The organism is Pseudomonas sp. RIT409 (genome assembly GCF_003052515.2).
Classification (GTDB): Bacteria; Pseudomonadota; Gammaproteobacteria; order Pseudomonadales; family Pseudomonadaceae; genus Aquipseudomonas.
The window spans coordinates 114,978-170,711 of sequence record NZ_QARE02000007.1 but is presented as its reverse complement, the minus strand read 5'-3'; the positions used below and the strand labels follow the sequence as shown (position 1 = coordinate 170,711).

The window sequence follows — 55,734 nt, the reverse complement described above, 5'->3', positions numbered from 1 at the left end:
ACCCGCTGCTTCTACGCCGATAACGGGTCGTCCTGCATCGAAGTTGCTCTGAAAATGAGCTTTCACTATTGGCTCAACCGGGGCAAACCGGCGAAAAAGCGTTACATCACCCTCACCAATAGCTACCACGGCGAAACGGTGGCGGCGATGTCGGTAGGTGACGTGCCACTGTTTACCGAAACGTACAAAGCGCTTTTGATGGACACCATCAAGGTTCCAAGCCCCGATTGTTACCACCGCCCGGAAGGCGTGAGCTGGGAAGACCATACCCGCACGATGTTCACGGTGATGGAGCAGGCCCTCGCTGAGCATCATGAGACAGTGGCGGCGGTCATCATCGAGCCGTTGATCCAAGGCGCGGGCGGCATGCGCATGTACGATCCGATCTACCTCAAGCTGCTGCGAGAGGCTTGCGATCGTTACGGCGTGCACCTGATCCACGATGAGATCGCCGTCGGCTTCGGTCGCACGGGGACGATGTTCGCCTGCGAACAGGCCGGGATCCGTCCGGACTTCCTCTGCCTGTCCAAAGCGCTGACGGGCGGTTACCTGCCGCTGGCGGCGTGCCTCACCACCGATGACGTGTACGAGGCGTTTTACGATGACTATCCGACACTGCGGGCCTTCCTGCATTCCCACAGCTACACCGGCAACCCGCTGGCGTGTGCGGCGGCGTTGGCGACACTCGACATCTTCGAGCAGGACAACGTCATCGAGAACAACCATGCGCTCGCGGATCGCATGAAGCGTGCGACGGCGCATCTGGCGGACCACCCGAACGTAGCCGAGGTCCGCCAGACCGGCATGGCTCTGGCGATCGAAATGGTACAGGACAAGGCCACCAAAGCGGCCTACCCGTGGCAGGAACGACGCGGCCTGAAGGTGTTCGAACACGCCCTGACCCGTGGAGCGCTGCTGCGGCCGCTGGGCAGCGTGGTGTACTTCCTGCCGCCTTATGTGATCACGCCCGAGCAGATCGATTTTCTCGCCGAGGTGGCCAGCGAAGGCATCGACATCGCGACCCGCAGCAGCATCAACGTGGCCGTGCGCGAGAACTTCCATCCAGACTTCCGTGATCCCGGCTGATTGGAACTGAACGCTCCCCTGGTGATGGTTCCCACGCTCCGCGTGGGAGCCCGACACTGGACGCTCTGCGTCCGATGATGCGGCGCAGAGCGCCACGGGATGCATTCCCACGCGGAGCGTGGGAACGATCATTCAACCGTTTTACAGAGACACCACCATGAGACTCTCCCGTTTTTTCATTGACGCGTCGCTGAGCATCGGCGAGCACGAGCTGCCTGAAGGACAAGCGCACTACATCGGGCGTGTGCTGCGCCTGGCCGAAGGCGATGCGGTGCAGTTGTTCGACGGCTCAGGCATGGAGTTTCGTGCCACGCTCGTCGAAGTCGGCAAGAAGCGCGTTCGTGTTCACGTCAATGAATGCTTCGCCGGAATGGTCGAGTCGCCGTTGCGCATCCACCTGGGGCAGGGGCTTTCCAGGGGCGACCGCATGGACTGGGCCATTCAGAAAGCCACCGAACTGGGTGTTGCACAGATCACACCGATTATCAGCGAACGCTGCGAAGTTCGACTGAAGGACGAGCGCGCGGAAAAGCGCCAGGCTCACTGGCAACAGATCGCCATCAGCGCCTGCGAACAGTGCGGACGGTCCATGGTGCCGACGATCAATCCGCCGCTCGCACTGGCCGACTGGCTCAAACACACCCAAGCCGATCTGAAGCTGGTGCTGCACCCTGTCGCCGAACCGCTGGTCAGCCATGCAAAACCCGGCAGCCTGGCCTTTTTGATCGGACCGGAAGGTGGTCTCAACGACACGGAGGTCGACCAGGCTCAGGACGCAGGCTTCCACGCTGCCCGCCTTGGCCCGCGGGTGCTGCGCACGGAAACCGCGCCAGTGGTGGCGCTGAGTGTGGCGCAGCAGTTATGGGGGGATTTCTGAGCGCGCCCGCGATGACGCGTCCCTGCCTGGCCGAAAGCGCTTGAGCGGCTAAAGGACGTAGTGGGTAATCGCCACGAAATGCAGCAGGCTGCCCGCGATGACGAACAAGTGCCAGATCCCGTGCCAATGCCGGAAGCGCTTGTCGTAGGCAAAGAAAATGATTCCCACGGTGTAGAGCACGCCGCCCAGTGCCAGCCAAGTGAAACCGGCGGTCCCCAAGGCCCTGACCAATGGTTTGACCGCCACCAGCACGATCCAGCCCATGACGGCATAGATCACGATGGACATCACGCGCGCTTCGGAGCGTGGTTTGATTTCCTGCAGCATGCCGATCACGGCGAGCCCCCAGACGATCCCGAACAAGGTCCAGCCCCAAGGCCCGCGCAAGGTCACGAGGCAGAATGGGGTGTAGCTGCCCGCGATCAGCAGGTAAATCGACAGGTGATCGACCTTTTGCATGATCACCTTCGCCCGGCCCCGTACGCTGTGGTACACGGTCGATGCGCTGTATAACAGCACCAGCGCAACGCCGTAGATGGCAACGCTGACAATCTTCCACACATCACCCGCCAGACTGGCGATAACCAACAGCCATATGGCGCCGACCGACGCCAGTACGGCACCCACAAGATGGGTCCAGGCGTTGAATTTCTCTCCGTAATACATCCGCAAATGACCTCGCTCAGTTGCACGACACCTGCCAAGGCTCCAACTTATGACTCAAAAGCGCAATGCATCGACCGAGGTCAATGCGCTTTTAATGCAGCCACTCAGCAATGGTTTGGGCACAATCGGACGCCTGAACAACAAGAATGTGCGGCGGAAGTGACACGATGCAGATCGATGAAGAACTGACCCTCAAAAAGCTGGAAATTTTCCTGGCCTTCATGCGCACCGGCAACCTGGCGCGTGCCGCGTCAGAGCTGCAGACCAGCACCGTCAGCGTTCATCGGGCGATTCACTCACTGGAAAACGCGCTACGTTGCCCCCTGTTCAAGCACGAGGGCCGCAACCTGACCCCCCTTGAAAGCGCCTACGTCCTGGAAGAGCGGGGGCAGAAGCTGGTGCAGGACGCACTGGGCATGGTCGAGCAGACGCGGGCGGCGGCAGGCTTCTCGGCCGCCCGGTTCAAGCTGGGCGCACTGTATTCACTGACGGTCAAAACCGTACCTCAATTGATCATGGGTCTGAAAATCCGCCGCAGCGAGCTGAATATCGACCTGATCCTGGGCTCGAACATCGATTTGTTCTACAAGCTGAAAAACATGGAAGTGGACGCCGTTCTGGTCTCCCTGAACGAGAGCGTCAGCGACCCGGATTGCGAGCACCTGCCCCTGTTCTCCGACGATATTTTTCTCGCCACACCCGCCGACTCCCCCTTCGCTCAGCAAAGCGAAGTGGATTTGAGCGATCTGCGGGAAATGACCTTCATCACCCTGACCCAAGGCTTCGCTACCCATCGCGACGGCACCCGGGTATTTCAGCAGGCGGGATTCGAGCCGAAGGTGGCGATGCAGGTCAACGACATCTTTACGCTGCTCAGCATGGTCAGCTCCGGGGTAGGTTACGCCTTGCTGCCCGGCCGGATCGCCGCCGTGTACGAGAACCGCGTACGTCTGATTCCGCTCCAGTCGCGCTACCGCATGCAGCAGCACATAGGGCTGGTGTTTCTCAAAGCCCGTGAACGCGACCCGAATCTACTGGCGCTGCTGGCCGAGTGCCGCATGTATTCGAACCGGCTGGCTGAGGGGTAGCTGCAGGGGTGCGCCCTGTAGGAGATTCCATGTTGATTGATCAACCCCTTTCACCACCAAGGCGGCTCCCACAGAACCGGGGCCGATCCGTGTGGGAGCCGGCTTGCTGGCGAATGCGGCGTGTCAGGCCACTCGTTAGTTACTGACACACCTCTTCGCGGGCAAGCGCGCTCCTACGGCCTTCGGCCAGAATCAAGTGCAGATCCGGGCTTAACCCAAAATCCCGCGCACAATGAAATACAGCAGCGAAGGCCCGAGCAGGCAGCCGAGCCCGGTGTGGAACGTTGCCGTAAGCGCACCGTAAGGCACCAGACGCCGGTCCGTGGCCGCCAGGCCTGCCGTCACCCCGCTGACCGTGCCCGCCAACCCGCCGAACACCATGGCCGAGCGCGGATTGTCCAATGCCATCCAGCGCGCGGCCATTGGCGTGCCAACCATGACCAGAATGGCTTTGATCAAGCCGGTGGCAATGGACAGCGCCATGACATCCGAACTGGCGCCCAAAGCCGCACCGGTTACGGGGCCAACGATGTAAGTCACAGCGCCGGCGCCGATGGTCGTGATGCTGACCGCATCGCGGTAGCCAAACGCATAAGCCACGCAAGAACCGACAATGAACGGCAACACCGTGCCGAGAAACAGCGAAAATGCGCCGATCAGCCCGGCCTTTCTGGCTTCCGTGGCCTGCACCTCGAAGGCCGTCGCCACGATGGCGAAGTCGCGCAACATCGCACCGCCCATCAACCCCACGCCGGAGAACAAGGCAAGGTCGGCAAGGCCTTTCTGGCCGCCAGTCATCACGCCTCCCACCCACGCCAGCACCAGGCCGATCACGATGGCGATCGCAGAGCCATGAATCCGCCCGAACGTCAGGTGTTTGGACAGCAGCACGGAGATCCACATCACCACGCCCACGACGGCGAACGCCGTGATCAGACCTTGGCTGATCAAGTCTTTCTGAATGAGATCCCACATATCAGCGACCTCCTGCCGGTGCTGCGGTCGGCGTGATCACTGGGGGCAGCGTTTCGGGCTCTTCCTTGGGCAGGGGCTCCCCTTTATTGATCCGGCTGATCAGCGCAATCGTGCCGCCGCAGATGATCACTGAACCAATGGCGGCGATCACGGCGATCGGCCCGCCTTTGAGGGCTGTGACGACGTTCTGCTGCGCGGCCATGGCCACGACCACCGGAATGTACATCGCGCCCCAGAAACCGACGCCCATTTCGCAGCCTTCGCTCATGCCACCGCGCTTTTGCATATAGAGACGGGCGCAGATCAACAGGATCATCGCGATCCCGACGCCGCCCACGTTGGATTTGACGCCCAGCAGCACACCGAGCAAATCACCGAGAATCACCCCGGCGAGGGTGCAAATGGCGAGTAACGCAACACCGTAGATAATCATTGTCTTGGCCTCAATCGTCGAATTTGTTGTTTTTGTGTTCCTTCGATAGCAGCAACCGGTTTAGGGGTGGCGACATTCCTCCTCTCGCGACAGCGCGCTCAGCGTATCCAGCCGGGCGCCCTGAAAGGCGACAGCCGATCCTTGTTCCAATCCATTTCCAAAGACACGCCGCGCCAGCCCCGTCAGGACGGCACCGGGCGGCAGCTCGATCTGCAGGCGCGCCCCTCGCTCATAAGCGGTTTGCACGGTGCTGCGCCAGTCGATGAGCCGACACATGTTGTACGCCAGGTCCTCGCGCAATTTGTCGGCAGTAAACACCGGGCGCGCGGTGCTGCCACTGAGGTATTTCAAGGTTGGCGCTTGGAGGGTCACCTGCGCGAGGGCCTGCGCCAATGCCTGCGCCGGTTCATTCAACAACTCACAGTGTGATGGCACGCTGACCGCCAACCGCTTGGCCATCGCCGCTCCCTCGCCCTTGGCCAGCGTGGCGACGTCAGCCATCGCCTGATCGCTGCCAGCGATGACGAACTGGTTGTCCGCGTTGATGTTGGCCAGATACACCGGGCTGTGCGGGCCGTGTACCTGGGCGACCAAACGCTCGATCACCCCCTGATCCAGGCCCATCAGTGCGGTCATTCCGTAGCCCTGTGGATAAGCCCTTTGCATCAGTTCGCCTCGTAAAGCGACCAGTCGCAGGGCGTCGGCGAAACTCAGCGCTCCTGCGATCACGGCAGCCGGATAAGCACCAATCGAGAGGCCGGCCACGTAATCCGGTGCGCTGCCCCGCGCCATCAGGACCCGAGCACAGGCCACACCCGCGATCAGCAGACACAACTGGACCTCACGCGTGGCTTGCAGGGCTTGAGGCGAGTCCAGTTCCAGCACGTCTTCGTCGAGGACTTCACTGGCCTGGCGCAGACACTCCCTGACCAACGGATCGCCCGGTAGCGCGTGCAACATGCCCGCTTGCTGCGCCCCTTGGCCGGGAAAAACCCAGAAGCTGCTCATGCGTATTCCTCGCAGAGCCAGGGATCGCTGACCAAGCGGGCGCCGTTGTCAGCCTTGAGCAATACCTGGCGTCCGCTGCCCGCCCACTCGCGCAATGCAACGGCCCCGGCTGGGGTTTGCAACTGCAAGTCGATGCGACACGCGGCGCCGTTCAGTGCTTCGAGCCATTGCGCAGCCTGCGGACGGCTCAGGAACGATTCGGTACGCAGGATCAGATCGAGGTCGCTGTTGCGATGCAGCACCTGAATGCCGGTCGCCAGTTCGAATCCGGCGCCCCCCGTGATCCCCCAGGGCAGGCCGATCGCGTCCAGCACCGGACGCACCTGGTTCAAGGCACGCCAGACAGGCCAATCGGTGCGAACCTCTTCCACCGCTTCGACCAACTGTTCGGGTCGAACCTGCCGGGTGACGTGATCCCGGTTCATCACGGTCGCATAGCGCTGATCCCGGGATTGCCCGCGCACGCCGACAGCCACCGAGCCCCGGTCGACCCGTGCCCGACGGACCACCACCGGATGCCCCAGCGCAACCGACTCGAACACCCACCCAGGCGCATCGGCAGGCAAGGTCGCCACGGGCAGGCCCCACAACAGATCATGGGGCTGCACAGGCAAGCCAAGCGTCATCACCACTGCGCCCTTAACAGCTCGCGTACCTTTGCAGAAGCGGCCCGGTTGGGCGCCCCCAGCCGCGAACTCAGGTCGGTGCCGTGGCCTTGGGTGTCCTTGATCGCAGCGAGGAGGCACTGTTGAACACTGCTGACGTCGTCGGAGGAGGGTTGCTCGATTTGACTGACCGAGAGCGTTTCCCATAGCAAGCCGAGCCCCGCGTAGCTGTCGATGTCATAGGCCATGGGCGGAATGCTCGCCGCCAGTTTCTCCAATTCCTCGACACTGCGCAGGGTCACTCGGGCCGCGGAAGCCTTGCCCATCGCATGCACCATCACGCCCGGGTCACGCAGGGCGATCAGACGGTTGGCTTGGTAACCGTGGGCGAGAAATGCGCCGGACATTGCCTTGCCCACCAATAGCCCGATCACAGGATGGCCCGCCAGTCGTGCTCGGGCATAGGCGTCCACCGCACCGGCGAGGGCCTGATGAATGCCCAGCGCCTCTTCACGGCGGCCATAGGCCTGACTCGGTACGTCGATGACGGCAATCAGGGCTCGCTTCTGTGGGCTTTGCCGATCCAGCTCGATGGCGGCATCCACTGCCTTGGCCAACCCCCAGCCTTCCAGCAGCCCCACTTCGCCATTCTGCGCGCGGGGGAAACGGTTGGACGGATCGGCAACCACCGCCAGGAAACGTGCGGGTTGGGCGTCCAACTCGCTGTCGGCAGCCAGTACCGACGCCGGCAGGCCGACGACGGGTGAGGCGCCACTCGTCAAAGCGTTGAACCAGTTCAACCCACGCATGGATGCAGTCATGGCTGTTCTCCTTGATACAAGGTGCGCACCGCAGCGGGGTCGATCTGGGAGGTGGTGTCCAGCCCGGACAGCCGTTGCAGGTACGACGCATACTGGCCGCTGCGCTCGTGTGCGGGTTTGCCCTGGCTCAGCAGGTGTTCGACTTGTTGCGCGATGGCCGTAATGTCGTCGGCGACGTAAGCGTCGACCAGACCGCTGGCAAAGCGCTGTTCGCCACCGGTCAGGCTCCAGATGAACGGACGATCACGGGAGTCATATTCTTCGATCCCCGCCTCCTGCTCGATCACTTGCGGGCCGTTCAGGCCAAGACGCGCTTCCTGGGTCACCACCAGGTAACTGCACAAACCGGCGGCAATCGACATACCGCCAAAGCAACCGACGCTGCCCGCCACGACACCGATCACCGGCTGATAGCGACGCAAGTCGACAATGGCTGCGTGAATCTCCGCAATGGCTGCCAGGCCGAGGTTGGCCTCCTGCAATCGCACGCCGCCGGTTTCCAACAGCAGCACTGCCGCGGTCGGGACACCGTTGCGGTTGTCTTCCGCAGCCAGTTCCAACGCACCGGCCATTTTCGCGCCGCCGACCTCGCCCATGCTGCCCCCCTGAAAAGCCCCTTCAATGGCACAGACCACAATGGGCCGACCATCGATCGAGCCTTTGGCGATCACCACGCCATCGTCGGCCTGGGGTACGACGCCCTGCCTGGCCAGCCACGGCGAAGTCACACGGGCGAAAGGGTCGATCAGTTCACGAAAGCTGCCTTGGTCGAGCAAGGCACGGGCACGCTGCCGAGCGCCAAGTTCGACGAAGCTGTGTTGTTTGAGCAAGCGGGCGGTGTCAGACATGGCCGATCTCCTCGAAACCTTGCTCCAACCGCAAGCGCACCACGCCGGGTGTCGCGCCAAAATCATGGATATCGATGCTCATCGCAGGAGGTGTCTGCCCCTCGAACATACGCTGGAACAGATGCTCCCAGCGCGCGGAACTGCCGTTGACCGACGTCAGCACTTGAATGGTCAACTTGCCGGGCAGACCGGGCTCGAGCAGCACTTCAAGATCGCCGGAGCCCACGCAACCGACCAGTGCACGCCCGGCAGGCGGTTGCCCGGCGGGAAATTCAAATGACAGGGTTTCCATCAAAGCGTCCTCGTTTGAATGCCGAGCGCAGGCTCAAGGCTGTCGATGAACAGGCAGGCGGCGAGCAAGTCAGCCGCGCCTCCAGGGGATGCGTTAAGGCCCATCAGTTGCTGATCGAGCTCATGCAAGGCGCGGCGACCGCCGAGCGTCGCACTGCCGCCCGCGTCCAGTACGCGACGGGCGCCGTGTTGCATGGCGTGCAGGCCCCGCTCACCTGCGCGGTAGAGCACGCAGGTGTCAGAAAGTGTGGTCATGATCGCCAGCAAGGTGTCGAGCCGGGCGTTCTGCTCGCAATGGCCCGCTGCGCGGCTGCGCTCAAGCTGTGGCAAACCGGTCTGGATGACTGCCGGGAAACCCATTTGCGCCTGTTCCCTGGCGCCCATCGCACCGAAAGTCCGAGCGACGTGCGCCCCATGGCTGTTGACGGCAGGCCGCTGCCGATCCTCGATCAACGCCAGACAGCCTGCGCGCGCGCCCAAGCCCGCGGGCGAGAGATCCAACGCATTGAGTGCCGCTGCCGTCACCAGCAGGCCCAGCGCCCAGATTGCGCCACGGTGAGTGTTCACGCCGCCCGTGGTGCGCATCATGGCTGCCTCGCCTTCGCGCCCGATCCGACCCACCGCTTCTCTCAAGGTCTGATTGACCTCACCGATCGCCAGCGCCGCCTCGGCCATCTCCTTGAAGGCTGGCCAGAGGGACAGCGCCGACGCGTGCATCAAGCCGAGGTGCAGATCCTGATGCGCGCCACTGCTGCGGCGGTCGACCAAGGCCGGTTTTGGCGAGAGATCGGCCTCATCGATCAGCGCGTCCACCGCGAGATCTGCCAGGCGCTCCGCCCATGACAGCGAAGCTGGCGACGCATTGAATGCGACGTTGAATGCGTGCATCACCAGCTCCTGAATTTCGCAGGCGGGTTGTACAGGCCACCGGACCATTCCACGAGCTCGGCAATGCTCTTGGCGGCCAGCAATTCACGGCTGGCGTCGGTGCGGCGGATGCCCAGGTCTTCAGGCAGCGCGATCAATCCTTCACGACGCATGCGCTCGGTGTCTTTGGGGTTGTGACGCAACCCGATGGCCGTCACACCTGCCACGGCAGCGATCATCGCTTGGCGCTCTTCGAGGCTGCGCGCTTTGTAGAGGTAGGCGATGCCCTCCTCGGTGAGCAAGTGCGTGACGTCGTCGCCGTACACCATGATGGGCGCCAGCGGCATGCCGCTCTTCTTGGCCACATCGATGGCGTCCAGTTGCTCGACAAACGTCGGTTTGCCCCCTTCCTGGAAGGTTTCAACCATCTGCACGACGAGTTTCTTGCCGCGCTCCAGATAGGCGTCGGTGCCAGCATTCTGTTGGCGCATGTCCAGCCAGGCCGGGGTGCCGTGGCGGCGGCCACGCGGGTCGTGTCCCATGTTCGGCGCGCCACCGAAACCGGCAAGCCGACCGCGCGTCACCGTCGAGGAGTGGCCGTCGCCATCGACCTGCAGCGTGGCGCCGATGAACAGGTCCACCGCGTATTGGCCTGCCAACTGACACATCATGCGGTTCGAGCGCATCGAGCCGTCATGCCCAGTGAAAAATACGTCCGGCCGCGCCGCGATGTAATGTTCCATTCCCAGCTCGGTGCCGAAGCAATGCACGCTTTCGACCCAGCCGCTTTCGATCGCCGGGATCAAAGTGGGATGAGGATTGAGCGTCCAGTTGCGGCAGATCTTCCCTTTCAACCCCAGCGACTCGCCGTAGGTGGGCAGAATCAGTTCGATGGCGGCCGTATTAAAGCCGATACCGTGGTTCAGCGACTGAACATTATGCTTTTCGTAGATCCCACGGATGGCCATCATGGCCATGAGGACGTGGACAGGCTTGATATGTCGCGGATCGCGAGTGAACAACGGTTCGATATAGAACGGTTTGTCGGCCACCACCACAAAATCGACCCACGACGCCGGAATGTCCACCCGAGGCAGGTCGCTGACGTCTTCCACCAGCTGGTTCACTTGCACGATGACGATGCCATCACTGAAGGCGGCCGGTTCGATCAGCGCGGGCGTGTCTTCGGTGCTGGCACCGGTGTAGATGTTACCCGCGCGGTCCGCCATGAACCCGGCAGACAACACCACGTTGGGAATCAGGTCGACCAACAAGCGGGAGTAAAGCTCGATGTAGGTATGAATCGCGCCCACTTCCAGCAAGCCGTCTTCCAGTAGTTGACTGATGCGCAGACTTTGCGTACCCGCGAAGGAGAAATCGAGTTTGCGGGCGATGCCGCGCTCGAAGAGGTCCAGATGCTCAGGGCGCCCAACGCTGGGCATGATCATGTGCAGATCATGAAGCTTGCCCGGATCGGCCTTGGCCAGCGAGCGAGAAAGAAAGTCCGCCTGCTTCTGGTTGTTACCTTCAAGCACTACGCGGTCACCGGGCGTGATCAGCGCCTCCAGCGCAGCGACGATCTTGTCAGTGGGCAGAACCACGCCATCGGCGAGGGAACGCACTTGCTCGAGTCGCCGCTGCTTTTCGCTGCGGCGACGCGACCAGCGCGGGTCAAGTTTCGTTGTTGTCGTCATGCTGACTCCACGAGTTCGCTGTCGTGGATCACCTTAGGAGGACGCGGCGGGGGCATCAATCAAGCAACGCGCGGGATCGTTACGGTTGGAGTAATGAATGACGGCAATTTGCCCAATGATGGGGAGCGGATGATGCGCCCCGGATTGGAATCCACACCGCCTTCAGGTCTGCGGTCCGGACACCTTCCCGAGCCCGGCATCCACCAGCCGCTGTTCCAGCGCCACGAGGTCAGGGATCCTGGCCACTGTTTCACCCACTTGCACAGCCGCCATTTCCAGTTCGGACAGCGGCACATCGACGTAGCTAAGCTGGCTGTCGAGCTTGCACGAGCGCGGTATCCCCTGGATCAGAACCGCGATGAATTTCAGATCGGGTCGCCCGCCCAATGCATTGAGCACGACGATCCGGGCACGTCCGCCCACGCGCGCGCGGCTCCCACACGCGGCCTCGAAGCTGAGCAACGGCAAGCTACGATGACGCCAGTTGATCGGGCCCAGATACCATTGGGGTGCAGCGGGGTCAGCGATGCTGTCTTGATAGTCGATCAGCTCGGCCACCGCGACGTTCGGCAATAACAGATAGCGGTCGCTCAACGGGATGAGCAATCCGGTCAGGCTGGTCAGGCGGGCGGTCTGGCCGGTCGCGTCAGACATGAACATGACTCCAGTGAGCAATGCTCTCCAGCAAGGCCGCTTCCTGATAAGGCTTGCTCATGTAGTCGTTCACCCCCAGCGCCATGGCGCGATCGCGATGTTTCTGCCCCGAACGGGACGTGATCATGATAATCGGCAGGTGCTTGAGCGCCTCGGATTCGCGAACCTTGCTGACCACTTCGAAGCCGTCCATGCGCGGCATCTCGATATCCAGCAGCATCACATCCGGTACGTGCTCCTGCAGCAGCGCCATGGCATCGACGCCGTCCTTGGCGGTCAGCACGTTCATGCCATTGCGCTCCAGCAGTCGCCCGGTCACCTTGCGCACCGTGACCGAATCGTCGACCACCATCACCAGCAAGGGCCGGGCCTGCTCGACTTCGACGGGTCGACTCGGCACATGCCCAGCCGCCTGCAAGGCGATCATCTGCGCGTGCAGGCGGCGGATATGGGCGAATAGGTCGAGAATCAGCACGACGCTGCCGTCGCCGAGAATCGTTGCACCGGTAATGCCCGGTACGCCCGTGAACTGTGGCCCGAGATTCTTGACAACGATTTCCCTCGAGCCCGCCAATGCATCCACCTGCACCGCCACCCATTGATCATGGACGTGTACGAGCAACACCGGCAGCGGTTGCGTCTGGCCGATCAGCTTGGGGGGCAGCCCGTTGTGCAGCAGTTCGCCGAGATAGCGCAACTCATACGTGCGGTCGCCGTATTGATAGCGCGGCGGTGAGGCCTTATAACAACTCTCCAGCTCACTCGGCATGACCCGCACGATGCCTTCGACACTGTTCAGCGGCACGGCGTACTGTTCGTCCGCGCACTGCACCATCAAAGCCTCATTCATCGACACCGAAAACGGCAGGCGAATGCGGAACCGCGCGCCCTGACCGGACTTCGAGTCGATCACCATCGAGCCGCCAAGCTCCTTGACCTCGGCATGCACCACGTCCATTCCCACGCCGCGGCCGGATATCTGGGTGATGGTTTCCGCCGTCGAGAAGCCCGCCTGCAAAATGAACTGCAGGGTGTCGTGCTCGCTGAGCTCGGCGTCAGGCGCAATGAGCCCCCGTTTGATCGCCTTGCGTCGCACCGCTTCGAAATCGACCCCCGCGCCATCGTCGCTCATTTCAATGACAATATCGCCGCCCTCATGGGCCAGGCTCAACGTGATGTGTCCGATCTCGGATTTACCTTGGGCCAGGCGTTTTTCCGTGCTTTCCAGACCGTGATCCACCGCGTTACGCAGCATATGCTCCAAGGGAGCAACCATGCGCTCGAGCACATTGCGGTCCATCTCGCCCTCGGCGTTGATCACATCGAACTTCACTTTCTTGTTCAGTTCGCCGGACACCTGGCGCACGATCCTGCGCAGGCGCGGCACCATGCGTTCGAATGGCACCATGCGCGTACGCATGAGGTTTTCCTGCAACTGAGTGTTGACCCGCGCCTGTTGTTGCAACAGGTTTTCGGCGTCGTGAGTACGCGTGTCGAGGGTTTCCTTGAGGTCCATCAAGTCGGAAGCTGATTCGAACAGGGCGCGAGACAACTGCTGCAATTGCGAATGACGATCCATCTCCAACGGATCGAATTCCTCGTAGCCCAGCCGTTCGGTTTGGTGATCGCGGCTCAAAATCCGCCCTTGGGTCTCGATGTCCAGACGTCGCAACTGATCACGCATGCGCTCAATGGTGATCTCCATCTCTGCCAACGTGGTCTGGGCATCGATGGCCTGTTGCTCGATCCGTCCGCGGACGATCGAGACTTCCCCGGCCAGGTTCAACAACGCCTCCAATTGCTCGGCGGGCACCTTGACCATTTCCGGCCCGGCGCGCTCGGGGTCGGGCTCAGGCACTGCCGCCACAGGCTCGGTGGTCGGCGGCGGTGCAAGCACCGGGGCGTCCAACGGTGGAGAGCCGGCTTCGTGAATGGCGCCTGACGCGGTGTACTGAGCGATACTGTCGATCAGCAATGTCGGATTGGGCAGCGGCTCGTAGCCCCGTACCGCATCGACCATGTCGGCGAGCATGTCATGACCGCTTTGCAGCAAACCATTGAGCAACGCGCCATTTTTCAGCGCCCCCGAAGAAAGCCCTTCGTACAACGACTCCAACTCATGGGCCAAGTCGCCAATGGGGGCGATTTCCACCATCCGCGCGCCACCCTTGAGGGTGTGCAGATCGCGCAACAGGTTCTCGACCTCCTGGGTGTTCTGGGGTTCGGCTTGCCAGCGCACGAGAGCGGCGCCGGCACTTTCAATGATGTCGTCGGCTTCTTCGAGGAAGATTTCCAGCAGCTCGGGGTCGCGCTCGTCCAGCGGCTGGATCATGGAACCGACATTGCGCGCTTCACTCCCCTGCACCGCGACCGGGCTGGATTGGCGGAAATCGCGAATTTCTTCGATCAGCGCGTCCGGCGTCGTCAGGGGCGAACGGTGGTGCAACAGATCCAGCAGGGTCGCCAATTGATCGTGGCAACGCAGCAGCAACGCCGCGAGGGGTGACGAATACGTGCAGCGTCGGTCAACCAAGGCCTCGTACAAGGATTCGAGCTCATGGCTCAGGTCGCCGACCGGCCCGACCTCCGCCATCCGCGCGCCACCCTTGAGGGTGTGCAGGTCCCGCTGCAGGGAGGACAGCGGAAGCGGGTTCTCCGGATCGTCCAGCCAGCGCTGCAACGCCTTGCCTGCGCCGTCGAGGATATCCACCGCTTCTTCCAGGAAGATGTCGACGATTTCCTGATCCAGATCGTCTCGCTGCACTGGCACCGTCTGACGTTGCAGCGCGTCGGTGGCCTGGTCTATGTCGACGACGCGGGCAGCGGGGCTCCCGTCCTGCTGGATGAGCCCCATCGCGTCTGGGGCCAGCGCTTGGTCGAGCAGCTCGCGCAGGGCCTGAATCCGTTCGGGGCAGGCACGCACTTCCTGACCGGCCGCGACCTGATCGAGCATATTGATCAACGCTTCGTGTGCGCTCTCGGCCTCCTGAAAGAAGCGCTCGTTGACGGCAAGGCTGCCCTCCTCGACCGCCCCGTACAGGTCCAGCAACGCTTCACACAATTCATCCACTGGCGACAGGTCCGCCATGTGCGCGCCCTGGCCAAGCATGGTCAATTCGTCCAGCAGCGCAGCGAGCTCCTGGCGCTCACCGGGGTGTTTGCGCCAGCGACTGAGCAGGGTTTCGGCGTCCAACAGGATGTCCATGCCTTCTGCAAGAAAGCTGGCGATCAACTGCGGATTACGACGGCGGCGGGCGCCATTGCCATCGGCACTGAGCGCTTCGGTCAGTTGCCGGTCGAGCAGCGTTCGGGCCGCTTGGATCAAGGGCGCAGCGCCCTCGATGGGCATCAGCGGATCAACGCTCAGTTGCGCGAGCCCAAGATGAAACAGCGGCTCGGCTGAACGCAATAACTCGACTTCTGGCTGGCCAACGGGAATCAGGTTGGTCTTGTATTCCCTGACCAGCAGATCCAGAGGGCCAGCCAACTCCGCCATCGGCAGCACACCTGCCATGTAGGCGCTGCCTTTCAGGGTATGCAGCGCCCGCAACAATTCATCACTGAACGAGGGCGATTCAGCCTGTTGGACGTCGAGCAGGTAGCGATTCAGCGTGTCGAGGTGCGTCAGGGCTTCCTGACGAAAGATTTCCAGCAGTTGAGGATCGAAGCCCTCCTTTCCAGGTTCGGCCATGTCTGGCGTGGCAGCCGTGAGCGCTTCGAGCACTTCACCTTGCGCCAAGGCATGCGCCCGGGCAGCCAACAGGTCGACATCATCCCGTTGGCGCTGCACGTCTTCGGCAAAATCACGAATCACATCGGGCAGCAGCGCCTGCATGTCCTTGAGCAATTGCCGGACCCGTTCTCCAGGCTCGACGCTACCCTCCAGCACGCGGTTGAGCAGGTTTTCCACCGCCCACGCCAGTTCTCCCAGGACCAGCGCACGCACCATGCGTCCGCTGCCCTTGAGGGTGTGAAAGGCCCGGCGAATTTCACTCAATGCTGAAACATCCTGCGCATCGCTCAGCCAGCGCGGCAGGTATTCGTTCAGGGCTTCAAGGACTTCGTCGGCTTCTTCGAGAAAGACGTCACGCAAGTCATCGTCGACCGGCGGCTCGCCTTTTGGCGGCGGCAGCAGGCTGGCAGGGACATGCCGCGCCGGCGGGTTGACAGCGGAGACGGGGCTGGCGAGCACATCGGCAAGGCTCGGGTCATCCACAGCGGGCGCCGGTGCCGCAAGCACCTCCTGCTCTATGACCTGATCGAGCGTGGGCAGCTCTGGCTCATCGGTGACCGGCGCGTAACCCAGCCTGGCCAGGCTTTCCTGGGCCAGATCAAGCACGTGTTCGCCCGGGGCTTCCGGGGCCTCGGCCATACGCTCCAGGTAGTACTCGATACCGATGATCACATCGGCGAGGTGATCGAGTTGCGACCAACTCGGACGCTCATCGTCGCGCAAGAGATGTTCGATGATGTACTGATTGCAGGCGGCGAGCAGTCCAGAGGCACGGGGCAGCGGAATCATCGCCAAAGCGCCGCGCACCTGAACGAGCTGTGCAGACAGCGGCGCCAGGCGTTGGCGGTCCATTTCGCCTGCGATGTAATCATCGATGACGTCCTTGGCTTGCTGCAGCACCAGCCTGGCTTCCTTGATCACCAACTGGTGAATCTGACTCAGGTCGGTGGTAGGCAGGCGGCTTTCCTCACGACGACTCTGGTCCACGGCGCCGGCCATGCCCGCCAACGTCGCTTCAACGTAGAGCAGCGCGCCAGCCACGTCCATCAGCGTAGGGTCACTGGGCTCCCGCTGGCCTTGCGCCATTCCCTGAACCACAGTGAGCTGGTCGATGATGACTTTGCGGGGCTGGCCAAAGCCCAGCACCGCCAACGTGTCGGCGATCTGCCGCAGGGGCGGCAGCAGTGCATTGAGTTCGCTGACATGCTGGCGATCGCCCCGCACGAAGACGTCCAGCCGCTCCTTGGTGCGGACCAGTTCATCACACAAGGCGATGATCACCGAACGCATCGCGTCGCGATCGGGCGCCGACAGACGCGCTCGCTCTTCATCCACCAGTGCGCTTTCAGGCAACGCCTCGTCGAGGCCGTATTGATCCTTCAAATCCATCATTTGCTGAGCCTGACTGTCAGATTTGGCGATATAGAACAGCAGGGTCTTCAGCAGCTCATCCGGCGCCGGCTGATTGATCCCTTCGATGCCCTGCTCCAGAAGTCGCTTGAGCTCCTTGTCCGCATCCTTGAACAGGCTGCGCAGGGCCGGACTGTTGGTAAAGCTGCCATCGGCCATACCGTCCACCAGCGCGCCCGCGATCCGCCACAGCGGCTCCAGAGGCGCGCCCTTGCACAGGGCTTCAAGTCGTGCAAAGACCTTGGTCATGTAATCGAGTGAGGTCTGCACATCCTGTTCACGCATCAAACCGACCAGGGCGGTCTGCAGGGTCTGGCGCCACTTGCGCAACTTCGCGGTCAGCTCGGGGCCGTCTCGTTCGGCGAGGGTTTGCGGGTCCAGCGCCGGGAGTGAGGGCAATTGCGGCGAAAACAGACTGGTTTCCGACAGCAGATTCTCGCCTCGCGCACTGCGCAGGTCGTTGAGCAGTGGCAGCACCACCAACGGCAGGTCACGACGGGCCGAATGCACGCGCTCCAGATACACCGGCAACTGGCTCATGGCCTGATGCAGCAACTGCACGGCCTCGGCCCGCTGACCGACGTGGCCGCGCTGCAACGCCAGTGCCGTCTGTTCGATCTCTTCGGCGAACAGCGCGGCGCCGTAGAACTCGATCATTTGCAGGCTGCCGTGGACCTGATGAATCAAATCCAGGCAGACGTCCAGCGGCGAGGGATCATGGGGGCGCGAGACATGTGCATCCAGCGCCTGTCTGGCGTGTTTGAGGGTTTCGGCTATTTCGCCCTTGACCCACTCCAGGGCCACGTAGTCGCGACGGTCAGCCATGCTGGCTCCCCTTGCCCATGTATTGCGGCTCGACGATCAATGCATATCCCGTGAAGCCGGCAGCTTGAAACCGGACACCGAGCGGCGCATATCACTGGCCATTTTCGCCAGGTTGCCCATGCTTTGCGCTGTGGCTGCGGTTCCAGAGGTGGTTTGCGTGGTGGTCTGCTGGATCACCTGCATGGTCGCTGAAATCTGCTGCCCCAAAGCCGCCTGCTGTTGCGCTGCGTTGGTGATGCTCTCGACCAACGCCGCCAGCACTTTCGAAACGCCTTCGATTTCTTCCAGGGCCACCCCGGCATCCTGCGCCAACCGGGCACCGCGCACCACCTCTGAAGTCGTCTGCTCCATGGAGATCACCGCTTCGTTGGTGTCATTCTGAATCGCGCGCACCAATGTCTCGATCTGCTTGGTCGCTGAAGAGGAGCGCTCAGCCAGACGCTGGACTTCGTCCGCCACCACCGCGAAGCCACGCCCGGCATCCCCAGCCATCGAAGCCTGAATCGCAGCGTTGAGCGCGAGAATGTTGGTCTGATCGGCGATATCGTCGATCAGACTGACGATGTCGCCAATCTCCTGCGAAGATTCTCCCAGACGCTTGATGCGCTTGGAGGTGTCCTGAATCTGCTCACGGATGTTGTCCATGCCATGAATGGTGTTGTGGACCACCTCGTTGCCTTTGTTGGCAATGGTGACGGAGCGCTCGGCCACCGCCACCGACTCCGAGGCGTTGGCCGACACCTGTTCGACAGAGCGCGACATGTCGTTGACGGCGTTAGACGCGGCCGCGATCTGCAACGCCTGATGCTCCGAGGCCGCCGCCAGTTGCGTGGCCGTCGTCTGCGTTTCCTTGACGGCGCCAAACACTTGCTCGGCCGTCAGGTTGATCGTCGCCACCAGTTCGCGCAATTGGTCGATGGAATAATTGATGGAGTCGGCGATGGCCCCGGTGAAATCTTCGGTGACCGACGCGGCCACGGTCAGATCGCCGTCGGCCAGGTCCTCGATCTCATCGAGCAAACGCATGATCGCGGTCTGGTTCCGGTCGTTCTTTTCGGCCGTTTCGCGCAATTGGCGGTTGGTCTCGCGCACCATGACCAAGCCGATCAGGATGATCGACATCAACGCCAGCAGGCCCAGAATGTAGCCTCCGTAGCTGTTGGTTGCCCGTCCGCCGGCCATGTGCTCGAAGCTGTTCGCCAGCACGGAAGCCTCGTCGAGCAACGTTTGCGACAGGGTGAATATGCTGCTGGCCGCCTCCCGCACTTCAAGTAACTCGGGAGAGGTTTCAAGAATTTCGTCGACCGATCCCGACACGAACTGGAACAGCTCGGCGATTTCAGCCAGCCGAGCCCGGGCATCGCGGTCCTCGACCTGGGCGATCTTCAACGTCGCGTTGCCATTGAGCATGCCATTGAGGACACGACCGAACTGGCTGGCATCCCGGCCAAAACCATCGGCCGCTTGAACAGCGGACTCGTCTCCGGACAGCACGGTATTCACAGCGCCGAGAATCCGCTCCGCCAGCAGAGATTGACGTTGCGCCAACGCCACCTGACTGGCAGGGGCCCGGTTCTGCAGCAGAATGTCCACGACCTTTTCGGACTCGTTCTGCAGCTGCGGGATGGTCTCGGCCAATGTAGCAGCGACCTGGTGCAAGGACAGCACGGTCTGTTCGCGCGAGAGAATGACATCCGTGCTTTTTCTCAGATTTTCCCAATCGTTCTGCACCGCTTTCAGCTCGTCGCCGACTTCGACAGGGGCGGCGGGCAGGCCGGTGTTTTTGTCGCCTTTTTTCAAATACTGCCAACGGGTATCGAAATCGTTGCGCGCATCGGCCAGCAACTTGAATGCGGCAGCCTTGCCCGCTGCGGCTTCGGTGGCGTTTTTGGCGATTCGCTGGGACAGGACTCGCAGCTCGCCCGCGTGGCCGATGTACTGCTTGTCGTAGTTGGATTGAGTGCTCAAGTAAGCAAAATTGACGAACAACAACATGATCAGAACGATCAGGCCGATAAACAATGCAACGATCTGCGAACGACTGCGCAGACCTTCCAAAGACTTGCCGGTTTTACTCATTGCTCAGGGCTCCGCCCGAAAATCGGTGTGCATTGCGGGTGAGTACGTCCCGACCTGCTGAGGTGCGGCGCCAAGCGGAATCACAAGGCGACATTCATGAAGTCCGCGGACTGCACGAGGCTTCTGGGACTGAACACCCGCCAGGCCTGCTCGCGCAGGAAGCGGCCCTGTATGAAGGGCGCGATGTCCGGCTCGCTTTCACCGGACGGCTCGGGCATCAAGCTGCGCTCGCTGAAATGCTGCATACCCAGGACTTCGTCCACCAGCAACCCGACGAAAACGTCCTGATCATCGATCACCAGCACTCGGCGCTGCTTGCGCAGAGGCGACAATTCATGCCCGAAGAAGGCGTAAACGTCCAGGATCGGCAACAGGCGCCCCCGCAGATTTGCGATACCCCTGACCCAGTGCCTGACGCCCGGCACAGCGGTGTAACGAGGCTCGTGGAGGATTTCATCGACCTCCCCCATCGGCGCCACGTAGTACCGTTCACCCATGCGGAAGCCAATGCCGCTCCAGCCCTGCTGCCGGGTTTCCTGCAACGGCAGGCCGGCCGCCAGCGAGCGACAGCGCTGGTCGATGTCGAGCAAGAGTTGGAAGGCGGTTTGCGACCGAGCCATGAATGCGGGCCAGGCTTCAGCCCGCCAGGACCGCGTTCAGGGTTTTCATGAGGGTTTCTTCGTCCACCGGTTTGGTCAGGTAATCCCGTGCGCCTTGGCGCTTGCCCCAGACCTTGTCCGTTTCCTGATCCTTGGTGGTGATCATGATCACCGGAATTGTGCTGGTGTCCGCATCCTTGGTGAGCTGGCGGGTCGCCTGAAAGCCGTTGAGGCCCGGCATGACGATGTCCATCAGAACGGCATCAGGCTTTTCCTGACGCGCCAGAGCAACGCCATCGGCACCGTTTTCGGCCTTGAGTACCTGATGGCCGTGTTTTTCCAGCATCCCGGTCAGCTTGTACATTTCAGTCGGCGAGTCATCGACGATCAGGATTCGAGCCATGGTGTTCCCCATAGAAACCGCCGTCCCCGCGCAAGGGCTCGGCATCAAGATAGTTGTTGTTCTGCTGCAACGAACTCAGGCACATGGGCCTTGATCGTACTGAGCAGCTCTTCCTTGCTGAACGGTTTGGTCAAAAACTGATCAGAACCGACGATACGCCCCTTGGCCTTATCGAACAGCCCATCCCTGGAGGACAACATGATCACCGGGGTGGCTTTGAAAGCCCGGTTGTTCTTGATCAATGCACATGTCTGATACCCGTCCAGCCTGGGCATCATGATGTCCACGAAAATGATGCTCGGATGATTGTCAGCGATCTTCGCCAGCGCATCGAAACCGTCCACAGCGGTGATCACTTCACAGCCGACGTTCTGCAACAGGGTCTCGGCGGTGCGACGAATCGTTCGGGAGTCGTCGATGACCATGACTTTCAATGGCACTGAATGCTGTTCCATATCTGCTCTACCATCGCCGCAGCGATTGAGATGGGTTTGCCTTCGGCCGTCTGGTCGGGTTCGGGATCGCGGAACCCCTCATCGAGAGAGGAGGCATGACAACTGGCGTCACACCCGATGCCGAGCCTTTTTAGCACACTCTAAAGACGCAATCCATAAAGCATACGTGCCGCGCTTGCCCCTTGACCGCGAGCCGGTGCGGCGCCACCCTGACGCCTGTTTTCAGGCCCGTCGAGGCCATTACCGAACAGAGGATATTACCCATGAGCGTTCGCGTTGGCATTGTCATGGACCCCATCGAGCGCATCTCCTATAAGAAGGACAGCTCGCTGGCCATGCTTCTGGCGGCGCAAGCGCGCGGCTGGTCGCTGTTTTATATGGAGCAGCAGGATCTGTATCAGGCGAAAGGCCAGGCCCGCGCCCGTATGAAGCCGCTGAAAGTCTTCGCCAACCCGGAAAACTGGTTCGAGTTCGACGCCGAAATCGACAGCGGCCTGGACGACCTGGACGTGATCTTGATGCGCAAGGATCCGCCCTTCGACATGGACTTCATCTACACCACCTACCTGCTGGAGCAAGCCGAGCGTGCGGGTACGCTGATCGTGAACAAGCCGCAAAGCCTGCGTGATTGCAATGAAAAGCTGTTCGCCACCCTGTTTCCTCATTGCACACCGCCCACGCTGGTCAGCCGCCGCGCCGATATTCTGCGGGCGTTCGCCGCCGAACACGGCGATGTGATCTACAAGCCGCTGGATGGCATGGGCGGCACGTCGATCTTCCGCCACCGCCCTGAAGATCCGAACCTCTCCGTGATTCTCGAAACCCTGACGGTCAATGGGGCACATCAGATCATGGCGCAAGCCTACCTGCCCGCCATCAAGGACGGTGACAAACGCATTCTGATGATCGACGGCGAGCCAGTCCCTTACTGCCTGGCGCGCATCCCGGCGGCAGGTGAAACCCGTGGCAACCTGGCCGCCGGAGGCCGCGGCGAAGCTCGCCCGCTGACCGAGCGCGACCGCTGGATCGCCGCCGAGGTCGGCCCGACATTGCGCGAAAAAGGCTTGCTGTTCGTAGGTCTGGACGTCATCGGCGAAAACCTGACGGAAATCAACGTCACCAGCCCGACCTGCATCCGGGAAATCGACAATGCCTATGGCACGGATATCGGCGGCATGCTGATGGATGCGATCGAGAAAAAGCTCAAAAAGGTGTAAACGCTCCCTGTAGGAGCGTGGCTTGTCCCGCGATCGGCCGGGAACCGGTCGTAAAATCTGGATCCCGTCCACTTCTGAGAAAGCGCACGTAACGGATTTGCTGCCGCTGCGCGCCAGATCGCGGGACAAGCCACGCTCCTACAGGCGTCATACATCGAACGGTCCATCCACACATCGGCCCACCCCATATCAACAATCAAGTCCTCACCCACATTGCGTTATCATGCGCAGCCTGAATGACGCCCTAGGTTGGTTTTCGCAATGCTGGTTCATGTGATGCCGGAGCGCCGATGAACGCTGCGGTCGACAATGATCTCCCCATGGCCCTGACCCGCAGTTCCGTGCGCCCGGCCGACCGCCTGGGCTTTACGCTGCTGATCGCAGCGCTCGTGCATCTGGCGTTGATCCTTGGCGTGGGCTTCACCTACGTGAAACCGGAGAAAATCAGCCAGACGCTGGAGATCACCCTCGCCCCCTTCAAAAGCGATACCAAACCGAAAGATGCCGATTTCCTCGCTCAGGAAAACCAACAAGGCAGCGGCACGCTCGACAAAAAAGCGGTGCCCAAGACCACCGAGGTCGCGCCCTATCAGGACACGCAGATCAATAAGGTGACGCCACCGCCTGCCGCCAAACCGGTGGTCAAGCAGGAAGCGCCCAAAACAGCAGTCGCCACCAAGGCACCGGCCAAGGAAAAGACCGTTGCCAAGCGCGACGAGGTCAAGCCGGACGAGCCCAAGAAAGCGGCACCCACGTTCGACAGCACCCAACTGAACAGCGAAATCGCCAGCCTGGAAGCTGAACTTGCCGAAGAACAGCAGGCGTATGCCAAGCGCCCCAGGATTCACCGCCTCAGTGCGGCGTCGACCATGCGCGACAAAGGCGCCTGGTACAAGGAAGACTGGCGCAAGAAGATCGAGCGCATCGGTAACCTCAACTACCCTGAAGAAGCTCGGCGCCAGCAGATCTACGGCAGCCTGAGGATGATGGTCTCGATCAACCGTGACGGGTCGTTGTACGAAGTGCTGGTGCTCGAATCTTCAGGCCAGCCGTTGCTGGATCAGGCTGCGCAGAAAATCGTGCGCCTGGCCGCGCCATTCGCCCCGTTCACGGGCGACCTGTCGGACATCGACCGGCTGGAAATCATCCGCACCTGGAAATTCGCCCGCGGCGACAAACTGTCCAGTAATTAGCGCCGCCCCCTTTGTAGGAGCGCGCTTGCCCGCGATTACGGCCTTTCAACGAGATTGATGCGCGAGGTACCGCAATCGCGGTCAACCGCGCGCCTGCAAGATCCGACGCTACTCGCGAACAGCATGAAACCTGAACCCGGTCGCGATTTATCCATCCCTGTGTCGGTTCTGACAGTTGTCACGACAGCCCCACGGCGCCACACTAGGCCACATGAAAAATGTCACTCCGTCGTACCTCAAGCATCAATTTCTGATCGCCATGCCCCACATGCACGATGAGAATTTTTCCCAGACCTTGACCTACATCGTCGAGCACAACGCCAATGGTGCCATGGGGCTGGTAATCAACCGCCCGCAAAGCCTGTCGCTGGCGGACATCCTCGAACAACTGCGACCGGAGATGACGCCGCCGGCACGCTGCCAGCACATTCCCATTCATGTGGGCGGGCCGGTTCAGACGGATCGCGGCTTCGTGCTGCATCCTCCCGGCCAGGTGTTTCAGGCCACGGTCAATCTGGGGGGCGTTGCCTTGTCGACGTCACAGGACGTGCTGTTTTCCATCGCCGATGGCTACGGGCCTGATCAAAATCTGATCACCCTGGGCTACGCAGGTTGGGACGCCGGTCAGTTGGAAGCCGAATTCGCCGCTAACGCCTGGCTCAACTGCGCATTCGATCCGGCCATTCTCTTCGAACTGGACAGTGAACAACGCCTGAACGCCGCTGCGGCCAAGCTGGGCGTCAACCTCAGCCTGTTGACCAGCCAGGCGGGGCACGCCTGATGGCTGCGCTGCGCCTGTTGCTGGGATTCGACTATGGCACCAAACAGATCGGCGTTGCGGTCGGCCAGGTCATTACCGGCCAGGCCCGTGAACTGTGTACCTTGAAAGCCCAAAACGGTGTTCCCGACTGGGACAAGGTACAAGCCCTCATTACCGAATGGAAACCGGATGCCATCGTGGTCGGTCTGCCGCTGAACATGGATGGCACACCGAGCGAAATGAGCGCGCGGGCCGAGAAGTTTTCGCGCCAGCTCAATGGCCGCTTCAATCTGCCCGTGTACACCCACGACGAGCGCCTGACGACTTTCGAAGCCAAGGGCGAGCGCCTATCCCGTGGGGGTCAGCGTGGCAGCTACCGCGACAATCCGGTGGATGCCATCGCTGCGGCGCTCTTGCTGCAAGGGTGGCTGGAAGCCAATAGCGCGCTGTTCGAAACCTGAGTAGAAACCGAGCGTTTTACGCGGCACCGAATCTGAGTTTTGGCCCGGCCTGACGCTCTGCGCACGACCGGGTCCTTGAAGGAGCGACCATGAGCAGCCTACCGAACCCCGCCGAATTGATCAGCCAGATGGCGATCGATCTCACCGCGCACCTGAACAAACGCAACATCGGGGAGCCGCGCTTCATCGGTATCCGCACGGGCGGCGTGTGGGTCGCCCAGGCTCTGCTCGAAGCCTTGGGCAGCCAGGCCCCGCTGGGCACACTGGATGTTTCCTTTTACCGCGATGATTTCAGCCAGAATGGCCTGCATCCCCAAGTGCGGCCGTCGGAGCTTCCCTTTGAAATCGAGGGCCAGCACCTTGTGCTGATCGACGATGTGCTGATGAGCGGCCGCACGATCCGCGCAGCGCTCAACGAACTGTTCGATTACGGCCGCCCGGCCAGCGTGACGCTGGTTTCGCTGTTCGATCTGGACGCCGCCGAGCTGCCGATTCGCCCGAATGTGACCGGAGCGACGCTGGACCTGTCTCCCCACGAGCGCGTCAAACTGTCCGGCCCGACTCCGCTGACGCTCGAATTGCAAGACCTTTCCACCGATTCCGCCGCCCTCTAAGAGTCCTTTGCGATGACGCCTCTCGACGCCAAGCGCCCGCTGCAACTGAACCATCAGGGTCAGTTGCAACATTTCCTCTCGCTAGACGGTTTGCCCCGCGAACTGCTCACCGAAATCCTGGACACGGCCGACTCGTTCCTTGAAGTCGGCGCAAGGGCTGTGAAAAAAGTCCCGCTGTTGCGCGGCAAGACCGTCTGCAACGTGTTCTTCGAAAACTCCACCCGCACCCGCACGACCTTCGAGCTGGCGGCGCAGCGGTTGTCGGCGGATGTCATCACCCTGAACGTTTCGACATCTTCCACCAGCAAGGGCGAGACGCTGTTCGACACCCTGCGGAACCTGGAGGCAATGGCCGCCGACATGTTCGTCGTCCGCCACGCAGACTCCGGCGCAGCGCACTTCATTGCCGAGCACGTGTGCCCACAGGTGGCAATCATCAATGGCGGCGACGGGCGCCATGCCCATCCGACACAAGGCATGCTGGACATGCTGACCATTCGCCGTCACAAGGGCGATTTCAGGAACCTGTCGGTGGCCATCGTCGGTGACATTCTTCACTCCCGCGTCGCACGCTCGAATATGATCGCACTCAAGGCGCTGGGCTGCCCCGACATCCGCGTTGTCGGGCCGAAGACTCTGTTGCCGGTCGGTGTCGAGCAATACGGCGTGAAGGTTTACACCGATTTGGCCGAAGGGCTGAAAGACGTCGACGTGGTGATCATGCTGCGCCTGCAGCGCGAACGCATGTCGGGCGGCCTGCTGCCCAGCGAGGGCGAGTTCTACCGCCTGTTCGGCCTGACCACCGCTCGCCTTGCCGGAGCCAAACCTGACGCCATCGTCATGCATCCCGGTCCAATCAACCGCGGCGTGGAAATCGAATCGGCCGTGGCCGATGGCGCGCACTCGGTGATTCTCAATCAGGTCACCTACGGCATTGCCGTGCGCATGGCCGTCTTGTCCATGGCCATGAGTGGCCAAACCGCCCAACGTCAGTACGAGCAGGAGAACGCCCAGTGAAGTTCAGCATCCTTGGCGCTCGCGTCATCGACCCTGTCAGCGGTCTGGATCAAGTCATCGATGTTCATCTGGAAGCCGGCAAGATTCTCGCCCTGGGCGCAGCGCCTGCCGACTTCACCCCAACCCAGACCATCGACGCAAAGGGTCTCGTGGCGGCGCCTGGCCTGGTGGATCTCAACGTGTCGTTGCGCGAGCCCGGCTACAGCCGCAAAGGCACGATTGCCAGCGAAACCCGCGCGGCGGCCGCAGGTGGGGTGACCAGCCTGTGCTGCCCGCCACGCACACGTCCTGTGCTCGATACCTCGGCCGTTGCCGAGCTGATTCTCGACCGCGCGCGCGAAGCGGGGCACAGCAAGGTGTTCCCGATCGGCGCACTGAGCAAAGGCCTGGAAGGCGAACAACTGGCCGAGCTGATCGCCCTGCGCGACGCTGGCTGCGTGGCATTCACCAACGGCTTGAGCAATTTCGGCAGTAACCGCACCCTGTGCCGCGCGCTGGAATACGCGGCAACGTTCGACCTGACGGTCATTTTCAATTCACAGGACCACGACCTGGCGGCCGGCGGCCTGGCCCATGACGGCCCGACTGCCGCGTTCCTCGGCTTGCCGGGCATTCCGGAAACCGCGGAAACCGTGGCACTGGCTCGCGATCTTCTCTTGGTGGAACAGAGCGGCGTGCGCGCGCACTTCAGCCAACTGACCAGCGCACGCGGCGTGGAACTGATCGCCCAAGCGCAGGCGCGCGGCTTGCCAGTGACGGCGGACGTCGCGCTCTACCAGTTGATTCTGACCGACGAAGCGCTCATCGACTTCTCCAGCCTCTACCACGTCCAACCGCCTCTGCGCACCCGCGCAGACCGAGATGCATTGCGCGAAGCGGTCCGATCGGGCGTGGTACAGGCGATCGCCAGCCATCACCAACCTCACGAACGCGACGCCAAGCTGGCTCCATTCGGCGCTACGGAGCCAGGCATCAGCAGCGTAGAGCTGCTCCTGCCGCTGGCGATGACGTTGGTTGATGACGGCCTACTGGATCTGCCAACGTTGCTTTCGCGCCTCAGCGCGGGGCCCGCAGCAGCCTTGCGACTGCCCGCGGGCCGCCTCGCGGCAGGTACAGCGGCAGATCTGGTGCTATTCGATCCCGCGGCCTCGACCGTAGCGGGCGAGCGATGGCTGTCGAAAGGTGAAAACTGCCCGTTCCTGGGGCACTGCCTGCCAAGCGCGGTGACGCACACCTTTGTCGACGGCCGGATCAGCTACAGCGCCTGACCCACCGCAGAGGCTGTTAGCCAGGCGACTCCTGGGACGTTCCCACCCTCGGCGTGGGAACGCCTGCGCCGATACCCCGTGATGCCGGACGCTGGGCGCTATGACTTCCGGAGGCGCCCCCCCATCCAGCAACTCGCCAACAGAGCTGGCCCGGTCTGGGCCGTTAACTCGCTTGCCTAGCGACGCTCTGCATTCCGGATCGAAATCTGGTCGTTCAGCGTCCAGAAGTCATACAAAACCCCCAGCAGGACGAAGCCGCCAGTCAGCAGATACAGCACGCCGGTGATCCATTTCCCTTGATACATCCGGTGCACGCCAAACACCCCCAGAAACGTCAGCAAAATCCAGGCGACGCTGTAGTCCGTAGGCCCTGCGTGAAAGCGCATATCCGCTTCGCGATCCATTGAAGGGATGAGAAACAGGTCGATCAACCAGCCGATCCCCAACAGCCCGAAGGTCAGGAACCAAATCGTTCCGGTTACCGGCTTGCCATAGTAGAAACGGTGGGAGCCGGTAAACCCGACGATCCACAGCACGTATCCCATGACGACGCTGTGGGTGTTCGGACGCTGCCCATCAGGGTAATAGGTGTTCATTGGGTACCTCTTATGCACCGATAGAAAAAAATAAGCGTAACGTTTGTGACTTTGTTGGCACCGTCCGACGTATGGTTTGAACGACTTCGCATTCGTGCAACCCCTTGTTCTACAAGGCGCCCAACACAATCATGTGACACTTTTACCGTTGATGCTGACCTGCAGGGCAGTAAATTGTTCGACAAATGGGATCAGTCCGCTCGAAAAAGCTGTTATAAAGTTGCGCGCTGACCAACATGAGCCCTGCCTAATGCGTCCATTTTTAAAGACATGGCTGACTATTTGTCTATTTATGCCACTGGCCGCCCACGCCACCAATCGTGAGCAACCTCTCCCTTCGAGCTTTACGGGCTTCACTGCAAAATCCGAGTCACCGGATACCGTAACGCGCAACATTGCCGCTCAACGCGCGGCGATGGCTGCACTGGAAGAGACCGCAACCCCGCTTGCATCGTCGAGCAAGAAAACCCGAGCGCCCAAGGGCAACAAGTCCCAGAGCTCTCGCAAGATTTCCAAGAACACCGTTGCGCTGGCCGCAGCCGGCCCTGCGGGCAGCAAACAAAGCAGCAACGTGGTCAACCGGGCGGTAAAAGCCATCGGCACCCCGTATCGCTGGGGCGGAACCAGCCCGACCAAAGGCTTCGATTGCAGCGGCCTGGTGAAATACGCGTTCAATGACGTGAGCGAAGTGGATTTGCCTCGCACCTCCAACGCCATGGCTGAAGGCCATGGGCAAAAGGTCGATCGCAAAGATCTGAAACCGGGCGACTTGCTGTTCTTCAATATCAAGAGCCGCAAAGTGAACCACGTCGCGATTTATCTCGGGGACGGCCAGTTCGTACATGCGCCACGTCGCGGAAAGGCGGTGACCATCGACACGCTGAACAAGCCCTATTGGGACAGTCATTACGTGATCGCCAAGCGTGTGCTGCCCAAACAGCCACCGAGTCACAAAGGCACCGTGCGAATCGCGCAGCGCTGATTCAAACGCCCTACCGACGTGTTGGGCGTGAGCTCGCCGCGATGGATGACGTCAGCCATTGACATAACCCTTCGCGCGCGAGCCCAGCCCTACAGCCGCACTCGGCGATCGATCGTCAGAAATTGTCCGGCGTTTTGGCTTTCTCGCGAGCACTGTCCCGTGTGATCACGCCTTTGCTGATCAAATCCTTCAAGCACATGTCCAGGGTCTGCATACCTAGCGATCCGCCCGTCTGGATCGCCGAGTACATCTGCGCGACCTTGTCCTCTCGGATCAGGTTACGGATCGCCGAGGTGCCGATCATGATCTCGTGCGCAGCCACTCGACCGCCGCCGACTTTCTTCAGTAGCGCCTGAGAAACGATGGCATGCAGTGACTCCGAGAGCATGGAGCGAATCATCGATTTCTCCTGTGCCGGAAAGACATCCACGATCCGGTCGATACTTTTCGCGGCCGACGTGGTGTGTAGCGTGCCGAACACCAAGTGGCCGGTCTCCGCTGCCGTCAACGCCAGACGGATGGTTTCCAGGTCGCGCAATTCACCCACCAGGATCACGTCCGGGTCTTCCCGCAGCGCCGAGCGCAGCGCTTCGGCAAAGCCATGAGTGTCGCGGTGAACTTCACGCTGGTTGATCAGACTCTTCTTGGACTCGTGGACGAATTCGATCGGGTCTTCGATGGTCAGGATGTGGTGATGCTTGTTGGCGTTCAAGTAGTCGACCATTGCTGCCAGGGTCGTCGACTTGCCTGAACCGGTAGGACCGGTGACCAGTACCAGCCCGCGAGGGACGTCGGCAATCTTCCGAAACACTTCTCCCATGCCCAAGTCTTCCATGCTCAGGACCTTCGAAGGAATGGTTCGGAAAACCGCACCCGCGCCGCGGTTCTGGTTGAAGGCGTTGACACGGAAACGGGCCACGCCGGGCACTTCGAATGAGAAGTCCGTTTCCAGGTCTTCTTCGAAATCCTTGCGTTGACGATCGTTCATGATGTCGTAGATCAGCGCCTGAACTTCTTTCTGGTCCAGCGCTGGCAGGTTGATCCGTCGCACATCGCCGTCCACACGGATCATCGGTGGCAGGCCAGCCGAGAGGTGTAAGTCCGACGCGCCTTGCTTGGCACTGAAGGCAAGCAGCTCGGTAATATCCATACAGCTCCTCATCACATAGAATGCCGCAGACTTTAGCCCTGCTGGCGCAAATCAATGTCCACGATAGCAGAGAACATTTCAACGCTCGCAGAGCGAATCCGCCTTGCCGCGCAGGCCGCGCAACGCGAGCCCGCGTCTGTCGGGCTGCTCGCCGTGAGCAAGACCAAACCGGCCAGTGACCTGCGCCAGGCCTATGCCGCCGGGTTGCGTGACTTTGGCGAAAACTACTTGCAGGAAGCCCTGGGCAAACAGGCCGACTTGAGCGACCTGCCCTTGACCTGGCATTTCATCGGCCCCATCCAGTCGAACAAGACTCGCGCCATCGCCGAGCATTTTGCCTGGGTACACTCCGTGGACCGCCTGAAAATCGCGCAACGCTTGTCCGAACAACGGCCTGCTCACCTGCCCGCGCTCAACATCTGCATTCAAGTGAACGTCAGCGGCGAAGCCAGCAAGTCCGGCTGTTCCCCTGAAGAGTTGCCCGCGTTGGCGCAAGCGATCAGCGTCCTGCCCAATTTGAGATTGCGCGGCTTGATGGCAATTCCCGAACCGACGGAAAACAGCGACGAACAGAACGCTGCCTTCGCAGCGGTACGCAACCTGCAGCAACAACTGAACCTGCCGCTGGACACCCTCTCCATGGGCATGAGCCACGACCTGGAAGCGGCCATCGCACAAGGCGCGACCTGGGTGCGGGTCGGCACGGCCCTCTTCGGTGCGCGCAACTATGCGCAACCCTAACTTTTGCCTCACAGGAAATCGTACATGAGCAAGACTCGTATCGCGTTCATCGGTGCAGGAAACATGGCCGCCAGCCTGATCGGCGGCATGCGCGCCCAGGGCGTCGACGCTGAATTGATCCGCGCCAGCGATCCCGGCGCAGAAACCCGCGAGCGGATCGCCCGGGAGCACGGCATCAGCGTCTTTGCCGACAACGCCGAAGCCATCGAAGGCGCCGACGTGATCCTGCTGGCCGTTAAACCGCAAATGATGAAATCGGTTTGCGAAGCGCTCAAGCCAGCGCTCAAGCCTCATCAATTGATCGTGTCGATTGCCGCCGGTATCACCTGCGCCAGCATGGAAGCCTGGCTCGGCGAGCAACCACTGGTGCGCTGCATGCCCAATACGCCGGCGCTGTTGCGTCAGGGCGCGAGCGGGTTGTATGCCACGCAGAAAGTGACGCCTGCTCAGCGGCAACAGGCAGAAGCGCTGCTTTCTGCCGTGGGCACCGCGCTCTGGGTGGAGACTGAAGCGCAAATCGACGCCGTGACCGCGGTCTCGGGCAGCGGTCCTGCGTATTTCTTCCTGTTGATCGAAGCCATGACCGCCGCAGGCATGAAGCTGGGCCTGTCGCCGGAAGTTGCCAAGCAATTGAGCCAGGAAACGGCGCTGGGTGCCGCACGCATGGCCACCACCAGCGATGTCGACGCCGCCGAATTGCGTCGTCGTGTCACCTCGCCTGCGGGCACCACGGAAGCGGCAATCAAATCGTTCCAGGCGGACGGTTTCGAAGCGATCGTCGAAAAGGCCCTCAGCGCCGCTGCGCACCGCTCTGCCGAACTCGCTGAATTGCTGGGCAAATAAGGAGCCATTCATGAATGCACTCACCGGCGCCACGATTTTCGTCATTCAGACGCTGATCAGCCTGTACCTGACCATCGTGTTGTTGCGCTTCGTGCTGCAACTGGTCAAAGCCAATTTCTACAACCCGCTCAGTCAGTTTGCCGTCCGGGCGACGCAACCGTTGCTCAAGCCCATCCGCCGCATCGTTCCAAGCGTTTTTGGGCTGGACACTTCCTCGCTGCTGTTGGCCATCGTGATTCAAGCATTGTTGATGGCCTTCGTCCTGATCATGACCTACGGCACCATCGGCGATGTACCTCATCTGCTGATGTGGGCAATCATCGGGATTACCTCGCTGCTCCTGAAAATCTTCTGGGTTGCGATGATCATCATGGTGATCGTGTCGTGGATCGCTCCGGGCACCCACAACCCTGCCGCCGAACTGGCCTACCAGATCAGTGAGCCGATCCTGGCGCCGTTTCGCCGTATCGTGCCGAACCTGGGCGGCATGGACATCTCCCCGATCTTCGCCTTCCTGGCCATCCAGGTGGTGCAGTCCTACGTCATGCCGGAGCTGGCCGGTTATGCGGGTATGCCGCAAGAGCTGTGGCGGATGATTTAAGGGGCTGCGACACGTAACCCTGTAGGAGCGCGCTTGCCCGCGATAGCGTCAGATCTGCACCATCTTGACAGCTGACACACCGCAATCGCGGGCAAGCGCGCTCCTACGCCCTTCGGGCAGCGCCAAAAGCACGACCACCGGCGTGTTCAACTGTTTAGTTGGTTGCCGCTCCCCCCTTCGATCTTTAGACTTACGCCTCATTTCAGTGAGAGCAGGGTCGATGTCCACGGTCTTTCCCGAAGATTCTGTCGGTCTGGTCGCGCCGCAGACGGCGCACTTCAACGAGCCCCTGGCTCTGGCCTGCGGCCGCTCGCTGGCCGCCTATGACCTCATCTACGAAACCTATGGTCAACTCAACGCTGCCAGAAGCAACGCGGTGCTGATCTGTCACGCCCTATCCGGTCATCATCATGCGGCTGGCTACCACAGCAGCGAAGATCGCAAACCGGGTTGGTGGGACAGCTGCATCGGCCCGGGCAAACCCATCGACACCCGGAAATTCTTCGTTGTCAGCCTGAACAACCTCGGCGGCTGTAACGGCTCGACCGGGCCAAGCAGCACCAATCCGGAAACCGGCCGCCCCTTCGGCGCCGACTTCCCCGTTCTCACGGTCGAAGACTGGGTGCACAGTCAGGCCCGTCTGGCCGATAGCCTGGGCATCATGCAATGGGCCGCAGTCGTTGGCGGTAGCCTGGGCGGGATGCAGGCTCTGCAATGGACGATCAGCTACCCGGACCGCGTGCGCCATTGCCTGGCCATCGCGTCGGCACCCAAACTGTCCGCTCAGAACATCGCGTTCAACGAAGTCGCCCGCCAGGCCATCCTGACCGACCCCGAGTTCCACGGCGGTTCGTTCCAGGAACAGGGCGTCATCCCCAAGCGCGGCCTGATGCTGGCGCGTATGGTCGGGCATATCACCTACCTGTCCGATGACTCGATGGGCGAGAAATTCGGCCGTGGCCTCAAGAGTGAAAAGCTCAACTACGACTTTCACAGCGTGGAGTTCCAGGTCGAAAGCTACCTGCGGTACCAGGGAGAAGAGTTTTCCGGGCGTTTCGATGCCAACACCTACCTGTTGATGACCAAGGCGCTGGACTATTTCGATCCGGCAGCGAGCTTCAACGACAACCTGGCCGCAACCTTCGCCAATGCCACCGCGAAATTCTGCGTGATGTCCTTCACCACCGACTGGCGCTTCTCCCCTGCCCGCTCCCGCGAGCTGGTGGACGCCCTGATGGCGGCCAAAAAGGATGTCTGCTACCTCGAGATCGATGCCCCGCAAGGCCATGATGCCTTCCTGATGCCGATCCCCCGCTATTTGCAAGCCTTCTCCAGCTACATGAACCGTATTGCACTCTGAGGACACCATGAGAGCCGACCTGGAAATCATCCAAGACTGGATACCGGCAGGCAGCCGCGTGCTCGACCTCGGCTGTGGCGACGGCGAGTTGCTGGCCTGGCTGAGGGACAACAAACACGTCACTGGCTACGGCCTGGAAAACGATGCCGACAATATCGCCCGCTGCGTAGCACGAGGCGTGAACGTCATCGAACAGGACCTGGACAAGGGTCTGGGCAACTTTGCCAGTGACAGCTTCGACATCGTGGTGATGACTCAGGCCCTGCAAGCCGTGCACTACCCCGACAAGATCCTCGACGAAATGCTGCGTGTCGGCCGCCAGTGCATCATCACCTTCCCGAACTTCGGTCACTGGCGATGCCGCTGGTACCTGGCCAGCAAGGGCCGCATGCCGGTGTCCGAGTTTCTGCCTTATACGTGGTACAACACGCCCAACATTCACTTCTGCACGTTTGCCGACTTCGAAGAGCTGTGTCGCGAGCGCTCGGCGAAGGTCATTGATCGGTTGGCGGTCGATCAGCAGCATCGCCATGGCTGGGCCAGCAAGCTTTGGCCTAATCTGTTGGGTGAGATCGGCATCTATCGGGTCAGCAGCCCCGCTCTGCAGGATCACCGGATCGCCGTGTAAAACCCGACTGCGAAGGAGTCTGATCATGGCGCGTCCGATCCCCCTGCTGGGCCTGTTGATGACGCTGGTCAGTCTGACAAACACACAGGCGGTGGCCGCCGACAGCGCCAGCCCGAACCGCCAGCAAGTGTTCGGCGACCTCACCATCCACTACAACGCCTTCGCCTCAGGGCTCTTGCAACCGGCGATCGCGACTGAGTACGACCTGACTCGCAGCAAGGGTCAGGGCGTCATCAACATCACGGCGGTCAAGGGTGGCAAGACGGTCCCTGCCCGCATCGATGGCACGGTGGCGGATTTGACAGGACGGCAGAAGGTCCTTGATTTCAGGCCGATCGCCGAAAACGGTTCGGTGAACTACCTCGCTCAGTTCGCCGTCGAGCCCGATACGTCAGCGACCTACGTTTTCACGATCAATGTCAACGCGAAGGGTGAACAACCCCATACGCTCAGCTTCACTCAACAGATTTTCTCGGACGAATGATGAATTTTTCGCAGCTCGTACTCGCCAGCCATAACGCCGGCAAACTCAAAGAACTCCAGGCGATGCTCGGAGGCAGCGTGCAACTGCGCTCCATCGGTGAATTCAGCAGCGTCGAACCCGACGAAACAGGGCTGTCGTTCGTGGAGAACGCCATCCTGAAAGCCCGGAATGCCGCGCGCATCTCCGGGTTGCCCGCCCTGGCCGACGACTCGGGCCTGGCGGTCGATTACCTCGGCGGCGCGCCTGGGATCTACTCGGCTCGCTACGCGGACGGCCAAGGCGATGCGGCAAACAATGCCAAGCTGCTCAACGCCCTCGAAGGCGTGCCGGAAGACCAACGGGGTGCGCAGTTCGTATGCGTACTGGCGCTGGTTCGCCATGCCGACGATCCACTGCCCATCCTGTGTGAAGGCCTTTGGCACGGTCGAATTCTCACCGCCGCCAGCGGCGAGCACGGTTTTGGCTACGATCCCTTGTTCTGGGTGCCCGAACGCAACCTGTCCAGTGCCGAACTGCCCCCTGCGGACAAGAACCGGATCAGCCACCGCGCCCGCGCCATGGCCATCTTGCGGCAGCGGTTGCAGCTGGATGCGGTAGAGAGATGACCGACGATTCGACTATCCGGCCGCTGATCCTGGGCGCTTCCGGGTTCAGTTCCCAGCCTGCGGGGCACCCTCTGGCCGAGCTGCCGCCGCTTTCGCTGTATATCCACATCCCTTGGTGTGTGCGCAAATGCCCCTATTGTGATTTCAACTCCCATGCCGCCAGTGCCGTGCTGCCTGAAGAGGAATATGTCGACGCACTGCTGGCGGATCTGGACCTGGAGCTGCCTCACGTTTACGGGCGTGAACTGAGTACGATCTTTTTTGGCGGGGGCACGCCAAGCCTTTTCAGCGCCAATGCCTTGGGGCGCTTGTTGAACGGCGTGGAGCAACGCATTCGTTTCGCTCATGACATCGAAATCACGCTGGAAGCCAACCCTGGCACCTTCGAGCAGGCCAAATTCAGCGCCTATCGCGGCCTGGGCATCAATCGCCTTTCGATTGGTATTCAGAGCTTTCAGGAAGCCAAACTCAAGGCGCTTGGCCGTATCCATAACGGCGACGAGGCTGTGCGCGCAGCAGACATGGCGCGCAAGGCGGGCTTCGATAACTTCAACCTGGATCTGATGCACGGCCTTCCAGACCAGTCCGAGCAGGATGCATTGGGCGACCTGCGCCAGGCGATCGCGCTCGCCCCCACGCATCTCTCTTGGTACCAATTGACGCTGGAGCCCAACACGGTGTTCTGGAATCAGCCGCCCACTCTGCCGGAAGACGACATCCTCTGGGACATTCAGGAGGCCGGCCAGACGTTGTTGCGGGAAAACGGCTACGCGCAGTACGAGGTGTCAGCCTATGCCCAGACCGGACGCGCCGCGCGTCATAACCTCAATTACTGGAGTTTCGGTGATTTCATCGGCATTGGTGCGGGCGCCCACGGCAAGCTCAGCCATCCCGACGGACGCATTTTCCGGACTTGGAAAACCCGACTGCCCAAGGATTATCTCAATCCCACCAAGCCGTTCCAGGCCGGCGAAAAACGCCTGATGCCGGAAGAAATGCCGTTTGAATTCATGATGAATGCCCTGCGCCTGACAAGGGGCGTCGACGCTGCGTTATTTCAGCGTCGCACCGGTCTAAGCCTCGATTCGCTCGCCACTGCGCGCCAGCAGGCGGAAGAACGCGGCCTGCTGGAAGCCGATCCAACGCGCCTGGTGGCGACTGCTCGAGGTCAGCTATTCCTCAATGACCTGCTGCAGTACTTTCTTCTTTAAGGCTTAACGTAAAGGAAACTGAATGGACCTCGTACTTGACCTGCTGGCCACCGTCTCACGCTGGAGTCGCAGCAACCTTTCGGAAATCGCTCTGGCGTTGGTGGGGTGCCTGCTGATTTTGTTCGGTGCCGACATTAAAGGCTGGATCGAAGGCCGTTTGAGCAGCTTTGCCGGCGCCTTGCGCGTACCGGTCATGGCCTTGCTTTGCACCCTCGGCAGTGGTGCGGCGCTGATCTATGCCACCCCCTGGGTAGTGCGCGGACTCAGTCAGTTCAACAACTACAGCCTCGCACCGGTGTTGTTGGTCGTGTTGGTGTTGATCGGGGTGGTTGCCGACCGGAAATAACCTGCGCCGGCCCGTCGCGTGCATGCAGCAGTCGCACCCGCTGTTCTGGCGGGTGCGACTCATCCATCAGCGGATGCTTTGGATGCTGCCTTTGTTGCCGGTGACCTTCACGTTCACTTTCTTGAAGATGAAGTAATCGTTGACGGTCACTTCATAGCGCGGTGCGACGATCAGATCGGAGCCCGACGACTTCACTGCTTTGTAGGCGGCCGCGGCTTTTGCCCTGGACACCGGATCGGGCAGCGGCAAGCCCAGGCCGCCGCCCGACGCAGCGCCATAGGTCACGCCATCGGCGAATTGATTGTCACCACCCAGGTTCAACCAGCCGAACAGGATGTTGCTGGACGATTCGCCCTGAATGGTTTCACCCACTTTCACATCCGCTTTGAGATCGGTCTTGACCTCGCCAGACAGCGAAGCAGTTGGTTGGCTCATGTTATAGCTGACGCAGCCGCTCGTCGTTGCGATCAGCGTCGCGACTGCAGCCATTTGCCAGATTGTTCTCATCATCTTTCCCCGTTATCAGCAATAGAATGTGCAACGGCGGGACGATAACGATCCAATGAGGGGAGCGAAGCCAGATGCGGCCGACAAAGCCGTAGTCCAAGATTGAAGAGGCTGAAGGATAAGTCCTACAAGCCCCCAGTGAGCAAGGCCCAGAACGACCGTGGGAGCGGAGCCCATCGCAAGCTGACGGCGCGGCCGACGGAGCTGTCTCGGCTGCACGCTTCGCTCACGAGAGACTTCGCTCCCACAGGTTGACCGGGCCCCCTCAGGGGAAAGGGGGCTGGTCGATCAGGCGATCTTCTCGAACTTCAAATCCCAGACGCCGTGCCCCAAACGCTCACCACGGCGTTCGAACTTGGTGATCGGGCGCTCCGCAGGGCGCGGTACGCATTTGCCGTCTTCCGCCAGGTTGCGATAACCCGGTGCGACATTCATCACTTCCAGCATGTATTCGGCATAAGGTTCCCAGTCGGTCGCCATGTGCAGAATACCGCCCGGCTTGAGCTTGCTGCGCACCAGCGCGGCGAACTCGGCTTGCACAATACGGCGCTTGTGATGGCGAGCCTTGTGCCAGGGATCGGGGAAAAACAGCATCAGGCGATCGAGACTGTCGTCGCCAACGCAGCGCTTGAGCACTTCGATGGCATCGCAGTCGTAGACCCGGACGTTCGTCAGGCCTTGAGTCAGCACGCCGTTAAGCAGCGCACCGACGCCAGGGCGATGCACCTCGACGCCGATGAAGTCCTGTTCGGGCGCGGCAGCCGCCATCTCGAGCAGCGAATGCCCCATGCCGAAACCAATCTCCAGCGTGCGCGGTGCAGAGCGCCCGAAGACCTGATCGAAGTCGACCGGGGCGTCGGCCAATGGCAGCACGAACAGCGGCCTGCCCTGATCGAGCCCGCGTTGCTGGCCCTCGGTCATCCGCCCCGCCCGCATCACGAAACTCTTGATGCGCCGATGATGGCTGTCAGCACCCTGTGCTTTGCCGTGTGGGTCATTCATCACTTCCTCGTCCGGAAGTGGGTCAGGCGTTTGCGAATCAATCATCAACAGGCTCTTACTTGATCAGACCATCCAGCGGCGAGGAAGCGCTGGCATAGAGTTTTTTCTGCATACGGCCCGCCAGGTAGGCCATGCGGCCCGCCAGGATGGCGTGTTTCATGGCCTCGGCCATCAGGATCGGTTGCTGTGCGTGGGCGATGGCCGAGTTCATCAACACCGCTTCGCAGCCCAGTTCCATGGCGATGGTGGCGTCGGAGGCGGTGCCGACACCGGCGTCGACCAATACCGGGACTTTCGACTCTTCAAGAATGATCTGCAGGTTGTAGGGGTTGCAGATACCCAGGCCAGTGCCGATCAGTCCAGCCAATGGCATGACCGCACAGCAGCCGATTTCAGCCAGTTGGCGAGCGATGATCGGATCGTCACTGGTGTAGACCATGACGTCGAAGCCGTCCTTGACCAGCGTCTCGGCGGCCTTGAGGGTTTCGATCACGTTAGGGAACAGGGTTTTCTGGTCGGCCAGCACTTCGAGCTTGACCAGATTGTGGCCATCGAGCAGTTCGCGGGCCAGACGGCAGGTGCGTACCGCTTCGATGGCGTCATAGCAGCCAGCAGTGTTCGGCAGGATGGTATAGCGATCCGGCGGCAGCACGTCGAGCAGGTTCGGCTCACCGGGATTCTGGCCCAGATTGGTCCGACGCACCGCTACGGTGACGATCTCGGCACCCGACGCCTCGATCGCCAGACGGGTTTCTTCCATGTCCTTGTACTTGCCAGTGCCGACCAACAGGCGCGACTGAAAAGTCCGACCGGCCACGGTAAACGGCTTGTCGCTACGAACATTGCTCATCGGAAATCCTCTTTAGGGTTGAGGTTCTTGCAGTTCTTCTGGGCCAGGGGAGACCGCAGGGCGTGAAGGCCTAGCCGCCACCAATGGCATGCACCACTTCGACGTGATCGCCTTCGCTGAGCGTCGTGGATGCATGCTGGCTGCGCGGTACGATATCCAGATTCAGCTCGACCGCGATTCGACGCCCGACCAGGTCCAGGCGGCTCAGCAATGCCGCCACGGTCTCGCCGTCGGGCAGTTCGTAGGATTCACCGTTCAACTGAATGCGCATGCGAAGGCAGCCATCATTTTAGGGGGCGTGCATTCTAGCCCGATCGGTCGGGATGACCAAGGCACAGCACGGCCATTCGTCTCGGCGTGCTGCTGAATGTGCGGTCGGTGCACACGCTCAACCGGCGTTGCACACCTGCCTTGTCACAAGGTATCGACACCCAGCCGCCAAGCCGTCCAACCCAGAATGAACCAGCCAATGAGGAAACACAGGCCACCGATTGGCGTGATGATGCCCAGCTTGCTCACGCCGGTCAGCGTCATGAGGTACAGGCTGCCGGAGAACAGGAGGATGCCCAGGATAAAGGCAATACCTGCATAACTGACCAGCCGACCTTGAATCTGCATGGCGAGGAGCGCAACGCCAAAGATCGCCAGGGCATGGATCAACTGATACAGCACCCCGGTCTGGAAAATAGCCAGGTATTCCGGCGTAAGACGGTTTTTCAGGCCATGAGCGGCGAAAGCGCCAAGCCCCACACCGGTGAATCCAAAGAAAGCCGCCAACATCAGAAAGGTTCGAAGCATGTGTAACTCCAGGTTCAATGGCGCGTGATCTGTATAATGGCTCGCTCAACGGGTTCGGCCAAGCCATCTCTATGCTGCGTTTTCTTCTTCGTCGTATCGCCAAAGGCCTGCTCTGGTTCGCAGCGGCCAGTGTCGTGCTGGTTCTGATATTTCGCTGGGTGCCACCGCCCTTCACCGCGCTGATGGTCGAACGCAAGATCGAATCCTGGTTCGACGGTCAGCCCATTGACCTGCAGCGCGACTGGGAACCTTGGGAGAGAATCTCCGATGACCTGAAAGTCGCGGTCATCGCTGGCGAAGACCAGAAATTCGCCGAGCACTGGGGGTTCGATATCGACGCCATCCAGGCCGCGCTGGTTCACAACGAACGGGGTGGCTCGATTCGCGGGGCCAGTACGCTGAGCCAGCAAGTCGCTAAAAACCTGTTTCTATGGTCAGGCCGCAGTTATTTCCGTAAGGGGCTGGAAGCCTGGTTCACGGCGCTTATCGAGCTGTTCTGGTCCAAACAGCGAATTCTGGAGGTTTATGTCAACAGCGTAGAGTGGGATGACGGGGTCTTCGGCGCCCAGGCTGCGGCCGAGCACCACTTTCACATCAATGCCAGCCAACTCTCGCTACAGCAGGCCAGCTACTTGGCTGCCGTGCTACCCAACCCTAGAGAGTGGAGCGCAAGCAATCCCAGCGGCTACGTGTCCCGCCGTGCCGGGTGGATCCGTCAACAGATGCGCCAGTTGGGTGGGGACGAGTATCTGCTGGGGCTGAATCACCGTCGCCAATGGTGAGCCAGCCCCTGTACCCGCCGTTGAAATGAAAACGCCCCGATCATCTCGGGGCGTTTTGCAGAGCGGCTCTCGATTATGCAGCAATCGACGATTTGAGCTTGTTCATGGCGCTCTTCTCGAGCTGACGAATACGCTCGGCGGACACGTTGTACTTCTCGGCCAAATCGTGCAGCGTCGCCTTCTCTTCAGCCAACCAGCGCTGGTAGAGAATGTCTCGGCTGCGCTCATCGAGCACGCTCAACGCCTCATGAAGATTGGCCGTCGAACTGTCGGACCAGTCGGCATCTTCCAATTGACGCGCCGGGTCGTAGCGATGGTCTTCAAGGTAGTTGGCTGGCGACTGGAACGCACTGTCGTCGTCCGCTTCCGCAGCGGGGTCAAAGGCCATGTCCTGGCCCGTCAGGCGACTTTCCATTTCGCGCACCTCACGGGGCTCTACGCCTAGGCTTTCTGCCACGCGATGCACTTCATCGTTGTTCAACCAAGCCAGACGTTTCTTCTGGCTGCGCAGGTTGAAGAACAGCTTGCGCTGAGCCTTGGTTGTCGCGACTTTCACGATACGCCAGTTGCGCAGAATGAACTCGTGAATCTCAGCCTTGATCCAGTGCACGGCGAACGACACCAGACGCACCCCCATTTCGGGGTTGAAGCGCTTGACGGCCTTCATCAGGCCGACGTTACCTTCCTGGATCAGGTCTGCCTGAGCCAAGCCATAACCGGAATAGCTGCGTGCGATGTGCACGACAAAACGCAGGTGGGCGAGCACCATCTGCCGAGCCGCCCCTAGATCCTGCTCATAATAGAGACTCTCGGCCAGTTCACGCTCCTGCTCGGGTGTCAGCAGTGGAATGCTGTTCACCGTATGCACATAGGCTTCCAGGTTCGCACCCGGGACCAAGGCATAAGCAGGTTGCAAAGAAGTGGTCATACGAAAAAACCTCCTACACATGACTCGTGCAGTTCAGCACTGCGAAATTGACCGGGAACCGCGAAACAAGTTCCCATAAGCTGAAAAGTCAATAGGTGAAACAAAATTTACTATGGACACCTTACCTCAACATTAAAACTCATCGCGGAGCCAGCTCTCTCAAGTGACGCGCGACGGCGATCCACGCACCGATATACCCCAACAACACCGCCCCTAGCAAGAGCGAAAACCCGTCGGCGACCGGCACACCGGCGAGGGAGAAATTACTGCCGTAGAGCCCAGCCAACCGAATGACCGCATCGTTGAGCCAATCCAGGCCGAAGGCCAGTATGCCCCACGAGAAAATCCCCGCGCCGAACCCGTACAACGCGCCCATATAAAGGAAGGGGCGCCGTACATAACTGTCCGTACCGCCTACTAGTTTAATGACTTCTATCTCGGTGCGGCGGTTCTCGATATGAAGACGAATGGTATTGCCTATCACCAGAAGCAATGCAACGACGAGCAAAACCGTCAGGCCGAACACAAAGCGGTCGCCCAGCTTCAGAATTGCCGCAAGCCGCTCCACCCAGACCAGGTCCAGCTGCGCCTGCTGCACCTTCGGCAATTCGGCGAGTTGGGTACGTAACGCCTCTAGCGCGGCCTTGTCCACTTCAAGCGGAGTCACCAACACCACACCGGGCAGCGGGTTTTCCGGCAACTCCTTGAGGGCCTCGCCAAGGCCCGACTGCTGCTGGAATTCGCTCAGCGCCTGATCGCGAGAGATGTACTCCGCATCGGCAACGCCGTTCATCTGCTTGATCCTGCTGACCAGACTTTGCCCATCGGTAGGCGACGCATCCAGTTGCATATAAAGCGATATTTGCGCTGCACGCTGCCAGGATCCACCAAGGCGTTCGACATTGCTCAGCAGTAACGAGAGGCCCATCGGCAGGCTCAACGCAACGGCCATCACCAGGCAGGTGAAAAAACTGCCGATCGGCTGCTTGCCCAACCGGCGAAGGCTGTCGGCCAGACTCGAACGATGGGCCTCGATCCAGGCGCCGAACAACTCGCCGAAGCTGGGTCCGTCATCATCGTCGTGCCGCTTCTTTTTCTGCTTCTGCGGGCCCGGCTCCGTGGCCTTGGGCGCCACACGCTCGGAAACCTTGGGGCTGCGAGTAGCGCTCATACACCCGCCTCCCCGTCGCCGATCAATCGACCGCGTTGCAGGGTGAGCATCCGATGGCGCATGCGGGCAATCAGGGCGAGGTCGTGACTGGCGATCAGCACGCTCGTCCCCAACCGGTTGATGTCTTCGAATACGCCCATGATTTCAGCCGCCAGACGTGGGTCAAGGTTACCGGTGGGCTCATCCGCCAACAGCAGGGCTGGGCGGTGAACGATGGCGCGCGCAATGCCGACGCGCTGCTGCTGACCGGTGGACAGGTCCCCTGGGTACAGCTCGGCCTTGTCGGAGAGTGCGACCCGTTCAAGCGCCGAATCCACACGTTTGGTGACTTCAGCCTTGGACAGGCCGAGGATCTGCAGCGGCAGTGCAACGTTGTTGAACACCGTGCGATCGAACAGCAACTGGTGGTTCTGAAACACCACGCCGATCTGCCGGCGCAGGAAAGGGATCTGCGCATTGCTGATTTGCCCCAGATCCTGCCCGGCCAACAACAACTTGCCCGACGTGGGGCGCTCCATGGCCAATAGCAGGCGAAGCAGGGTGCTTTTGCCAGCGCCCGAATGACCGGTGACAAACAGGAACTCGCCCCTACGCACTCGAAAGCTCAGCTCATGCAAGCCCACGTGCCCGTTCGGATAGCGCTTGCCGACCTGTTCGAAACGAATCATGTGCGCTCCCGCTCGGCAAAAAGTGCCTGAACAAAGGGTTCGGCTTCGAAGGTCCGCAAATCGTCGATGCCCTCGCCTACCCCGATATAACGGATCGGCAGCCCGAATTGCTTGGCCAGCGCGAAGATCACCCCGCCCTTGGCAGTCCCATCGAGCTTTGTCAGCGCCAGCCCTGTGAGGTTGACGGTCTGGTTGAACTGCTTGGCCTGGTTGATGGCGTTCTGACCGGTCCCCGCGTCCAGCACCAACAGCACTTCATGAGGCGCCGCTTCATCCAGCTTGCCGATCACGCGGCGTACCTTCTTCAGCTCTTCCATCAAGTTGTCTTTGGTATGGAGACGGCCTGCGGTATCGGCGATCAACACGTCGATGCCGCGGGCCTTGGCCGCCTGAACCGCATCGAAAATGACCGACGCCGAATCGGCCCCTGTGTGCTGGGCAATGACCGGGATCTTGTTGCGCTCGCCCCAGACCTGCAACTGCTCCACCGCCGCGGCACGGAAGGTATCGCCCGCCGCAAGCATGACCTTCTTGCCCTCAACCTGCAGCTTCTTGGCGAGCTTGCCAATGGTCGTGGTCTTGCCCGCGCCATTGACACCGACGACCAGGATCACGAACGGCTTGTGGTCAGCGGCGATCACCAGCGGAGCCTCCACCGGCTTGAGCATTTCGGTCAGCTCGCTTTGCAGGGATTTGTAGAGCGCGTCGCTGTCGGTGAGTTGTTTACGCGCCACTTTCTGCGTCAAGTTCCGCACGATCAGCGACGTTGCCTCGACACCTACATCCGCGGTGAGCAGGCGGGTTTCCAACTCGTCCAGCATGTGGTCGTCGATGGCTTTCTTGCCAAGGAAGAGACTGGCCATACCTTCGCCGAGACTGGCGCTGGTCTTGGACAACCCTTGCTTGAGGCGGGCGAAGAAGCCCGGCTGCCTGGGCTCGACAGCCTGGGCTGGCGAAGGGCCCGATGGCTCGGCGACGACCGGGGCCTGCGGCGCCTCTACACGCGGCGCTGGAACGGGCGCGGGCGGCGTCAGCCCTGGCAGGTCATTGCCAGCGACAGGATCGGGCAGCGCAACAGGCACTGGCTCGATGGACGGCGGTACGGCTTCAACCGAAGGTGACACAGGGGGCGCGACAGGTGTCGGCACGTGCGACGCAGTGTGCGTCGGAATCTCAGGCGTTATATGGGGTTCATTTTCATCGGTCAGCGCAACAGGCTCTTCAGCGACGGGCAACTTCAGCCAGGGCTCGGCAGCGGGCGGTGTGTCGACAGCATGCTCGGGCGCAGGGGCGATGAAGGTTGGCGCCGCGGAGCTGGCGGGCGGGATGGCCGGAGGGGTGTGCGGATCCACAGCGGGCGAGGTCGGTTCGATGGCGGTCTCGGGCGCTGAAACGGGTAAATCTTTCGGCTGATCGGCGACGGTTTCCTGCGGCTTCTTGCGCAGCCATCCGAACAGGCCTTTTTTCTCGCCAGCCGGGGCTGGCGTCTTCTTGTCGTCGTTGGAACCAAACATGGAGGACGCTTATCTCAAGGTCGCGACGCGCCAGACCGGCGCCTCTGAAAATTCTGTATGCGAAACAGACTGTAATAGAGCCCGCTTGTTCAGCAAGGGCTCTGCCGTTTACGCCATTTAAGCATCGCCTTCCTGCTTAAGACGAAGAGTCCTACGTCACAGCCATGGTCGTCGAGCAAACTGGCCGCTATCCTAGGGCGTGTCATCACATATTTCCACCGCCGCGTGGGTGCCTCAAAGCGCACCAGACCGGGCCCAGGCCTCAGGGAATGTGCGTTTCCTCGCCAGGAACCGAGACGAAGCTTAGCGGGTTTTCAGGCATCAACCCGGCAGGCCGGGGCCGGAAATTCGCAGGGCTGCGTCGCTCGTCTGGATGCTCAAATCTCCCCGCACGCGTTGCCTTGGGACATTTCGGCCTCCGGCTCGGCGGTGGAAATATGTGATGATACGCCCTAACTCCCGCGCCCGCCGACGCCAAGTTCATGCAGGCCGCCTCGAAGGTTCAATTGACGAATGAATGCCCTTGCCCGCCGTGCCGCAAGCTTTTTGCTCGGTACCTTGTGTCTGCCCCTTGTCGCTGTAGCCGCCGATCCTCAATCCACCACTGAATTCACGCTGGAAAACGGCCTTAAATTGGTCGTGCGCGAAGACCATCGTGCGCCGGTCGTCGTATCGCAGGTCTGGTACAAAGTCGGCTCCAGCTACGAGACGCCCGGCCAGACCGGCCTTTCCCACACGCTTGAACACATGATGTTCAAGGGCAGCGCCAAGGCAGGCCCGGGCGAAGCCTCACTGATCCTGCGCGACCTGGGCGCTGAAGAGAACGCGTTCACCAGCGATGACTACACCGCCTACTACCAGATTCTGGCCCGCGATCGACTGAGCGTAGCCTTCGAGCTGGAGGCGGATCGAATGGCCAGCCTGCGCCTGCCGCCCGAAGAGTTCGCGCGAGAGATCGAGGTCATCAAGGAAGAGCGCCGCCTGCGCACGGAAGACAAGCCCAACGCCAAGGCTTACGAGCGCTTCAAGGCCATCGCCTACCCTGCCAGCGGTTATCACACGCCGACCATTGGCTGGATGGCGGACCTGGACCGCATGAAAGTCGAAGAGCTGCGTCACTGGTACGAGTCCTGGTACGTGCCGAACAACGCCACCCTGGTGGTGGTCGGAGACGTCCAACCGAGCGAAGTCAAAGCGCTGGCCGAACGCTTCTTCGGGCCCATCCCCCGACGCGACGTGCCGGCCTCCAAGAAGCCTCTCGAGCTACCGGAGCCCGGCCTTCGTCAGATCACCGTGCATGTCGCCACTCAGATGCCGAGCCTGATGTACGGTTTTAACGTGCCGAGCCTGGCCACGGCCACCGATCCACAGTCAGTGAACGCGCTACGGCTGATCTCTGCGCTGCTGGATGGTGGTTACAGTGCCCGCATTCCGTCGAAACTCGAACGTGGCGAGGAACTGGTGACCGGCGCTTCCTCGAACTATGACGCCTACACCCGAGGTGACAGCCTGTTTACCCTCAGCGCTACTCCGAACATGCAAAAAAAGAAAACCCTGGCGGATGTCGAAGCCGGTATCTGGCGATTGCTCGACGAATTGAAGACCAAGCCGCCGACCCAGGCCGAACTGGAGCGGGTTCGTGCCCAGGTGATCGCGGGGCTCGTCTACGAACGTGATTCCATCACCAGCCAGGCCAGCACTATCGGCGAACTGGAAACAGTCGGCCTCTCCTGGCGGCTGATGGATGGTGAGCTGGCGGCGTTGCAAAGCGTCACGCCCGAAGACATCCAGAAGGCCGCACGCACCTATTTCACTCGCGAACGCCTTGCCGTTGCGCACGTATTGCCTGAGGAGAAAGCGCAATGATCCGGCGCATCGAGAAACGTTCTGTGCGTACGCGGGCTGTTGCGCTGCTATTGACGTCCGTTGGCCTGTTCGGCCCGATGTCTGCGACGGCAGAGACCTCCACTGAAGCGCCCAAAGCCATCGACAAGGCCGCCAATACGCTGGAATCCCTGAAGGAGCTCGACGGCAAGGCGCCCGCACGACGCTCGCTGGATATTCAATCGTGGACAACCGCCGAGGGCGCGCGAGCGCTCTTCGTCGAAGCGCATGAGTTGCCGATGTTCGACATGCGCGTGCTGTTCGCCGCAGGCAGCAGCCAGGACGGCGCGACGCCAGGCATCGCAATGATCACCAATGCCATGCTCAACGAAGGCGTCAAGGGCAAGGATGTCAGCGCCATTGCCGCCGGCTTCGAAGACCTTGGCGCAGACTTCGGCAACGGATCCTACCGCGACATGGCCCTTGCCTCGTTACGCAGCCTGAGCGCACCGGACAAACGCGAACCAGCGCTCAAACTCTTTTCTGAAGTGGTCGGCAAACCGTCGTTTCCTTCCGACTCACTGGCCCGCATCAAAAACCAGTTGCTGGCCAGTTTCGAATACCAGAAGCAAAACCCGGGCAAACTGGCGGGCGATGAGCTCTTCAAGCGCCTTTATGGTGAACACCCCTACGCGCACCCGAGCATGGGCACGGCCAAAACCGTCACCCCCATTACCCTCGCTCAGTTGAAAGCCTTCCATGCCAAAGCGTACGCCGCCGGGAACGCGGTGATTGCGCTGGTCGGAGACCTCTCTCGTCCTGAGGCCGAAGCGGTGGCGGCCCAGGTGTCATCGGCACTGCCGAAAGGCCCTGCGCTTCCGAAAACCGTTGCACCGACGCCACCGAAACCGGGTCAAACCCATATCGAATTCCCATCCAAGCAGACGCACCTGATGCTGGCCGAACTGGGTATCGATCGCGCTGACCCCGATTACGCTGCGCTGTCCTTGGGTAACTCGATTCTCGGCGGTGGTGGGTTCGGCAGCCGGTTGATGACCGAAGTGCGGGAGAAGCGAGGCCTGACCTACGGCGTCTCATCGGGCTTCACACCGATGCAGGCAAAAGGTCCTTTCATGATCGGCCTGCAAACCCGTGCCGAGCTGAGCGAAAATACGCTCAATCTGGTCAAGGATGTCACTCGCGACTTCCTCGCCAATGGCCCGACCCAGAAAGAGCTCGACGATGCCAAGCGTGAGCTGGCAGGCAGTTTCCCGCTGTCGACCGCGAGCAACTCGGCAATTGTTGGCCAATTGGGAGCCATTGGCTTCTATAATCTGCCGCTGACATATCTCGAAGATTTCATGACGCAATCCCAAAGCGTCACCGTCGAGCAAATAAAGGCGGTGATGAACAAGCATCTGAATGTGGACAACCTGGTGATCGTGACCGCCGGTCCTACCGTCCCTCAGAAGCCTCTGCCGCCCCCGACCGAAAGACCCGCCGAGCAACCCGTCGGCGTTCCGGAGCACTGATGACCTCGACTTCCAAGCCTCTGCGCGCTCACAAAGGCCCTAAAGTTCATACGGGCCTTGGCCAGTTGCGAATCATTGGCGGTGAATGGCGCAGCCGACGTCTGAGCTTTCCAGACGCCCCCGGCCTTCGCCCTACACCCGACAGGGTGCGAGAAACCCTGTTCAACTGGCTGGCGCCTTATATCGAAGGCGCACGGGTGCTCGATCCCTTTGCGGGAAGCGGCGCGCTGTTCCTCGAAGCCTTGTCGCGGGGCGCGAGCATGGGGTTGGCGTTGGATGCCAATCCCGTGGCCATCTCCAGCCTGCGCGAGCACCTGGGCACCTTGCGCTGCAGCGTTGGCAGGACTCAAGCCGGTGACGCGCTGCGCTACCTGGAAGCCCAACCGGCCGAGGCATTCGACGTGGTATTCCTCGATCCGCCCTTCCATCAGCAACTGCTGGTTCCGGCCTGTACGCTGCTTGAAGAACGCGGCTGGCTGGCGAACGATGCCTGGGTCTACACCGAGAGCGAAACGCCGCCATCGACACTAGGCCTGCCGGGCAATTGGCGGCTGCATCGAGAGAAAAAAACGGGGCAGGTGCACTACGCCTTGTGGGAACGCAGTGGCCACGCCAACTGAAAGCGGCGTGTTCGCGCCAGCATTCGGACTCGGCAACCCTCATTTGCAAACCATGTGGGGGCCGATCTGGCGCAAAATGCCCGCCCTGGAACGGCGCCGCGAACGCATTTGGCTCGACGACGGTGACTTCCTCGATCTGGACTGGCACGGTCCACACGACGCCAAGGTGCCTGTGGTGCTGGTGCTGCATGGTTTGACGGGATCATCCAACTCGCACTATGTCGTCGGGCTTCAGCACGCCATGGAAAAGCATGGGTGGACCAGTGTCGCCTTGAACTGGAGAGGCTGCTCGGGCGAGCCCAATCTGCTGCCTCGCAGCTATCACTCGGGCGTCAGCGATGACCTGGCAGCCGTTATCGCTCACCTGCGCAGGGCCCGCCCGCTGGCGCCGCTGTATGCGGTGGGGTACTCAATGGGCGGCAATATCCTGCTCAAGCATCTGGGTGAGTCAGGGTTCGAGAGCCAACTGCAGGGCGCCGCGGCAGTGTCGGTACCTTTCCGGTTGGATGAGTGCGCGGACCGCATCGGCCTGGGTTTTTCCAAGGTCTATCAACGCCATTTCATGCGTGAAATGGTGGGGTACATCAAGGACAAGCAGCGTCGGTTCCAGCATGAAGGCATGAACGACGGGTTGTCAGCCCTCGCTGCACTGGGCTCGCTGGATAACCTGCGGACGTTTTGGGAGTTCGACGGCAGGGTAACCGCCCCACTGAATGGATTTGACGACGCGCAGGATTACTACCGCAAAGCCTCCAGCCGCTATTATCTCGGGGCCATCCGCACCCCGACATTGCTGGTGCAATCCGCAGATGACCCTTTCGTGTTCCAACACAGCCTTCCCGCACTCCACGAACTGTCACCGAGCACCCGTTTCGATCTTCAGCAACGAGGCGGCCATGTAGGCTTCGTCGGGGGAACGCTCAGAAAGCCGGTTTATTACCTGGAGCAGTGCATTCCTCAGTGGCTGGTGGATGTGCATGGCTCCGCCGGGGCAGCTTGAAGCTTCAGCGCCTTGCTCGTTGCAAGATCGTTCAAGACAGGAGGCCTGCACAGGCTGATGATTCGAGGCACAAGGAGAAGCATCATGTCTCGCAATCAACTCTTCGCCCGCGGTCTTCGCGATAGCGTGCCGATGCTGGTCGGCATTGCGCCGTTCGGCATCATATTCGGAACGCTGGCTGGCGTCGGCGGCCTCTCACTGTGGCAGGCGGTCAGCATGTCGATGTTCGTCTACGCAGGGTCCGCGCAATTCATCGTCGTCAGCCTGATGGGCGCTGGGGCGAGTGCAGTGGTGATCCTGCTGACCACCTTCATCGTCAACCTGCGTCATGTGCTCTACAGCGCCACGCTACAACCCCAAGTGCAAAACCTGCCGCAGCGCTGGCGACTGCTACTGGCATTCTGGCTGACCGACGAAACCTTCGCCGTCGTGCAACGCTATTACCTTGTGCACGGCCGCTCACCTCTGGCGCACTGGTATTGGCTTGGCGTTACCAGCGCCCTCTATACCTGCTGGGTGAGCAGTTCGCTGGTGGGCGTGCTGTTCGGGCAGGCGGTACCGGACATGGCCAGTTGGGGCCTGGAGTTTGCGATGCTGGCTACGTTCATCGGCATTGTCGTGCCGTTGCTTCGTAACCAGTCGCAAATCGCAGCAGCGCTCGCGGCGGGCGCCGTTGCCTTGATGACCTGGTCATGGCCCTACAAGCTGGGCTTGATGGCTGCCGCGTTCAGCGGCATTGCCGTCGGGGTTCTGCTGGAAAGACGTCAATCCGAAGGCTCCCGCAATGCCCAGGTCGACGAGGTGCACTCATGAGTTACGGGTGGTTGATCCTGGGAATGACCGTGATCACGTTTACGATGCGCTACAGCTTGTTCGCCTGGCCCGATCTGCGCTTTCCCCCAGTGGTCAGACAGGGGCTGCATTACGTGCCCACCGCCGTGCTCACGGCCATTGTCGTGCCTGGCATGTTGCTGCCTGACGGCCAACACTGGCAGCTTTCACTGGATAATGCCTACCTGCTGGCGGGCGCTGCGGCGATCGCCATCGCAGCGCTGAGCCGCAATCTGCTGGCCACCATCGGCGGGGGGCTGTTGGTGTTTTTTCTGCTGCGCTGGTTGATGGGGCAAATATGACCACAGCTCCTCTTGCAGAAAACAGGCGATTATAAGCAAAGAATTAAAAATTCTTTTCCGTTATAACTCAAAGCAATGATTATGCGGCGACCGAATGTTGGGTGTATCGCCAGAGATCGCCGCTTCGCGGCTTCCTGGCGGTTCTGCTCAGACAGACATCACCAAGGACCGCTGCAGTGAGTGGCCCGATTTTCAAACTGACCCACGTCAGCAAGACGTTCCACCGCGATAATGCAGCCGTCAAGGCCAAGGCGCTACCGGATGCCGATGCCAGCTTCATCAACGGTGACGTCGCCCTCTCGAACGGGGTGGACCCCTCGCAGGCATCGGTGCGAGAGCACACCGCAGACAACCCCTACGCCAACCTGATCTATGCACGAAACGACATGCTGGATGATCCAAGGCTGACACTGTTGGCGAAATACTTGACCGGGCCGGAGGTCAAGCAATTCATCGAAGCCAATTACAGAGGCTTTGTAGTGCCGGATCAGCAGCTCGTCCGTTGATCAAACTCCGCAGGTTTGCACGGCATGCGGTGATTCACGTCACCGCGATGCCTTATTCGCCCTTGGCCACTGGCCGCTGCGGATCGTTGATCCACTCGCTCCATGACCCAGCGTACAACCGGCCCAAGGGATAGCCAGCCAGGCATAGGGCGAACAAGTTTTGGCAGGCCGTGACGCCCGAGCCGCAGTACGCGACGAGCTTTTCAGGCGCACGCCCTTTCAGGATTTCGGCAAATCGCTCCCTGAGCTGCGCGGCGGGCAGGAAGCGCCCGTCCGGGCCCAGATTGTCCGTGAAGTCTGCACATTGCGCGCCGGGGATATGGCCAGCGACTGGATCGATCGGCTCGACCTCGCCGCGAAATCGTGCAGGCGCGCGCGCATCGATCAACGTGACATCGGGCCTGTCCAGTTTCTTCTGCACCTCTTGCGCAGTGAGCACCAGCGTCTCATCCGGCTTGCCCTTGAACGTGCCTTCGCGATGCGCCGGCGGATCCAGACTCAACGGCAGTCCAGCTGCATGCCACGCCTTCAATCCGCCATCGAGAAGGTATACGCCGTCACGCTTGCCCAGCCACGCAAGCAGCCACCATGCGCGTGCAGCATAAGCACCGGGGCCGTCGTCGTAGAGCACAATTTCGCTGTCGTTATCCACTCCCCAGAACCGCAGGCGATCGATCAAGGCCTGCGGGTCCGGCAAGGGATGCCGTCCCGTTACTCCTTTGATGATGGGTCCGCTCAGGTCGTTGAGCTGATCGGCGTAGGACGCACCCTCGATATGCCCTTGCGCGTAGCTGCGCTGACCGTAATCCAGGTCATCAAGGGAAGAACGGCAATCTAGGATCACTCGCCCCGGTGATTGTGGGCGTTCGGCCAGTTGTTGCGGGCTGATCAGTTGCGCAATAGACATGACGGGCTCCTGCAGACAGTAAAAATGGCTAGAAACGATGGGGGTATTCCATGCAATCGAAGCATTGGCTCAATCCGCATCCTCCAGCGCTGTGATCAAAGGCACATGAAATTCGTCGCATAGCGCATGCACCGCTGCACGCGCGCCAGGCGTAACGTAAGCCAGCTCAAGCATCAAGACCTGATAACCCCCTCGCCGGATGGCCTCTTCGTTCAAACGGCCTGGGGTTTTCCGGGTGGTACAAAGGAACCTCACCCATGACGTCAGGATGATCCAGGCGTTGAGCGTGAGTGATTCGATCTGCACGCTGTTCATGTCCAGAATGCCCGCGTCGACGAAGCCACCATAGATGGCCATCCCTTTGATCAGACAGTGCTGGGAAAAGCGTCGATAACGCTGGGCCAGCTCAGGGTCGGCGTCCAGTAGATACTCGAGGTCGCGGTGCAGGAAACGGTAGCGCCACATACCGTCGAGGATCGCGAGCAAGTAATGGCGCTTATCCTCGACCGCCGGCAAACGCCCTTTGGGTGGGTGCAGAAAGCTGTCGATCAACGCTTCGTACTGCGTGAACAGCTCGGCGATGATCGCCTGCTTGTTAGGGAAGTGGTAATAGAGGTTCCCCGGCGAAATCTCCAGGTGTGCCGCGACATGGTTGGTACTCACGCTGCGCTCGCCTTGCAGATTGAACAGTTCCAGGCTGCTCTGCACGATGCGTTCTCGCGTCTTGACGCGTAAGGGTTTGATGCGCGGTGCCATGTTTAGCTCGGACGCCTGGATGTCACGGGAATAGGCTTGATCTTAACGCATGCGCTCCGGTTCGGTGCAGCCTTCATTGCTCGGCGGCACCGCAGCGCTCGCCCGGTATGCGACCGCAATGAGGGCCCCCAAGAGACCGGCCACCAGTACCATCACCAGAATGACACCTCGCAAGCCCAATGAAGCGGTGAGCAGCCCCACCATCAATCCCGCAAAGGGCTGCGACAGGTTGTTGAGCAGGGTAATGACCCCCACCGTCTTACCGAAATCACCCACCGGGATGAGACGCTGCCGAAGGGTACGCATGTAGATGTTGAACATCTTGTCGAAGCCGACAATCAGCAGAAACCCTATCAAATAAACGCCAGGAATCGCCCCGGTAGCCGTAATCAATGCCCCCACCACAATCGCGCAATAGGACGCGGCACCCAGCAATTTGAGAGGCAGCTCGATGCGCGCCAGCACGAACAAAATGGCGATAGTCACTGCGGCGCCCGCTGCCTGTACGATGGCATAGTAGTCCTTGCTCTCTCCAAACGAGCCGATCACCATCGCCGCCGATGTGGCAAGGGTAACGCCCACGATCAGGTTCACCCCCACGGCAAGCCCGATGAGCTTCTGCAGGCTCGGGACGCTGGCAATGTGGCCAAGCGCGATGCGCAAAGGCTCATGCCACACCCGCGCTTGCCGCTGCGGACGTGCCATTTGGAAACCGCTCACGCGCTGCCAGACACGCATGGCCAGGTCGGCGAGCCCGAACAACAGTGCCGCGCCCACTACAACGCCCGGCCATGGACAGATTTCCAGTGCCAGTGCCGCCAGCACCGGCCCCAGCACCAGCCCGGTCTGATCGGCGATTTGCGAGTACGACAGCGTTTTTCCGTAACGGTAATCGGGGAATGCATGAGGCATCACCACCTCTCGCGCCATGATGCCCTGCGTGGTCAGCACACCGCAGACCGCCGAAAGCAGAACCAGCCAGTAGAGCCCACCGAATACGCCATACAGCGCCATCGCCACCGCGCAGATCCCGGCGCGGTACACCTGGCTGATGTGCAGCAGACGGACCGGTGAGTGCCGGTCGCACAACGCCCCGCAGACCGGGAATGCCAAATAGCGCGGCAATGCCTCCATGAAGAACGCCAATCCGGCCCATGAGGCACTGTCAGTGGTCTGGAAAACAATCAGCGGAACGAGAAACAGCAGGATCTGATCGCCGAGGCGAGAAAGAAACAGTGAAACGAAGAACGCCAGATAATCCGTACGCATCACGACTCCTGTCAGGCAAGGGAAGGCCGTCAGGACGGCCTGCCCAGTCTGGGCGCGGGTGCGGCAACTCGCAAGGCGCAGAGAGCGCAGGCAACTTGGCCGCTACACCTGGCCTGCGCTACCATCCGAGTCCCAACGAACTCCGACCAGGACGACGCGATGAACCGAGTGTTGTACCCAGGCACCTTCGACCCCATCACCAAGGGCCATGGCGATCTGGTCGAACGCGCTTCGCGCATGTTCGATCAAGTGGTCATTGCCGTCGCCGCCAGTCCCAAGAAAAATCCGTTGTTCCCCCTCGAGCAACGGGTCGCGCTGGCCCAGGAAGCCACTGAACACCTGGCGAACGTCGAAGTGGTAGGTTTCTCGACCCTCCTGGCGCATTTCGCGCAAGAGCAGAACGCCAACATCTTGCTGCGCGGGCTGCGGGCGGTGTCGGACTTCGAATATGAATTTCAGCTCGCCAACATGAA

The 55,734-nt window shown here is 61.0% G+C and carries 59 protein-coding genes (2 of these 59 running past the window's edge); 29 read left to right on the top strand and 30 right to left on the bottom strand.

Going from position 1 to position 55,734, the window contains the following annotated elements:
• Positions 1-1,086, top strand: partial view of an adenosylmethionine--8-amino-7-oxononanoate transaminase gene (locus tag DBP26_RS11490; RefSeq protein WP_108237700.1) — the 3' portion only. 321 nt of this gene lie to the left of the window's left edge; only the last 1,086 of its 1,407 coding nucleotides appear in the window; its start codon lies beyond the left edge, outside the window; its stop codon occupies positions 1,084-1,086.
• 157 nt (positions 1,087-1,243) lie between these two features.
• The gene (locus DBP26_RS11480; RefSeq protein ID WP_108237699.1) at positions 1,244-1,963 is read left to right on the top strand and encodes a 16S rRNA (uracil(1498)-N(3))-methyltransferase; all 720 of its coding nucleotides are present in this window, start codon (positions 1,244-1,246) and stop codon (positions 1,961-1,963) included.
• Between the two features lie 48 nt (positions 1,964-2,011).
• On the opposite strand, the gene DBP26_RS11475 is transcribed toward DBP26_RS11480, so the two are convergent.
• A complete protein-coding gene (locus tag DBP26_RS11475; RefSeq protein WP_108237698.1) occupies positions 2,012-2,629 on the bottom strand; it encodes a hemolysin III family protein in 618 nt (205 codons plus the stop codon).
• A gap of 167 nt (positions 2,630-2,796) precedes the next feature.
• Here DBP26_RS11475 and DBP26_RS11470 point away from each other — a divergent pair, with 167 nt between their 5' ends.
• A complete protein-coding gene (locus DBP26_RS11470; protein ID WP_108237697.1) occupies positions 2,797-3,717 on the top strand; it encodes a LysR substrate-binding domain-containing protein in 921 nt (306 codons plus the stop codon).
• A gap of 210 nt (positions 3,718-3,927) precedes the next feature.
• Here the strand turns inward: DBP26_RS11470 and madM are convergent, their stop codons facing one another.
• From madM to pilG, 15 genes are all read right to left on the bottom strand, one after another.
• Complete coding sequence (madM, locus tag DBP26_RS11465; protein ID WP_108237696.1) at positions 3,928-4,692, bottom strand: malonate transporter subunit MadM; 765 nt, start codon at positions 4,690-4,692, stop codon at positions 3,928-3,930.
• Position 4,693: 1 nt separating this feature from the next.
• Positions 4,694-5,125: a malonate transporter subunit MadL gene (gene madL / locus DBP26_RS11460; protein ID WP_108237695.1), complete on the bottom strand. Its 432-nt coding sequence runs from the start codon at positions 5,123-5,125 to the stop codon at positions 4,694-4,696.
• A 60-nt stretch (positions 5,126-5,185) separates the two neighbouring features.
• Positions 5,186-6,133 (bottom strand): malonate decarboxylase subunit epsilon, encoded by a 948-nt coding sequence (gene mdcH / locus DBP26_RS11455; protein ID WP_108237694.1) that lies wholly within the window; start codon positions 6,131-6,133, stop codon positions 5,186-5,188.
• Complete coding sequence (locus DBP26_RS11450) at positions 6,130-6,759, bottom strand: malonate decarboxylase holo-ACP synthase (RefSeq protein ID WP_108237693.1); 630 nt, start codon at positions 6,757-6,759, stop codon at positions 6,130-6,132. The genes mdcH and DBP26_RS11450 overlap by 4 nt, the downstream gene beginning before the upstream one ends.
• Positions 6,759-7,559, bottom strand: a complete 801-nt coding sequence (gene mdcE / locus DBP26_RS11445) for a biotin-independent malonate decarboxylase subunit gamma (protein WP_108237692.1) — start codon at positions 7,557-7,559, stop codon at positions 6,759-6,761. The genes DBP26_RS11450 and mdcE overlap by 1 nt, the downstream gene beginning before the upstream one ends.
• Positions 7,556-8,407 (bottom strand): biotin-independent malonate decarboxylase subunit beta, encoded by an 852-nt coding sequence (locus DBP26_RS11440; protein WP_108237691.1) that lies wholly within the window; start codon positions 8,405-8,407, stop codon positions 7,556-7,558. The genes mdcE and DBP26_RS11440 overlap by 4 nt, the downstream gene beginning before the upstream one ends.
• Positions 8,400-8,699, bottom strand: coding sequence for a malonate decarboxylase subunit delta (locus DBP26_RS11435; RefSeq protein ID WP_108237690.1), 300 nt, complete (start codon positions 8,697-8,699; stop codon positions 8,400-8,402). The genes DBP26_RS11440 and DBP26_RS11435 overlap by 8 nt, the downstream gene beginning before the upstream one ends.
• Entirely contained in the window at positions 8,699-9,586 is an 888-nt protein-coding gene (locus tag DBP26_RS11430) for a triphosphoribosyl-dephospho-CoA synthase (protein WP_108237689.1), read from the bottom strand. Before DBP26_RS11430 ends, DBP26_RS11435 begins: the two co-directional genes overlap by 1 nt.
• Positions 9,586-11,259: a malonate decarboxylase subunit alpha gene (gene mdcA / locus DBP26_RS11425; RefSeq protein ID WP_108237688.1), complete on the bottom strand. Its 1,674-nt coding sequence runs from the start codon at positions 11,257-11,259 to the stop codon at positions 9,586-9,588. Before mdcA ends, DBP26_RS11430 begins: the two co-directional genes overlap by 1 nt.
• 162 nt (positions 11,260-11,421) lie before the next feature.
• Positions 11,422-11,913, bottom strand: coding sequence for a chemotaxis protein CheW (locus DBP26_RS11420; RefSeq protein WP_108237687.1), 492 nt, complete (start codon positions 11,911-11,913; stop codon positions 11,422-11,424).
• Positions 11,906-17,881 (bottom strand): Hpt domain-containing protein, encoded by a 5,976-nt coding sequence (locus DBP26_RS11415; RefSeq protein ID WP_108237686.1) that lies wholly within the window; start codon positions 17,879-17,881, stop codon positions 11,906-11,908. The genes DBP26_RS11420 and DBP26_RS11415 overlap by 8 nt, the downstream gene beginning before the upstream one ends.
• A gap of 36 nt (positions 17,882-17,917) precedes the next feature.
• Positions 17,918-19,960 (bottom strand): methyl-accepting chemotaxis protein, encoded by a 2,043-nt coding sequence (locus tag DBP26_RS11410; protein ID WP_108237685.1) that lies wholly within the window; start codon positions 19,958-19,960, stop codon positions 17,918-17,920.
• Between the two features lie 80 nt (positions 19,961-20,040).
• Positions 20,041-20,580, bottom strand: a complete 540-nt coding sequence (locus DBP26_RS11405; RefSeq protein ID WP_108237684.1) for a chemotaxis protein CheW — start codon at positions 20,578-20,580, stop codon at positions 20,041-20,043.
• A gap of 16 nt (positions 20,581-20,596) precedes the next feature.
• Positions 20,597-20,962 carry a twitching motility response regulator PilH gene (pilH, locus tag DBP26_RS11400; RefSeq protein ID WP_108237805.1) on the bottom strand — a complete coding sequence of 122 codons (366 nt, stop codon included), beginning with the start codon at positions 20,960-20,962 and terminating at the stop codon, positions 20,597-20,599.
• 44 nt (positions 20,963-21,006) lie between these two features.
• The gene (gene pilG / locus DBP26_RS11395; protein ID WP_108237683.1) at positions 21,007-21,417 is read right to left on the bottom strand and encodes a twitching motility response regulator PilG; all 411 of its coding nucleotides are present in this window, start codon (positions 21,415-21,417) and stop codon (positions 21,007-21,009) included.
• Positions 21,418-21,680: 263 nt separating this feature from the next.
• On the opposite strand from pilG, the gene gshB reads away from it, so the two are divergent.
• From gshB to DBP26_RS11360, 7 genes are all read left to right on the top strand, one after another.
• Positions 21,681-22,634 (top strand): glutathione synthase, encoded by a 954-nt coding sequence (gene gshB, locus DBP26_RS11390; RefSeq protein WP_108237682.1) that lies wholly within the window; start codon positions 21,681-21,683, stop codon positions 22,632-22,634.
• A 290-nt stretch (positions 22,635-22,924) separates the two neighbouring features.
• Positions 22,925-23,827, top strand: a complete 903-nt coding sequence (locus DBP26_RS11385; protein ID WP_108237681.1) for an energy transducer TonB — start codon at positions 22,925-22,927, stop codon at positions 23,825-23,827.
• A gap of 211 nt (positions 23,828-24,038) precedes the next feature.
• Complete coding sequence (locus DBP26_RS11380; protein ID WP_108237680.1) at positions 24,039-24,608, top strand: YqgE/AlgH family protein; 570 nt, start codon at positions 24,039-24,041, stop codon at positions 24,606-24,608.
• Positions 24,608-25,048, top strand: a complete 441-nt coding sequence (ruvX, locus tag DBP26_RS11375; protein WP_108237679.1) for a Holliday junction resolvase RuvX — start codon at positions 24,608-24,610, stop codon at positions 25,046-25,048. Before DBP26_RS11380 ends, ruvX begins: the two co-directional genes overlap by 1 nt.
• 89 nt (positions 25,049-25,137) lie before the next feature.
• Positions 25,138-25,662 carry a bifunctional pyr operon transcriptional regulator/uracil phosphoribosyltransferase PyrR gene (gene pyrR, locus DBP26_RS11370; RefSeq protein WP_108237678.1) on the top strand — a complete coding sequence of 175 codons (525 nt, stop codon included), beginning with the start codon at positions 25,138-25,140 and terminating at the stop codon, positions 25,660-25,662.
• A 12-nt stretch (positions 25,663-25,674) separates the two neighbouring features.
• On the top strand, positions 25,675-26,679 hold the full coding sequence (locus tag DBP26_RS11365; RefSeq protein ID WP_108237677.1) for an aspartate carbamoyltransferase catalytic subunit: 1,005 nt from the start codon (positions 25,675-25,677) through the stop codon (positions 26,677-26,679).
• Positions 26,676-27,947, top strand: coding sequence for a dihydroorotase (locus tag DBP26_RS11360; RefSeq protein WP_108237676.1), 1,272 nt, complete (start codon positions 26,676-26,678; stop codon positions 27,945-27,947). Before DBP26_RS11365 ends, DBP26_RS11360 begins: the two co-directional genes overlap by 4 nt.
• A 176-nt stretch (positions 27,948-28,123) precedes the next feature.
• On the opposite strand, the gene DBP26_RS11355 is transcribed toward DBP26_RS11360, so the two are convergent.
• The gene (locus tag DBP26_RS11355; protein ID WP_108237675.1) at positions 28,124-28,543 is read right to left on the bottom strand and encodes a TM2 domain-containing protein; all 420 of its coding nucleotides are present in this window, start codon (positions 28,541-28,543) and stop codon (positions 28,124-28,126) included.
• A gap of 250 nt (positions 28,544-28,793) precedes the next feature.
• On the opposite strand from DBP26_RS11355, the gene DBP26_RS11350 reads away from it, so the two are divergent.
• Positions 28,794-29,525: a C40 family peptidase gene (locus DBP26_RS11350; RefSeq protein WP_108237674.1), complete on the top strand. Its 732-nt coding sequence runs from the start codon at positions 28,794-28,796 to the stop codon at positions 29,523-29,525.
• Between the two features lie 115 nt (positions 29,526-29,640).
• Here DBP26_RS11350 and DBP26_RS11345 read toward each other — a convergent pair whose 3' ends face one another.
• The gene (locus tag DBP26_RS11345; protein ID WP_108237673.1) at positions 29,641-30,675 is read right to left on the bottom strand and encodes a type IV pilus twitching motility protein PilT; all 1,035 of its coding nucleotides are present in this window, start codon (positions 30,673-30,675) and stop codon (positions 29,641-29,643) included.
• 54 nt (positions 30,676-30,729) lie between these two features.
• Between DBP26_RS11345 and DBP26_RS11340 the strand changes: the two genes are divergently transcribed.
• From DBP26_RS11340 to DBP26_RS11300, 9 genes are all read left to right on the top strand, one after another.
• Entirely contained in the window at positions 30,730-31,416 is a 687-nt protein-coding gene (locus DBP26_RS11340) for a YggS family pyridoxal phosphate-dependent enzyme (protein WP_108237672.1), read from the top strand.
• A gap of 24 nt (positions 31,417-31,440) precedes the next feature.
• Positions 31,441-32,259, top strand: a complete 819-nt coding sequence (proC, locus tag DBP26_RS11335; RefSeq protein ID WP_108237671.1) for a pyrroline-5-carboxylate reductase — start codon at positions 31,441-31,443, stop codon at positions 32,257-32,259.
• A gap of 10 nt (positions 32,260-32,269) precedes the next feature.
• Complete coding sequence (locus tag DBP26_RS11330) at positions 32,270-32,860, top strand: YggT family protein (RefSeq protein ID WP_108237670.1); 591 nt, start codon at positions 32,270-32,272, stop codon at positions 32,858-32,860.
• A 220-nt stretch (positions 32,861-33,080) separates the two neighbouring features.
• Positions 33,081-34,220, top strand: a complete 1,140-nt coding sequence (locus DBP26_RS11325; protein WP_108237669.1) for a homoserine O-acetyltransferase — start codon at positions 33,081-33,083, stop codon at positions 34,218-34,220.
• Between the two features lie 7 nt (positions 34,221-34,227).
• Positions 34,228-34,848: a methionine biosynthesis protein MetW gene (gene metW / locus DBP26_RS11320; RefSeq protein WP_108237668.1), complete on the top strand. Its 621-nt coding sequence runs from the start codon at positions 34,228-34,230 to the stop codon at positions 34,846-34,848.
• Positions 34,849-34,873: 25 nt separating this feature from the next.
• Entirely contained in the window at positions 34,874-35,332 is a 459-nt protein-coding gene (locus tag DBP26_RS11315; protein ID WP_256601246.1) for a DUF4426 domain-containing protein, read from the top strand.
• Positions 35,329-35,937 (top strand): RdgB/HAM1 family non-canonical purine NTP pyrophosphatase, encoded by a 609-nt coding sequence (gene rdgB, locus DBP26_RS11310; RefSeq protein WP_108237667.1) that lies wholly within the window; start codon positions 35,329-35,331, stop codon positions 35,935-35,937. Before DBP26_RS11315 ends, rdgB begins: the two co-directional genes overlap by 4 nt.
• Positions 35,934-37,148, top strand: coding sequence for a radical SAM family heme chaperone HemW (gene hemW, locus DBP26_RS11305; RefSeq protein WP_108237666.1), 1,215 nt, complete (start codon positions 35,934-35,936; stop codon positions 37,146-37,148). The genes rdgB and hemW overlap by 4 nt, the downstream gene beginning before the upstream one ends.
• A gap of 22 nt (positions 37,149-37,170) precedes the next feature.
• Positions 37,171-37,494, top strand: a complete 324-nt coding sequence (locus DBP26_RS11300; RefSeq protein WP_108237665.1) for a DUF3392 domain-containing protein — start codon at positions 37,171-37,173, stop codon at positions 37,492-37,494.
• 66 nt (positions 37,495-37,560) lie between these two features.
• Here the strand turns inward: DBP26_RS11300 and DBP26_RS11295 are convergent, their stop codons facing one another.
• From DBP26_RS11295 to DBP26_RS11275, 5 genes are all read right to left on the bottom strand, one after another.
• Positions 37,561-38,001 (bottom strand): hypothetical protein, encoded by a 441-nt coding sequence (locus DBP26_RS11295; protein ID WP_108237664.1) that lies wholly within the window; start codon positions 37,999-38,001, stop codon positions 37,561-37,563.
• A 288-nt stretch (positions 38,002-38,289) separates the two neighbouring features.
• Complete coding sequence (gene trmB, locus DBP26_RS11290; RefSeq protein ID WP_177411047.1) at positions 38,290-39,003, bottom strand: tRNA (guanosine(46)-N7)-methyltransferase TrmB; 714 nt, start codon at positions 39,001-39,003, stop codon at positions 38,290-38,292.
• A gap of 55 nt (positions 39,004-39,058) precedes the next feature.
• Positions 39,059-39,853, bottom strand: coding sequence for a thiazole synthase (locus DBP26_RS11285; RefSeq protein ID WP_108237662.1), 795 nt, complete (start codon positions 39,851-39,853; stop codon positions 39,059-39,061).
• 70 nt (positions 39,854-39,923) lie between these two features.
• The gene (gene thiS, locus DBP26_RS11280) at positions 39,924-40,124 is read right to left on the bottom strand and encodes a sulfur carrier protein ThiS (protein ID WP_108237661.1); all 201 of its coding nucleotides are present in this window, start codon (positions 40,122-40,124) and stop codon (positions 39,924-39,926) included.
• Between the two features lie 143 nt (positions 40,125-40,267).
• Positions 40,268-40,651: a DUF423 domain-containing protein gene (locus tag DBP26_RS11275; protein ID WP_108237660.1), complete on the bottom strand. Its 384-nt coding sequence runs from the start codon at positions 40,649-40,651 to the stop codon at positions 40,268-40,270.
• 71 nt (positions 40,652-40,722) lie between these two features.
• Here DBP26_RS11275 and mtgA point away from each other — a divergent pair, with 71 nt between their 5' ends.
• Positions 40,723-41,433, top strand: coding sequence for a monofunctional biosynthetic peptidoglycan transglycosylase (mtgA, locus tag DBP26_RS11270; RefSeq protein ID WP_108237803.1), 711 nt, complete (start codon positions 40,723-40,725; stop codon positions 41,431-41,433).
• Between the two features lie 73 nt (positions 41,434-41,506).
• On the opposite strand, the gene rpoH is transcribed toward mtgA, so the two are convergent.
• The 4 genes from rpoH to ftsY all read right to left on the bottom strand — a co-directional run bounded on the left by rpoH (position 41,507) and on the right by ftsY (position 45,714).
• Positions 41,507-42,361 carry an RNA polymerase sigma factor RpoH gene (gene rpoH / locus DBP26_RS11265; protein ID WP_108237659.1) on the bottom strand — a complete coding sequence of 285 codons (855 nt, stop codon included), beginning with the start codon at positions 42,359-42,361 and terminating at the stop codon, positions 41,507-41,509.
• A gap of 139 nt (positions 42,362-42,500) precedes the next feature.
• Entirely contained in the window at positions 42,501-43,532 is a 1,032-nt protein-coding gene (gene ftsX / locus DBP26_RS11260; RefSeq protein WP_108237658.1) for a permease-like cell division protein FtsX, read from the bottom strand.
• A complete protein-coding gene (ftsE, locus tag DBP26_RS11255; RefSeq protein WP_108237657.1) occupies positions 43,529-44,200 on the bottom strand; it encodes a cell division ATP-binding protein FtsE in 672 nt (223 codons plus the stop codon). The genes ftsX and ftsE overlap by 4 nt, the downstream gene beginning before the upstream one ends.
• Positions 44,197-45,714: a signal recognition particle-docking protein FtsY gene (gene ftsY / locus DBP26_RS11250; protein ID WP_108237656.1), complete on the bottom strand. Its 1,518-nt coding sequence runs from the start codon at positions 45,712-45,714 to the stop codon at positions 44,197-44,199. The genes ftsE and ftsY overlap by 4 nt, the downstream gene beginning before the upstream one ends.
• Before the next feature lie 513 nt (positions 45,715-46,227).
• Between ftsY and DBP26_RS11245 the strand changes: the two genes are divergently transcribed.
• From DBP26_RS11245 to DBP26_RS11215, 7 genes are all read left to right on the top strand, one after another.
• Entirely contained in the window at positions 46,228-47,580 is a 1,353-nt protein-coding gene (locus tag DBP26_RS11245; RefSeq protein WP_108237655.1) for a pitrilysin family protein, read from the top strand.
• Positions 47,577-49,070, top strand: coding sequence for a pitrilysin family protein (locus DBP26_RS11240; RefSeq protein ID WP_108237654.1), 1,494 nt, complete (start codon positions 47,577-47,579; stop codon positions 49,068-49,070). The genes DBP26_RS11245 and DBP26_RS11240 overlap by 4 nt, the downstream gene beginning before the upstream one ends.
• On the top strand, positions 49,070-49,690 hold the full coding sequence (gene rsmD, locus DBP26_RS11235) for a 16S rRNA (guanine(966)-N(2))-methyltransferase RsmD (protein ID WP_108237653.1): 621 nt from the start codon (positions 49,070-49,072) through the stop codon (positions 49,688-49,690). The genes DBP26_RS11240 and rsmD overlap by 1 nt, the downstream gene beginning before the upstream one ends.
• Positions 49,674-50,690: a hydrolase gene (locus DBP26_RS11230; RefSeq protein ID WP_256601250.1), complete on the top strand. Its 1,017-nt coding sequence runs from the start codon at positions 49,674-49,676 to the stop codon at positions 50,688-50,690. Before rsmD ends, DBP26_RS11230 begins: the two co-directional genes overlap by 17 nt.
• Before the next feature lie 84 nt (positions 50,691-50,774).
• Entirely contained in the window at positions 50,775-51,503 is a 729-nt protein-coding gene (locus DBP26_RS11225) for an AzlC family ABC transporter permease (RefSeq protein ID WP_108237652.1), read from the top strand.
• Positions 51,500-51,823: an AzlD domain-containing protein gene (locus tag DBP26_RS11220; RefSeq protein ID WP_108237651.1), complete on the top strand. Its 324-nt coding sequence runs from the start codon at positions 51,500-51,502 to the stop codon at positions 51,821-51,823. Before DBP26_RS11225 ends, DBP26_RS11220 begins: the two co-directional genes overlap by 4 nt.
• A 176-nt stretch (positions 51,824-51,999) precedes the next feature.
• Entirely contained in the window at positions 52,000-52,329 is a 330-nt protein-coding gene (locus tag DBP26_RS11215) for a MetQ/NlpA family ABC transporter substrate-binding protein (protein ID WP_158541422.1), read from the top strand.
• A 52-nt stretch (positions 52,330-52,381) separates the two neighbouring features.
• Here the strand turns inward: DBP26_RS11215 and DBP26_RS11210 are convergent, their stop codons facing one another.
• The 3 genes from DBP26_RS11210 to DBP26_RS11200 form a co-directional block, all read right to left on the bottom strand.
• Positions 52,382-53,236 carry a sulfurtransferase gene (locus tag DBP26_RS11210; RefSeq protein ID WP_108237649.1) on the bottom strand — a complete coding sequence of 285 codons (855 nt, stop codon included), beginning with the start codon at positions 53,234-53,236 and terminating at the stop codon, positions 52,382-52,384.
• A gap of 69 nt (positions 53,237-53,305) precedes the next feature.
• The gene (locus DBP26_RS11205) at positions 53,306-53,992 is read right to left on the bottom strand and encodes a TetR/AcrR family transcriptional regulator (RefSeq protein ID WP_108237648.1); all 687 of its coding nucleotides are present in this window, start codon (positions 53,990-53,992) and stop codon (positions 53,306-53,308) included.
• Between the two features lie 42 nt (positions 53,993-54,034).
• A complete protein-coding gene (locus DBP26_RS11200; protein WP_108237647.1) occupies positions 54,035-55,261 on the bottom strand; it encodes an MFS transporter in 1,227 nt (408 codons plus the stop codon).
• Between the two features lie 159 nt (positions 55,262-55,420).
• Between DBP26_RS11200 and coaD the strand changes: the two genes are divergently transcribed.
• Positions 55,421-55,734, top strand: the 5' portion of a protein-coding gene (gene coaD, locus DBP26_RS11195) for a pantetheine-phosphate adenylyltransferase (RefSeq protein WP_108237646.1). The gene runs 166 nt beyond the window's last position; the window shows 314 of its 480 coding nt (coding positions 1-314); its start codon is at positions 55,421-55,423; its stop codon lies beyond the right edge, outside the window.

Excerpts from the sequence above, each read along its gene's own strand:
- DBP26_RS11480 (WP_108237699.1), top strand. The coding sequence starts at position 1,244 with ATGAGACTCTCCCGTTTTTTCATTGACGCGTCGCTGAGCATCGGCGAG.
- DBP26_RS11475 (WP_108237698.1), bottom strand. The coding sequence starts at position 2,629 with ATGTATTACGGAGAGAAATTCAACGCCTGGACCCATCTTGTGGGTGCC.
- DBP26_RS11470 (WP_108237697.1), top strand. The coding sequence starts at position 2,797 with ATGCAGATCGATGAAGAACTGACCCTCAAAAAGCTGGAAATTTTCCTG.
- madM (WP_108237696.1), bottom strand. The coding sequence starts at position 4,692 with ATGTGGGATCTCATTCAGAAAGACTTGATCAGCCAAGGTCTGATCACG.
- madL (WP_108237695.1), bottom strand. The coding sequence starts at position 5,125 with ATGATTATCTACGGTGTTGCGTTACTCGCCATTTGCACCCTCGCCGGG.
- mdcH (WP_108237694.1), bottom strand. The coding sequence starts at position 6,133 with ATGAGCAGCTTCTGGGTTTTTCCCGGCCAAGGGGCGCAGCAAGCGGGC.
- DBP26_RS11450 (WP_108237693.1), bottom strand. The coding sequence starts at position 6,759 with ATGACGCTTGGCTTGCCTGTGCAGCCCCATGATCTGTTGTGGGGCCTG.
- mdcE (WP_108237692.1), bottom strand. The coding sequence starts at position 7,559 with ATGACTGCATCCATGCGTGGGTTGAACTGGTTCAACGCTTTGACGAGT.
- DBP26_RS11440 (WP_108237691.1), bottom strand. The coding sequence starts at position 8,407 with ATGTCTGACACCGCCCGCTTGCTCAAACAACACAGCTTCGTCGAACTT.
- DBP26_RS11435 (WP_108237690.1), bottom strand. The coding sequence starts at position 8,699 with ATGGAAACCCTGTCATTTGAATTTCCCGCCGGGCAACCGCCTGCCGGG.
- DBP26_RS11430 (WP_108237689.1), bottom strand. The coding sequence starts at position 9,586 with ATGCACGCATTCAACGTCGCATTCAATGCGTCGCCAGCTTCGCTGTCA.
- mdcA (WP_108237688.1), bottom strand. The coding sequence starts at position 11,259 with ATGACGACAACAACGAAACTTGACCCGCGCTGGTCGCGTCGCCGCAGC.
- DBP26_RS11420 (WP_108237687.1), bottom strand. The coding sequence starts at position 11,913 with ATGTCTGACGCGACCGGCCAGACCGCCCGCCTGACCAGCCTGACCGGA.
- DBP26_RS11415 (WP_108237686.1), bottom strand. The coding sequence starts at position 17,881 with ATGGCTGACCGTCGCGACTACGTGGCCCTGGAGTGGGTCAAGGGCGAA.
- DBP26_RS11410 (WP_108237685.1), bottom strand. The coding sequence starts at position 19,960 with ATGAGTAAAACCGGCAAGTCTTTGGAAGGTCTGCGCAGTCGTTCGCAG.
- DBP26_RS11405 (WP_108237684.1), bottom strand. The coding sequence starts at position 20,580 with ATGGCTCGGTCGCAAACCGCCTTCCAACTCTTGCTCGACATCGACCAG.
- pilH (WP_108237805.1), bottom strand. The coding sequence starts at position 20,962 with ATGGCTCGAATCCTGATCGTCGATGACTCGCCGACTGAAATGTACAAG.
- pilG (WP_108237683.1), bottom strand. The coding sequence starts at position 21,417 with ATGGAACAGCATTCAGTGCCATTGAAAGTCATGGTCATCGACGACTCC.
- gshB (WP_108237682.1), top strand. The coding sequence starts at position 21,681 with ATGAGCGTTCGCGTTGGCATTGTCATGGACCCCATCGAGCGCATCTCC.
- DBP26_RS11385 (WP_108237681.1), top strand. The coding sequence starts at position 22,925 with ATGAACGCTGCGGTCGACAATGATCTCCCCATGGCCCTGACCCGCAGT.
- DBP26_RS11380 (WP_108237680.1), top strand. The coding sequence starts at position 24,039 with ATGAAAAATGTCACTCCGTCGTACCTCAAGCATCAATTTCTGATCGCC.
- ruvX (WP_108237679.1), top strand. The coding sequence starts at position 24,608 with ATGGCTGCGCTGCGCCTGTTGCTGGGATTCGACTATGGCACCAAACAG.
- pyrR (WP_108237678.1), top strand. The coding sequence starts at position 25,138 with ATGAGCAGCCTACCGAACCCCGCCGAATTGATCAGCCAGATGGCGATC.
- DBP26_RS11365 (WP_108237677.1), top strand. The coding sequence starts at position 25,675 with ATGACGCCTCTCGACGCCAAGCGCCCGCTGCAACTGAACCATCAGGGT.
- DBP26_RS11355 (WP_108237675.1), bottom strand. The coding sequence starts at position 28,543 with ATGAACACCTATTACCCTGATGGGCAGCGTCCGAACACCCACAGCGTC.
- DBP26_RS11350 (WP_108237674.1), top strand. The coding sequence starts at position 28,794 with ATGCGTCCATTTTTAAAGACATGGCTGACTATTTGTCTATTTATGCCA.
- DBP26_RS11345 (WP_108237673.1), bottom strand. The coding sequence starts at position 30,675 with ATGGATATTACCGAGCTGCTTGCCTTCAGTGCCAAGCAAGGCGCGTCG.
- DBP26_RS11340 (WP_108237672.1), top strand. The coding sequence starts at position 30,730 with ATGTCCACGATAGCAGAGAACATTTCAACGCTCGCAGAGCGAATCCGC.
- proC (WP_108237671.1), top strand. The coding sequence starts at position 31,441 with ATGAGCAAGACTCGTATCGCGTTCATCGGTGCAGGAAACATGGCCGCC.
- DBP26_RS11330 (WP_108237670.1), top strand. The coding sequence starts at position 32,270 with ATGAATGCACTCACCGGCGCCACGATTTTCGTCATTCAGACGCTGATC.
- DBP26_RS11325 (WP_108237669.1), top strand. The coding sequence starts at position 33,081 with ATGTCCACGGTCTTTCCCGAAGATTCTGTCGGTCTGGTCGCGCCGCAG.
- metW (WP_108237668.1), top strand. The coding sequence starts at position 34,228 with ATGAGAGCCGACCTGGAAATCATCCAAGACTGGATACCGGCAGGCAGC.
- DBP26_RS11315 (WP_256601246.1), top strand. The coding sequence starts at position 34,874 with ATGGCGCGTCCGATCCCCCTGCTGGGCCTGTTGATGACGCTGGTCAGT.
- rdgB (WP_108237667.1), top strand. The coding sequence starts at position 35,329 with ATGATGAATTTTTCGCAGCTCGTACTCGCCAGCCATAACGCCGGCAAA.
- hemW (WP_108237666.1), top strand. The coding sequence starts at position 35,934 with ATGACCGACGATTCGACTATCCGGCCGCTGATCCTGGGCGCTTCCGGG.
- DBP26_RS11300 (WP_108237665.1), top strand. The coding sequence starts at position 37,171 with ATGGACCTCGTACTTGACCTGCTGGCCACCGTCTCACGCTGGAGTCGC.
- DBP26_RS11295 (WP_108237664.1), bottom strand. The coding sequence starts at position 38,001 with ATGAGAACAATCTGGCAAATGGCTGCAGTCGCGACGCTGATCGCAACG.
- trmB (WP_177411047.1), bottom strand. The coding sequence starts at position 39,003 with ATGAATGACCCACACGGCAAAGCACAGGGTGCTGACAGCCATCATCGG.
- DBP26_RS11285 (WP_108237662.1), bottom strand. The coding sequence starts at position 39,853 with ATGAGCAATGTTCGTAGCGACAAGCCGTTTACCGTGGCCGGTCGGACT.
- thiS (WP_108237661.1), bottom strand. The coding sequence starts at position 40,124 with ATGCGCATTCAGTTGAACGGTGAATCCTACGAACTGCCCGACGGCGAG.
- DBP26_RS11275 (WP_108237660.1), bottom strand. The coding sequence starts at position 40,651 with ATGCTTCGAACCTTTCTGATGTTGGCGGCTTTCTTTGGATTCACCGGT.
- mtgA (WP_108237803.1), top strand. The coding sequence starts at position 40,723 with ATGCTGCGTTTTCTTCTTCGTCGTATCGCCAAAGGCCTGCTCTGGTTC.
- rpoH (WP_108237659.1), bottom strand. The coding sequence starts at position 42,361 with ATGACCACTTCTTTGCAACCTGCTTATGCCTTGGTCCCGGGTGCGAAC.
- ftsX (WP_108237658.1), bottom strand. The coding sequence starts at position 43,532 with ATGAGCGCTACTCGCAGCCCCAAGGTTTCCGAGCGTGTGGCGCCCAAG.
- ftsE (WP_108237657.1), bottom strand. The coding sequence starts at position 44,200 with ATGATTCGTTTCGAACAGGTCGGCAAGCGCTATCCGAACGGGCACGTG.
- ftsY (WP_108237656.1), bottom strand. The coding sequence starts at position 45,714 with ATGTTTGGTTCCAACGACGACAAGAAGACGCCAGCCCCGGCTGGCGAG.
- DBP26_RS11245 (WP_108237655.1), top strand. The coding sequence starts at position 46,228 with ATGAATGCCCTTGCCCGCCGTGCCGCAAGCTTTTTGCTCGGTACCTTG.
- DBP26_RS11240 (WP_108237654.1), top strand. The coding sequence starts at position 47,577 with ATGATCCGGCGCATCGAGAAACGTTCTGTGCGTACGCGGGCTGTTGCG.
- rsmD (WP_108237653.1), top strand. The coding sequence starts at position 49,070 with ATGACCTCGACTTCCAAGCCTCTGCGCGCTCACAAAGGCCCTAAAGTT.
- DBP26_RS11225 (WP_108237652.1), top strand. The coding sequence starts at position 50,775 with ATGTCTCGCAATCAACTCTTCGCCCGCGGTCTTCGCGATAGCGTGCCG.
- DBP26_RS11220 (WP_108237651.1), top strand. The coding sequence starts at position 51,500 with ATGAGTTACGGGTGGTTGATCCTGGGAATGACCGTGATCACGTTTACG.
- DBP26_RS11210 (WP_108237649.1), bottom strand. The coding sequence starts at position 53,236 with ATGTCTATTGCGCAACTGATCAGCCCGCAACAACTGGCCGAACGCCCA.
- DBP26_RS11205 (WP_108237648.1), bottom strand. The coding sequence starts at position 53,992 with ATGGCACCGCGCATCAAACCCTTACGCGTCAAGACGCGAGAACGCATC.
- DBP26_RS11200 (WP_108237647.1), bottom strand. The coding sequence starts at position 55,261 with ATGCGTACGGATTATCTGGCGTTCTTCGTTTCACTGTTTCTTTCTCGC.